Origin of the sequence: Bradyrhizobium diazoefficiens (assembly GCF_016616235.1) — a bacterium.
Lineage (GTDB): Bacteria > Pseudomonadota > Alphaproteobacteria > Rhizobiales > Xanthobacteraceae > Bradyrhizobium > Bradyrhizobium diazoefficiens_H.
The window spans coordinates 3379185-3434719 of the sequence record NZ_CP067100.1 but is presented as its reverse complement, the minus strand read 5'-3'; the positions used below and the strand labels follow the sequence as shown (position 1 = coordinate 3434719).

General features: G+C 63.5%; 58 protein-coding genes, 1 tRNA gene and 2 pseudogenes (2 of these 61 cut by a window edge). 11 read left to right on the top strand and 50 right to left on the bottom strand.

Going from position 1 to position 55535, the window contains the following annotated elements; all coding sequences use genetic code 11:
- The 23 genes from rpsE to rpsL form a co-directional block, all read right to left on the bottom strand.
- Nucleotides 1–223 carry the beginning of a 30S ribosomal protein S5 gene (gene rpsE / locus JJB99_RS16305; RefSeq protein WP_027549202.1) on the bottom strand. It extends 371 nt beyond the left edge of the window, so only the first 223 of its 594 coding nucleotides appear in the window; the start codon lies at nt 221–223; its stop codon lies off the left edge, out of view.
- Between the two features lie 44 nt (nt 224–267).
- A complete protein-coding gene (gene rplR / locus JJB99_RS16300; RefSeq protein WP_007603036.1) occupies nt 268–630 on the bottom strand; it encodes a 50S ribosomal protein L18 in 363 nt (120 codons plus the stop codon).
- An 11-nt stretch (nt 631–641) separates the two neighbouring features.
- A complete protein-coding gene (gene rplF / locus JJB99_RS16295) occupies nt 642–1175 on the bottom strand; it encodes a 50S ribosomal protein L6 (RefSeq protein ID WP_027564399.1) in 534 nt (177 codons plus the stop codon).
- Between the two features lie 16 nt (nt 1176–1191).
- A complete protein-coding gene (rpsH, locus tag JJB99_RS16290; protein WP_027520951.1) occupies nt 1192–1590 on the bottom strand; it encodes a 30S ribosomal protein S8 in 399 nt (132 codons plus the stop codon).
- 14 nt (nt 1591–1604) lie between these two features.
- On the bottom strand, nt 1605–1910 hold the full coding sequence (gene rpsN, locus JJB99_RS16285) for a 30S ribosomal protein S14 (RefSeq protein WP_018322268.1): 306 nt from the start codon (nt 1908–1910) through the stop codon (nt 1605–1607).
- Between the two features lie 46 nt (nt 1911–1956).
- Entirely contained in the window at nt 1957–2514 is a 558-nt protein-coding gene (gene rplE / locus JJB99_RS16280) for a 50S ribosomal protein L5 (RefSeq protein ID WP_011088141.1), read from the bottom strand.
- On the bottom strand, nt 2507–2821 hold the full coding sequence (gene rplX / locus JJB99_RS16275; RefSeq protein WP_011088142.1) for a 50S ribosomal protein L24: 315 nt from the start codon (nt 2819–2821) through the stop codon (nt 2507–2509). The genes rplE and rplX overlap by 8 nt, the downstream gene beginning before the upstream one ends.
- Nucleotides 2821–3189: a 50S ribosomal protein L14 gene (gene rplN, locus JJB99_RS16270; RefSeq protein ID WP_007603030.1), complete on the bottom strand. Its 369-nt coding sequence runs from the start codon at nt 3187–3189 to the stop codon at nt 2821–2823. Before rplN ends, rplX begins: the two co-directional genes overlap by 1 nt.
- 84 nt (nt 3190–3273) lie before the next feature.
- Complete coding sequence (gene rpsQ, locus JJB99_RS16265) at nt 3274–3522, bottom strand: 30S ribosomal protein S17 (protein WP_008136346.1); 249 nt, start codon at nt 3520–3522, stop codon at nt 3274–3276.
- Between the two features lie 13 nt (nt 3523–3535).
- On the bottom strand, nt 3536–3742 hold the full coding sequence (rpmC, locus tag JJB99_RS16260; RefSeq protein ID WP_008136348.1) for a 50S ribosomal protein L29: 207 nt from the start codon (nt 3740–3742) through the stop codon (nt 3536–3538).
- Nucleotides 3743–3747: 5 nt separating this feature from the next.
- Nucleotides 3748–4161, bottom strand: coding sequence for a 50S ribosomal protein L16 (gene rplP / locus JJB99_RS16255; protein ID WP_008136349.1), 414 nt, complete (start codon nt 4159–4161; stop codon nt 3748–3750).
- A 30-nt stretch (nt 4162–4191) separates the two neighbouring features.
- On the bottom strand, nt 4192–4911 hold the full coding sequence (gene rpsC, locus JJB99_RS16250) for a 30S ribosomal protein S3 (RefSeq protein ID WP_027535295.1): 720 nt from the start codon (nt 4909–4911) through the stop codon (nt 4192–4194).
- A 17-nt stretch (nt 4912–4928) separates the two neighbouring features.
- Complete coding sequence (gene rplV / locus JJB99_RS16245) at nt 4929–5315, bottom strand: 50S ribosomal protein L22 (RefSeq protein ID WP_008136353.1); 387 nt, start codon at nt 5313–5315, stop codon at nt 4929–4931.
- A 10-nt stretch (nt 5316–5325) separates the two neighbouring features.
- On the bottom strand, nt 5326–5604 hold the full coding sequence (rpsS, locus tag JJB99_RS16240) for a 30S ribosomal protein S19 (protein WP_008136357.1): 279 nt from the start codon (nt 5602–5604) through the stop codon (nt 5326–5328).
- A gap of 12 nt (nt 5605–5616) precedes the next feature.
- On the bottom strand, nt 5617–6450 hold the full coding sequence (gene rplB / locus JJB99_RS16235) for a 50S ribosomal protein L2 (protein WP_200499680.1): 834 nt from the start codon (nt 6448–6450) through the stop codon (nt 5617–5619).
- Nucleotides 6451–6462: 12 nt separating this feature from the next.
- Nucleotides 6463–6765: a 50S ribosomal protein L23 gene (locus JJB99_RS16230; RefSeq protein WP_008136362.1), complete on the bottom strand. Its 303-nt coding sequence runs from the start codon at nt 6763–6765 to the stop codon at nt 6463–6465.
- Entirely contained in the window at nt 6762–7382 is a 621-nt protein-coding gene (gene rplD, locus JJB99_RS16225; protein WP_018647243.1) for a 50S ribosomal protein L4, read from the bottom strand. Before rplD ends, JJB99_RS16230 begins: the two co-directional genes overlap by 4 nt.
- A gap of 1 nt (nt 7383) precedes the next feature.
- Nucleotides 7384–8097, bottom strand: a complete 714-nt coding sequence (gene rplC, locus JJB99_RS16220; RefSeq protein WP_200499679.1) for a 50S ribosomal protein L3 — start codon at nt 8095–8097, stop codon at nt 7384–7386.
- Nucleotides 8098–8195: 98 nt separating this feature from the next.
- Nucleotides 8196–8504 (bottom strand): 30S ribosomal protein S10, encoded by a 309-nt coding sequence (rpsJ, locus tag JJB99_RS16215; protein ID WP_002712302.1) that lies wholly within the window; start codon nt 8502–8504, stop codon nt 8196–8198.
- A gap of 85 nt (nt 8505–8589) precedes the next feature.
- Entirely contained in the window at nt 8590–9780 is a 1191-nt protein-coding gene (tuf, locus tag JJB99_RS16210; RefSeq protein ID WP_028177965.1) for an elongation factor Tu, read from the bottom strand.
- 40 nt (nt 9781–9820) lie between these two features.
- Complete coding sequence (gene fusA / locus JJB99_RS16205) at nt 9821–11893, bottom strand: elongation factor G (RefSeq protein WP_200499678.1); 2073 nt, start codon at nt 11891–11893, stop codon at nt 9821–9823.
- Between the two features lie 34 nt (nt 11894–11927).
- Nucleotides 11928–12398 (bottom strand): 30S ribosomal protein S7, encoded by a 471-nt coding sequence (rpsG, locus tag JJB99_RS16200; RefSeq protein ID WP_195803892.1) that lies wholly within the window; start codon nt 12396–12398, stop codon nt 11928–11930.
- A gap of 15 nt (nt 12399–12413) precedes the next feature.
- Nucleotides 12414–12785, bottom strand: a complete 372-nt coding sequence (gene rpsL / locus JJB99_RS16195; RefSeq protein ID WP_007603006.1) for a 30S ribosomal protein S12 — start codon at nt 12783–12785, stop codon at nt 12414–12416.
- 682 nt (nt 12786–13467) lie between these two features.
- Here rpsL and JJB99_RS16190 point away from each other — a divergent pair.
- Nucleotides 13468–14706: an FAD-dependent oxidoreductase gene (locus JJB99_RS16190; protein WP_200499677.1), complete on the top strand. Its 1239-nt coding sequence runs from the start codon at nt 13468–13470 to the stop codon at nt 14704–14706.
- Here the strand turns inward: JJB99_RS16190 and JJB99_RS16185 are convergent.
- The 12 genes and pseudogenes from JJB99_RS16185 to JJB99_RS16130 form a co-directional block, all read right to left on the bottom strand.
- Nucleotides 14634–16655: an ABC transporter ATP-binding protein gene (locus JJB99_RS16185; protein ID WP_200499676.1), complete on the bottom strand. Its 2022-nt coding sequence runs from the start codon at nt 16653–16655 to the stop codon at nt 14634–14636. The genes JJB99_RS16190 and JJB99_RS16185 overlap by 73 nt on opposite strands.
- Nucleotides 16656–16789: 134 nt before the next feature.
- Nucleotides 16790–18850 (bottom strand): FAD-dependent oxidoreductase, encoded by a 2061-nt coding sequence (locus JJB99_RS16180; RefSeq protein WP_200499675.1) that lies wholly within the window; start codon nt 18848–18850, stop codon nt 16790–16792.
- Nucleotides 18851–19043: 193 nt separating this feature from the next.
- A complete protein-coding gene (gene rpoC, locus JJB99_RS16175; protein ID WP_200499674.1) occupies nt 19044–23240 on the bottom strand; it encodes a DNA-directed RNA polymerase subunit beta' in 4197 nt (1398 codons plus the stop codon).
- A 130-nt stretch (nt 23241–23370) separates the two neighbouring features.
- Nucleotides 23371–27489: a DNA-directed RNA polymerase subunit beta gene (gene rpoB, locus JJB99_RS16170; RefSeq protein WP_200499673.1), complete on the bottom strand. Its 4119-nt coding sequence runs from the start codon at nt 27487–27489 to the stop codon at nt 23371–23373.
- A 484-nt stretch (nt 27490–27973) separates the two neighbouring features.
- Complete coding sequence (gene rplL, locus JJB99_RS16165; protein WP_200499672.1) at nt 27974–28351, bottom strand: 50S ribosomal protein L7/L12; 378 nt, start codon at nt 28349–28351, stop codon at nt 27974–27976.
- A gap of 54 nt (nt 28352–28405) precedes the next feature.
- Nucleotides 28406–28924, bottom strand: a complete 519-nt coding sequence (gene rplJ / locus JJB99_RS16160; protein ID WP_200499671.1) for a 50S ribosomal protein L10 — start codon at nt 28922–28924, stop codon at nt 28406–28408.
- Nucleotides 28925–29505: 581 nt separating this feature from the next.
- A pseudogene (locus JJB99_RS16155) lies at nt 29506–30458 on the bottom strand (2-hydroxyacid dehydrogenase).
- Between the two features lie 89 nt (nt 30459–30547).
- On the bottom strand, nt 30548–31240 hold the full coding sequence (rplA, locus tag JJB99_RS16150; RefSeq protein ID WP_200499670.1) for a 50S ribosomal protein L1: 693 nt from the start codon (nt 31238–31240) through the stop codon (nt 30548–30550).
- A gap of 6 nt (nt 31241–31246) precedes the next feature.
- A complete protein-coding gene (gene rplK / locus JJB99_RS16145) occupies nt 31247–31675 on the bottom strand; it encodes a 50S ribosomal protein L11 (protein ID WP_012045056.1) in 429 nt (142 codons plus the stop codon).
- A gap of 130 nt (nt 31676–31805) precedes the next feature.
- Nucleotides 31806–32366 (bottom strand): transcription termination/antitermination protein NusG, encoded by a 561-nt coding sequence (nusG, locus tag JJB99_RS16140; RefSeq protein ID WP_200499669.1) that lies wholly within the window; start codon nt 32364–32366, stop codon nt 31806–31808.
- Entirely contained in the window at nt 32366–32557 is a 192-nt protein-coding gene (gene secE, locus JJB99_RS16135) for a preprotein translocase subunit SecE (protein ID WP_027564420.1), read from the bottom strand. The genes nusG and secE overlap by 1 nt, the downstream gene beginning before the upstream one ends.
- Before the next feature lie 290 nt (nt 32558–32847).
- Nucleotides 32848–32923 (bottom strand) — tRNA-Trp (locus JJB99_RS16130).
- A 152-nt stretch (nt 32924–33075) separates the two neighbouring features.
- On the opposite strand from JJB99_RS16130, the gene JJB99_RS16125 reads away from it, so the two are divergent.
- Complete coding sequence (locus tag JJB99_RS16125; protein ID WP_200499668.1) at nt 33076–34299, top strand: serine hydrolase domain-containing protein; 1224 nt, start codon at nt 33076–33078, stop codon at nt 34297–34299.
- A gap of 181 nt (nt 34300–34480) precedes the next feature.
- Here the strand turns inward: JJB99_RS16125 and JJB99_RS16120 are convergent, their stop codons facing one another.
- Both JJB99_RS16120 and JJB99_RS16115 read right to left on the bottom strand, forming a co-directional pair.
- Nucleotides 34481–35248, bottom strand: coding sequence for an SDR family NAD(P)-dependent oxidoreductase (locus JJB99_RS16120; protein WP_200499667.1), 768 nt, complete (start codon nt 35246–35248; stop codon nt 34481–34483).
- Nucleotides 35249–35317: 69 nt separating this feature from the next.
- Nucleotides 35318–36016, bottom strand: a complete 699-nt coding sequence (locus JJB99_RS16115) for a histidine phosphatase family protein (protein WP_200499666.1) — start codon at nt 36014–36016, stop codon at nt 35318–35320.
- Between the two features lie 134 nt (nt 36017–36150).
- On the opposite strand from JJB99_RS16115, the gene JJB99_RS16110 reads away from it, so the two are divergent.
- The 3 genes from JJB99_RS16110 (at nt 36151) to JJB99_RS16100 (ending at nt 39815) form a co-directional block, all read left to right on the top strand.
- Entirely contained in the window at nt 36151–36936 is a 786-nt protein-coding gene (locus JJB99_RS16110; protein ID WP_200499665.1) for an SDR family NAD(P)-dependent oxidoreductase, read from the top strand.
- A gap of 1114 nt (nt 36937–38050) precedes the next feature.
- Nucleotides 38051–39238: an acetylornithine deacetylase gene (argE, locus tag JJB99_RS16105; protein ID WP_200499664.1), complete on the top strand. Its 1188-nt coding sequence runs from the start codon at nt 38051–38053 to the stop codon at nt 39236–39238.
- Between the two features lie 280 nt (nt 39239–39518).
- Nucleotides 39519–39815, top strand: a complete 297-nt coding sequence (locus JJB99_RS16100) for a GIY-YIG nuclease family protein (protein WP_200499663.1) — start codon at nt 39519–39521, stop codon at nt 39813–39815.
- 105 nt (nt 39816–39920) lie between these two features.
- Here the strand turns inward: JJB99_RS16100 and JJB99_RS16095 are convergent, their stop codons facing one another.
- Nucleotides 39921–40979 carry a phosphotransferase family protein gene (locus JJB99_RS16095; RefSeq protein WP_200499662.1) on the bottom strand — a complete coding sequence of 353 codons (1059 nt, stop codon included), beginning with the start codon at nt 40977–40979 and terminating at the stop codon, nt 39921–39923.
- A gap of 53 nt (nt 40980–41032) precedes the next feature.
- Nucleotides 41033–42268, bottom strand: coding sequence for an acyl-CoA dehydrogenase family protein (locus tag JJB99_RS16090; RefSeq protein ID WP_200499661.1), 1236 nt, complete (start codon nt 42266–42268; stop codon nt 41033–41035).
- Between the two features lie 216 nt (nt 42269–42484).
- On the opposite strand from JJB99_RS16090, the gene JJB99_RS16085 reads away from it, so the two are divergent.
- The gene (locus tag JJB99_RS16085; protein ID WP_200499660.1) at nt 42485–43156 is read left to right on the top strand and encodes a TetR/AcrR family transcriptional regulator; all 672 of its coding nucleotides are present in this window, start codon (nt 42485–42487) and stop codon (nt 43154–43156) included.
- A 4-nt stretch (nt 43157–43160) separates the two neighbouring features.
- Here the strand turns inward: JJB99_RS16085 and JJB99_RS16080 are convergent, their stop codons facing one another.
- The 9 genes from JJB99_RS16080 to JJB99_RS16040 form a co-directional block, all read right to left on the bottom strand.
- A complete protein-coding gene (locus tag JJB99_RS16080) occupies nt 43161–43553 on the bottom strand; it encodes a RidA family protein (RefSeq protein WP_200499659.1) in 393 nt (130 codons plus the stop codon).
- 93 nt (nt 43554–43646) lie between these two features.
- Nucleotides 43647–43862 carry a hypothetical protein gene (locus tag JJB99_RS16075; protein ID WP_200499658.1) on the bottom strand — a complete coding sequence of 72 codons (216 nt, stop codon included), beginning with the start codon at nt 43860–43862 and terminating at the stop codon, nt 43647–43649.
- 168 nt (nt 43863–44030) lie between these two features.
- Nucleotides 44031–44909, bottom strand: coding sequence for a 3-keto-5-aminohexanoate cleavage protein (locus JJB99_RS16070; RefSeq protein ID WP_200499657.1), 879 nt, complete (start codon nt 44907–44909; stop codon nt 44031–44033).
- Between the two features lie 99 nt (nt 44910–45008).
- Nucleotides 45009–46238, bottom strand: coding sequence for a CaiB/BaiF CoA transferase family protein (locus tag JJB99_RS16065; protein WP_200499656.1), 1230 nt, complete (start codon nt 46236–46238; stop codon nt 45009–45011).
- 164 nt (nt 46239–46402) lie between these two features.
- A complete protein-coding gene (locus JJB99_RS16060; protein ID WP_200499655.1) occupies nt 46403–47608 on the bottom strand; it encodes an MFS transporter in 1206 nt (401 codons plus the stop codon).
- A gap of 125 nt (nt 47609–47733) precedes the next feature.
- Entirely contained in the window at nt 47734–47904 is a 171-nt protein-coding gene (locus JJB99_RS16055) for a hypothetical protein (protein ID WP_200499654.1), read from the bottom strand.
- A gap of 125 nt (nt 47905–48029) precedes the next feature.
- Nucleotides 48030–48233 (bottom strand): hypothetical protein, encoded by a 204-nt coding sequence (locus tag JJB99_RS16050; RefSeq protein ID WP_092220800.1) that lies wholly within the window; start codon nt 48231–48233, stop codon nt 48030–48032.
- 32 nt (nt 48234–48265) lie between these two features.
- Nucleotides 48266–49600 carry a PQQ-dependent sugar dehydrogenase gene (locus tag JJB99_RS16045; RefSeq protein ID WP_200499653.1) on the bottom strand — a complete coding sequence of 445 codons (1335 nt, stop codon included), beginning with the start codon at nt 49598–49600 and terminating at the stop codon, nt 48266–48268.
- Entirely contained in the window at nt 49597–50049 is a 453-nt protein-coding gene (locus tag JJB99_RS16040) for a DUF2231 domain-containing protein (RefSeq protein WP_200499652.1), read from the bottom strand. The genes JJB99_RS16045 and JJB99_RS16040 overlap by 4 nt, the downstream gene beginning before the upstream one ends.
- A gap of 165 nt (nt 50050–50214) precedes the next feature.
- On the opposite strand from JJB99_RS16040, the pseudogene JJB99_RS16035 reads away from it, so the two are divergent.
- A pseudogene (locus JJB99_RS16035) lies at nt 50215–51079 on the top strand (formate/nitrite transporter family protein).
- Between the two features lie 88 nt (nt 51080–51167).
- Nucleotides 51168–51374 (top strand): hypothetical protein, encoded by a 207-nt coding sequence (locus tag JJB99_RS16030; RefSeq protein ID WP_200499651.1) that lies wholly within the window; start codon nt 51168–51170, stop codon nt 51372–51374.
- A gap of 41 nt (nt 51375–51415) precedes the next feature.
- On the opposite strand, the gene fcl is transcribed toward JJB99_RS16030, so the two are convergent.
- Nucleotides 51416–52372, bottom strand: a complete 957-nt coding sequence (gene fcl, locus JJB99_RS16025; protein ID WP_283816041.1) for a GDP-L-fucose synthase — start codon at nt 52370–52372, stop codon at nt 51416–51418.
- Nucleotides 52353–53423, bottom strand: coding sequence for a GDP-mannose 4,6-dehydratase (gmd, locus tag JJB99_RS16020; RefSeq protein ID WP_200499650.1), 1071 nt, complete (start codon nt 53421–53423; stop codon nt 52353–52355). The genes fcl and gmd overlap by 20 nt, the downstream gene beginning before the upstream one ends.
- A gap of 96 nt (nt 53424–53519) precedes the next feature.
- Here gmd and JJB99_RS16015 point away from each other — a divergent pair, with 96 nt between their 5' ends.
- The 3 genes from JJB99_RS16015 to JJB99_RS16005 all read left to right on the top strand — a co-directional run.
- Nucleotides 53520–53732 (top strand): hypothetical protein, encoded by a 213-nt coding sequence (locus tag JJB99_RS16015; RefSeq protein ID WP_210347644.1) that lies wholly within the window; start codon nt 53520–53522, stop codon nt 53730–53732.
- A gap of 108 nt (nt 53733–53840) precedes the next feature.
- On the top strand, nt 53841–54707 hold the full coding sequence (locus JJB99_RS16010) for a helix-turn-helix domain-containing protein (RefSeq protein ID WP_200499648.1): 867 nt from the start codon (nt 53841–53843) through the stop codon (nt 54705–54707).
- 209 nt (nt 54708–54916) lie between these two features.
- Nucleotides 54917–55535, top strand: the 5' portion of a protein-coding gene (locus JJB99_RS16005; protein ID WP_246775263.1) for an ABC transporter ATP-binding protein. It continues 74 nt past the right edge of the window; 619 of the gene's 693 nt are visible here — the first part of the coding sequence; the start codon lies at nt 54917–54919; its stop codon lies off the right edge, out of view.

Here is a 55535-nt window from a genome sequence, read left to right as displayed (position 1 = left end):
GCACTTCGCGGGCCTTGCCGTGACCGAAGCCGGCGCGACCCTTCTGATCGCCGATCACGACCAGCGCTGCGAAACCGAAGCGCTTGCCGCCCTTGACGACCTTGGCCACGCGGTTGATGTGGACCAGCTTGTCGACGAACTCGCTGTCGCGCTCCTCGCGCTCCTTGCGGTCGCGTCCGCCGCCGCGTTGATCGCGTCCACCACGTTGTTCGCGTTCTGCCATTTTTCCAATCCTTCAGAGGCTTGCGCCTCAATCCTCAAATTCCGTTAGAAGCTCAGCCCGCTCTCACGCGCAGCGTCGGCAAGAGCCTTGACGCGCCCGTGATAGAGGTAGCTGCCGCGATCGAACACGACTTCCTTGACACCCTTCTCGGCGGCGCGCTCGGCCAGCAGCTTGCCGACCGCCTTCGCCGCATCGATGTCGGCGCCGGTCTTGCCGCCGTCGCGCATCGACTTCTCGAGCGAGGAGGCAGAGGCCAGCGTCTCGCCCTTCAGGTCGTCGATGACCTGGGCGTAGATGTGCTTGGACGAGCGGAATACCGACAGACGCGGACGGCCGCCACCGGAGCGGCGCAGCTTCAGCCGCACACTCCGCTTGCGCCGGGCATTCGTAACCTTGGCTTTGGACATGACCGGCTCCGTTACTTCTTCTTGCCTTCCTTGCGGAAGATGAATTCGCCAACATACTTCACGCCCTTGCCCTTGTAGGGCTCCGGCGGCCGATAGGAGCGGATCTCGGCGGCGACCTGGCCGACGCGCTGCACGTCGCTGCCCGACACCGTGATCTCGGTCGGCTTCGGCACGGCGATCGTGATCCCCTCCGGGATCGGATAGATCACGTCGTGGCTGTAGCCGAGCGCGAGCTGCAGGTTCTTGCCCTGCATCGCGGCGCGGTAACCGACGCCGGTGATCTCGAGCTTCTTCTCGAAGCCCTTGGTGACGCCTTCGACCAGATTCGCGACCTGGGCGCGAGCGGTGCCGTACAGGGCGCGCGCGCGGTTGGTCTCGGCCCGCGGCTTGACCTTGATCTGGCCGCTCTCGAGCTTCACCTCGACGTCGTCGTGGACGACGAACTGAAGCTGGCCCTTCGGGCCCTTCATCTTGACGGTCTGCCCATCGACGGTCGCGGTCACACCCGACGGAACCGCCACAGGCCTTTTGCCAACACGTGACATGGATGAAAAATCCTTCTCAGAACACCGTGAAGAGGACTTCGCCGCCCACATTCGCGTCGCGCGCGCTGTGGTCGGCCATGATCCCCTTCGGCGTCGACAACACCGAAATGCCGAGCCCGTTGTTGACCCGCGGCAGAGCCTTCACCGAGGCGTAGACGCGGCGCCCCGGCTTGGAGACTCGTTCGATCTCGCGGATGACGGGCTCGCCGTCGAAATATTTCAGCTCGATCTCGATCTCGCTGCGGCCCGAGGAGTGCTCGACCGTGGCGTAGCCGCGGATGTAACCCTCGGACTTCAGCACCTCGAGCACGTTCTCGCGCATCTTCGAGCCAGGCGTCGAGACCTTGGTCTTGGAGCGCATCTGCGCGTTGCGGATGCGGGTGATCAGATCGCTGATTGGATCGTGCGTAGACATCTAAACGACCCTCCTTACCAGCTCGACTTCACGAGGCCCGGGACCATGCCCTTGGAGCCAAGTTCGCGCAGCGCGATACGGGACAGCTTGTTCTTGCGATAGTTCGAGCGCGGGCGGCCCGACAGCTCGCAGCGCAGGCGGATGCGGGTCGCCGACGAGTTGCGCGGCATTTCCGCCAGCTTCAACGTCGCGGCGAAACGCTCTTCCATCGGCAGCTTCTTGTCGGCGATGATCGCCTTCAACCGCTCGCGCTTGGCGGCGGCGTTCTTCACCATCCGCTTGCGCCGGTTGTTCTTCTCGACTGAACTCTTCTTTGCCATGCTTGGCTCCTGGGTATCCGCGTTTGAGAGGCTTTAGCTCAGCGTCTCACTGCCGGAACGGGAAATTGAAAGCGGTCAACAAGGCCCTCGCCTCTTCGTCGGTCTTGGCCGTGGTGCAGACGGTGATGTCCATACCGCGGGCTTCCGTGACCTTGTCGAAGTCGATCTCGGGGAAAATGATGTGCTCCTTGATGCCGAGCGAGTAGTTGCCGCGGCCATCAAAGCTCTTCGGGTTCAGGCCACGGAAGTCGCGGACGCGCGGCAGCGCGACCGTCACCAGGCGGTCGATGAACTCGTACATGCGGGCCTTGCGCAGCGTGACCTTGCAGCCGATCGGCTGGTTCTCACGCAGCTTGAAGGTCGCGATCGCGATGCGCGAATAGGTCACGATCGCCTTCTGGCCGGCGATCTGGGTCAGCTCGGCGGCGGCGGTCTCGGCCTTCTTGCGGTCGTTGACGGAATCGCCGACGCCCATGTTCAGCACGACCTTGTCCAGGCGCGGAACCTGCATCACGTTCTCATAACCGAACTTCTCGGTCATGGCCGTGCGGATCTTCGCGTCGTATTCCGCGCGCAGGCGCGGGGTGTAAGCGGCCTCAGCCATCGATCTCAGCTCCCGAGCTCTTGGCGATGCGGACCTTCTTGCCGTCCGCCAGAATCTTGAATCCGACGCGGGTCGGCTTTCCGTCCTTGCCGACATACGCGATGTTGGACAGTTGGATCGGCGCCTCTTTCGAGATGATGCCGCCCTCCTGGGCCTGCGTCTGCTTCTGGTGACGCTTGACCATGTTGATGCCGCGCACCAGCGCGGTGCCGGCGTCGGGACGAACCTCGAACACTTCGCCGGTCCGGCCCTTGTCGCGGCCGGTCAGCACGACGACCTTGTCGCCCTTGCGGATCTTCGCAGCCATCACAGCACCTCCGGCGCGAGCGAGATGATCTTCATGTGGTTCTTGGCGCGCAGTTCGCGCGGCACGGGCCCGAAGATACGGGTGCCGACCGGCTCGGACTGGTTGTTGATCAGCACGGCGGCGTTGCGGTCGAAACGGATGACCGAACCGTCGGCGCGGCGGATGTCCTTGCGGACGCGCACCACGACGGCCTTCATCACGTCGCCCTTCTTCACCTTGCCACGCGGAATCGCTTCCTTGATCGAGACGACGATGATGTCGCCGATCGTGGCGTAGCGGCGCTTGGAGCCTCCGAGCACCTTGATACACATGACACGGCGTGCGCCAGAATTATCGGCCACGTCGAGGTTGGTCTGCATCTGAATCATTGATGCACCTCGTCCTCTTTCCAATTGCGCCAGCCCAGCCGGCGCTCAACATTTCCCTGAAGTCAGTCGGCTAAAGCCAACAGATCAGGCGCTTTTCTTGTGCTCGCCCCGGATCACGACCCACCGCTTCAACTTCGAAATCGGCTTCGATTCCTCGATCCACACCATATCGCCCGGCTTGAACTGGTTGTCCTCGTCGTGCGCGTGGTAGTTCTTCGAACGGCGGATCGTCTTCTTGTAGATCGGATGCGTGAAGCGGCGATCGACGCGCACCACGACGGTCTTGGCAGTCTTGTCGCTGACGACCACGCCCTGCAGAGTACGTTTCGGCATATTCGTAAGCCCCTTACTTCTCTTTCGCGCGCTTCTGCGCGGCGACGGTCTTGATGCGGGCGATGTCGCGGCGAGCCTCGCGCAAGCGCGAGGTGTTCTCGAGCTGCCCGGTGGCGCGCTGGAAGCGCAGGTTGAAGCGCTCCTTCTTCAGGTTCAGGATGGCGTCATCCTGCTGGTCGGGGCTCATCGCGCGGATGTCTTCGATCTTCATCTGGGCCATGGCCATTACTCCGCAATGCGCTCGACGAAGCGCGTCTTGATCGGCAGCTTGGCGGCCGCCAGGGTCAGCGCCTCACGCGCCGTCTGGGTGTTGACGCCGTCGATCTCGAACAGCACCCGGCCCGGCTTGACGCGGGCCACCCACAATTCCGGCGAGCCCTTGCCGGAGCCCATGCGGACTTCGGCCGGCTTCTTCGACACCGGAACGTCGGGGAACACGCGGATCCAGACGCGGCCGGCACGCTTCATGTGGCGCGTCAGCGCGCGGCGCGCGGCTTCGATCTGGCGCGCCGTGACGCGCTCAGGCTCGGTCGCCTTCAGGCCGAACTGGCCGAACGCCAACGTTGCGCCCGAAGACGCGACGCCGTGGATACGGCCCTTATGCGCCTTCCGGAACTTCGTTTTCTTAGGTTGCATCATGGCTTTAAGCCCTCAATTCCCTGTACTGGCTCAGGCCGCATCGCGGCGCTGACGGCCACCACGATCGCCACCGCCGCCGGTCTCGCCTTCGGCCATTCTCTTGTCCTGGGCCATCGGATCGTGCTCGAGGATCTCGCCCTTGAAGATCCAGACCTTGACGCCGCAGGTGCCGAAGGTCGTGAACGCGGTCGCAACGCCGTAGTCGATATCTGCGCGCAGCGTGTGCAGCGGCACGCGACCTTCGCGGTACCACTCCATGCGCGCGATTTCCGCACCGCCCAGACGTCCCGAGCAGTTGATGCGGATGCCTTCCGCGCCGAGACGCATCGCCGACTGCACGGCGCGCTTCATGGCGCGGCGGAACGCGACGCGGCGCTCCAGCTGCTGCGCGATCGATTCCGCCACCAGCGTCGCATCGAGCTCCGGCTTGCGGATCTCGACGATGTTGATGACGACGTCGGACGAGGTGATGTCCGCGACCTTCTTGCGCAGCTTGTCGATGTCGGCGCCCTTCTTGCCGATCACCACGCCCGGACGTGCCGAGTGGATGGTGACGCGGCACTTCTTGTGCGGACGCTCGATCACGATGCGGGCGACGGCGGCCTGCTTGAGCTCCTTGTGCAGGATCTCGCGGATCTTGACGTCCTCGTGCAGCAGCTTGCCGTATTCCTGCTTGCCGGCGAACCAGCGGGAATCCCAGGTCCGGTTGATGCCGAGACGCAGACCGATCGGATTGATCTTTTGACCCATCGTGTGCTCCTGCGCCCTTAAGCCGCTGCTTCGGCTTCGACCTGACGAACGATGATCGTCAGCTGCGAAAATGGTTTGTAGACACGGCCCGAGCGGCCACGACCGCGGGCGGCAAAGCGCTTCATCACGAGGCCGTTGCCGACGAAGGCCTGCGCGACGACGAGATCGTCGACGTCGAGATCGTGGTTGTTCTCGGCATTGGCGATCGCAGATTCCAGGCACTTCTTCACATCGACCGCGATCCGCTTGCGCGAGAACTGCAGGTCGGCGAGCGCAGCAGCCGCCTTCCGGCCGCGAATGAGCTGGGCGACCAGGTTGAGCTTCTGCGGGCTCACCCGCAGCATCCGGGCGACCGCCTTGGCCTCGTTCTCGGCGAGGCTCCGTTCGCGCTTAGGTTTGCTCATCGTTTAATCCTCAAGCCTTCTTGGCTTTCTTGTCGCCGGAGTGGCCATGGAAGGTCCGGGTCGGCGAGAACTCGCCGAACTTGTGACCGACCATTTCCTCATTGACGGCCACCGGCACGTGCTTCTGACCGTTGTAGACACCGAAGGTCAGGCCGACGAACTGCGGCAGGATCGTCGAACGACGGCTCCAGATCTTGATGACGTCGTGACGGCCGGACGCGCGCGCGGCATCTGCCTTCTTGAGCAGAGAACCCTCGACGAACGGGCCTTTCCAGACTGAACGAACCATGTCCGGCGTTCCTTACTTCTTCCGCTTGTGGCGGCTTAGGAGAATGAATTTGTTGGTCGACTTGTTGGTGCGGGTCTTCTTGCCCTTGGTCGGCTTGCCCCACGGGGTGACCGGGTGGCGGCCGCCCGAGGTGCGACCTTCACCACCGCCGTGCGGATGGTCGATCGGGTTCATCGCGACACCGCGGTTGTGCGGGCGGCGGCCCATCCAACGCTTGCGACCGGCCTTGCCGATCGAGGTGTTCATGTGATCCGGGTTCGACACCGCGCCGATCGTGCCGCGGCAACGGCCGTGCACCAGGCGCTGCTCGCCCGAGTTCAGGCGGATGATCACGTAGTCCTGGTCGCGGCCGACGAGTTGGGCATAGGTGCCCGCGGAACGGGCGAGCTGGCCGCCCTTCCCGATCTTGACCTCGATGTTGTGGATGATCGTGCCGACCGGCATGTTGCCGAGCGGCATGACGTTGCCCGGCTTCACGTCGACATAGTTGCCGGCGACGATGGTGTCGCCCACGGCCAGGCGCTGCGGCGCCAGGATGTAGGCCTGCTCGCCGTCCTGATACTTGATCAGCGCGATGAAGCCGGTGCGGTTCGGATCGTATTCGAGCCGCTCGACGGTCGCGGGAACGTCGACCTTCTCACGCTTGAAGTCGACGGTACGCAGCGTCCGCTTGTGACCACCGCCACGGAAGCGCACGGTGATGCGGCCGGTGTTGTTGCGGCCGCCAGAGGAGTGCTTGCCCTCGGTGAGCGCCTTGACCGGCTTGCCCTTGTAAAGCGCCGAACGATCGACCATGACCAGCTGGCGCTGGCCCGGCGTCGTGGGATTGAATGTCTTCAGTGCCATCGTCGTACGACCTTACAGACCGGTGGTCACGTCGATCCGATGACCCTCTTCGAGGGTCACGATCGCGCGCTTGGAGTTCGACTGCGAGCCGAGATTGCCGCGGAAGACCTTGGTCTTGCCCTTGCGGACCAGCGTGTTGACGCTCTTGACCTTGACGTCGAACAGCTTCTCGATCGCTTCCTTGATCTGCGGCTTGGTCGCCTTCGCGGCCACCTTGAACAGCACCTTGTTGTGCTCCGAGGCGATCGTCGCCTTTTCGGTCACGACCGGCGACAGGATCACGTCGTAGTGGCGAGGCTCGATGTTCTTCGTCATTTGAAGCGCGCCTCCAGCGCATCGATGGCGGCCTTGGTCAGAACGAGCTTCTGACGGCGCAGGATGTCGTAGACGTTGATGCCCTGGATCGGCAGCACGTCCATGTTCGGGATGTTGCGGGCCGCGGCGGCAAAGCCGTTGTTGAGCTCGGCGCCGTCGATGATCAGCGCGTTGGTGAGCCCGAGGCCCGAGAAGTGACCGAGCAGCGCCTTGGTCTTGGCGGCTTCCAGCGCGGCCTTCTCGATCACGACGAGATCGCCGTCCTTGGCCTTGGCCGAGAGCGCATGCTTGAGCGCGAGCGCACGGACCTTCTTTGGCAGGTCGGTGGCGTGCGAGCGCACCACCGGGCCGAAGGCACGGCCGCCGCCACGGAACTGCGGCACGCGGGCCGAGCCGTGACGAGCACCGCCGGTGCCCTTCTGCTTGTACATCTTCTTGCCGGTGCGCCAGATCTCGGCGCGGCCCTTGGCCTTGTGGGTGCCGGCCTGGCGCTTGTTGAGCTGCCACTGCACGCAGCGCGCGATGATGTCCTCGCGCGGCTCGAGACCGAAAATGGCGTCGGAGAGCTGGACCGAGCCCGCTTCCTTACCTTCGAGGGTGGTGACCTTCAATTCCATCTCACGCCTCCTGCGCAGCCGGAGCGGCTTCCGCATCGCCCGCAACCTTGAACTTGCCGGGCTTCGGAGCTTCCTTCGGCAGCGGCTTCTTGACGGCGTCGCGCACGCGGATCCAGCCGCCCTTGGAGCCGGGAACGGCGCCTTCGACGAGGATCAGGCCGCGCTCGACATCGGTCTGGACGACGCGAAGGTTGAGCGTGGTGATGCGATCGACACCCATGTGGCCGGGCATCTTCTTGTTCTTCCAGGTCTTGCCGGGGTCCTGACGACCGCCGGTCGAACCGATCGAACGGTGCGAGATCGACACACCATGCGTGGCGCGCAGACCGCCGAAGTTCCAGCGCTTCATGCCGCCCGCAAAACCCTTACCGACCGAGGTGCCGGTGACGTCGACGAACTGGCCGACGACGAAGTGATCGGCCTGGATCTCGGCGCCGACCGGAATCATGGCATCCGCAGTGACGCGGAATTCCTCGACCCGGCGCTTCGGCTCGACCTTGGCGACCGCGAACTGGCCGCGCTCGGCCTTGGGCATGTAAACGGTCTTGCGGCTGCCCGAACCGAGCTGGAGCGCGACGTAACCGTTCTTCTCTTCGGTGCGGTGGCCTACGACCTGGCAATTGCCGAGCTTCAGCACGGTCACGGGGATATGTTCGCCGGTCTCCGTGAAGACCCGCGTCATCCCGACCTTTTGTGCGATCACTCCGGAGCGCATCGGCTTGCTTCCTGTTCTTTCTGTCCTTGCGGACTAGCTAATCTTCTGAGTGAGCATGACCCGGTCCGAAAACCGGTGCCCACTTGTCGGGGTCGTGCTCAGAGCTTGATCTCGACGTCGACGCCGGCGGCCAGATCGAGCTTCATCAAAGCATCGACGGTCTGCGGGGTCGGATCGACGATGTCGAGCAGGCGCTTGTGCGTGCGCATCTCGAACTGTTCGCGGCTCTTCTTGTCGACGTGGGGCGAACGGTTGACGGTGAACTTCTCGATGCGCGTGGGCAGCGGAATGGGTCCGCGGACCTGCGCACCGGTGCGCTTCGCCGTGTTCACGATCTCGCGGGTCGACGTATCGAGGATACGATGGTCGAACGCCTTGAGACGGATACGAATGTTTTGGCCGTTCATTGCCGTGCTTTCTTTGAGTAGAGTGGCGAGCAGCGAGTAGCGAACAGAATTCCCTATTCGCCACTCACCATTCCCTATTCGCTTGTTACTCGATAATCGAGGCGACGACGCCGGCGCCGACGGTGCGGCCGCCTTCGCGGATCGCGAAGCGCAGCTTCTCTTCCATCGCGATCGGCACGATCAGGTGCACTTCCATCGCGATGTTGTCGCCCGGCATCACCATCTCGGTGCCTTCCGGCAGGTGCACGACACCGGTCACGTCGGTGGTGCGGAAGTAGAACTGCGGACGGTAGTTGGTGAAGAACGGGGTGTGGCGACCGCCCTCTTCCTTGGTGAGGATGTAGGCCTCAGCCTTGAACTTGGTGTGCGGCTTGACCGAACCCGGCTTGGCCAGAACCTGGCCGCGCTCGACGTCCTCGCGCTTGGTGCCGCGCAGCAGCGCACCGATGTTGTCGCCGGCCTGGCCCTGATCGAGCAGCTTGCGGAACATTTCGACGCCGGTGACGGTGGTCTTCTGGGTGGCGCGCAGACCGACGATCTCGATTTCCTCGCCGACCTTGACGACGCCGCGCTCGACACGGCCGGTCACGACGGTGCCGCGGCCCGAGATCGAGAACACGTCTTCAACCGGCATCAGGAACGGCTGGTCGATCGGACGCTCCGGCTGCGGGATGTACTCGTCGACGTTGCGCATCAGCTCGAGGATGGCGTCGTGGCCGAGCTTCTTGTCGGAATCTTCGAGGGCGGCCAGCGCCGAACCCTTGATGATCGGGATCTTGTCGCCGGGGAATTCGTACTTCGAGAGCAGCTCGCGGACCTCGAGCTCGACGAGCTCGAGCAGCTCCGGATCGTCGACCATGTCGCACTTGTTGAGGAACACGACGAGCGCGGGCACGCCGACCTGGCGGGCGAGCAGGATGTGCTCGCGGGTCTGCGGCATCGGGCCGTCAGCGGCCGACACGACCAGGATCGCACCGTCCATCTGGGCGGCGCCGGTGATCATGTTCTTCACGTAGTCGGCGTGGCCGGGGCAGTCGACGTGGGCGTAGTGGCGGTTCTGCGTCTCGTACTCGACGTGAGCGGTCGAGATCGTGATGCCGCGAGCCTTCTCTTCCGGCGCCTTGTCGATCTGGTCGTACGCGGTGAACGTTGCACCGCCGGTCTCGGCGAGGATCTTGGTGATCGCCGCGGTCAGCGACGTCTTGCCATGGTCGACGTGACCGATGGTGCCGATGTTGCAGTGGGGCTTGTTACGTTCAAACTTTGCTTTGGCCATTTGACTCTCCGTTCAATCGTCAGTTCGAGACCGACGACAATCAGGCAAACTTCTTCTGGACTTCTGCCGACACGTTGGCCGGCGCTTCTGCGTAGTGATCGAACTGCATGGTAAAGGTCGCGCGACCCTGGCTCATCGAACGCAGGTTATTCACGTAACCAAACATGTTCATGAGCGGCACCATCGCGTTGATGACGTTGGCGTTGCCGCGCATGTCCTGACCCTGGATCTGACCGCGCCGGGAATTCAGGTCGCCGATGACCGAGCCGGTGTAGTCTTCCGGGGTCACCACTTCGACCTTCATGATCGGCTCGAGCAGGACGGACTTGCCCTTCTGCAGCGCTTCCCGGAAAGCCGCGCGCGCTGCGATTTCGAAGGCGAGCGCCGACGAGTCGACGTCGTGGTACTTGCCGTCGACCAGCTGAACCTTGACGTCGACCACGGGGAAGCCCGCGACCACGCCAGAGCTCATCACGCTGTTCAGGCCCTTTTCGACGCCGGGGATATATTCCTTCGGCACCGCGCCGCCGACGATCTTGGACTCGAACTCGTAGCCCTTGCCGGGCTCGTTCGGCTCGACCACGATCGACACTTCGGCGAACTGACCGGTACCGCCGGTCTGCTTCTTGTGGGTGTACTTGACCTCGGCCCGCTTGGTGACGCGCTCACGGAATGCCACCTGCGGCGCGCCGATGTTGGCATCGACCTTATAGGTCCGCTTCAGGATGTCGACCTTGATGTCGAGGTGGAGTTCGCCCATGCCCTTGAGGATGGTCTGGCCGGACTCCTGGTCGGTCGACACGCGGAAGGACGGATCCTCTGCAGCAAGCTTCGCCAGCGCGACGCCCAGCTTTTCCTGGTCGGCCTTGGACTTCGGCTCGATCGCGATCTCGATGACCGGCTCGGGGAATTCCATCTTTTCCAGGATCACCTGCTTGTCGGGATCGCACAGCGTGTCACCGGTGCGCGCTTCCTTCAGGCCGGCCAGTGCCACGATATCGCCGGCATAGGCTTCCTTGATGTCTTCGCGGTTGTTCGCATGCATCAACAGCATGCGCCCGATGCGCTCCTTCTTCTCGCGGGTCGAGTTCACGACGCCGGTGCCGCTCTGGAGAACGCCAGAATAGATGCGGCAGAAGGTGATGGTGCCGACGAACGGGTCGTCCATGATCTTGAACGCGAGCAGAGCCAGCGGCTCCTTGTCGTCGGCCTTGCGCACGACTTCATTGCCCTTGTCGTCAGTGCCCTTGATCGCGGGCACGTCGATCGGCGACGGCAGATAGTCGACCACGGCGTCGAGCAGCGGCTGCACGCCCTTGTTCTTGAAGGCCGAGCCGCACAGCACGGGATAGAACGCGCCGGTCAGCACCGCCTTGCGGAGCAGACGCTTCAGGGTCGCCTCATCAGGCTCTTTGCCGTCGAGATAGGCGGCCATAGCATCGTCGTCGAGCTCGACGGCGGCTTCCACCATCTTCTCGCGGTATTCCTTGGCCTGGTCGACCATGTCTTCCGGAATGTCGACATAGTCGAACTTCGCGCCGAGCGACTCGTCGTTCCAGACGATGCCCTTCATCTTCACGAGATCGACGAGACCCTTGAAGTTGTTCTCGGCACCGATCGGAAGCTGGATCGCGATCGGCTTGGCGCCGAGGCGGTCAACGATGTCGGCCAGACATTTGAAGAAGTCCGCGCCGGTCTTGTCCATCTTGTTGGCGAAGACGATCCGCGGAACCTTGTATTTGTCGCCCTGGCGCCAAACGGTCTCGGTCTGGGGCTCAACGCCCTGGTTCGAGTCGAGCACGCAGACGGCGCCGTCGAGCACGCGCAGCGAACGCTCGACTTCGATGGTGAAGTCGACGTGGCCGGGGGTGTCGATGATGTTCAGGCGCTTGCCGTTCCAGAACGCGGTGGTCGCAGCCGAGGTGATCGTGATGCCACGCTCCTGCTCCTGCTCCATCCAGTCCATCGTCGCGGCACCTTCGTGCACTTCGCCGATCTTGTGGCTCTTGCCGGTGTAATAGAGGATGCGCTCGGTCGTGGTCGTCTTGCCGGCGTCGATATGCGCCATGATACCGAAGTTGCGGTAGTCTTCGATGGCATGTTGGCGGGGCATGGGGGTGTTCCTTGCGAGTCCGTTTGTTTCGCCGTTACCAGCGATAGTGCGAGAAGGCGCGGTTGGCTTCCGCCATCCGGTGCACGTCTTCACGCTTCTTGACGGCGTTCCCACGGTTGTTCGATGCGTCCAGGAGCTCCGCCGAGAGACGCTCCGTCATCGTCTTCTCGTTGCGCTCGCGCGCGGCCGAGATCAGCCAGCGGATGCCCAGCGCCTGACGGCGCGTCGAACGAACTTCGACCGGAACCTGGTAGGTCGCGCCACCGACGCGGCGGGAGCGCACTTCGATCGTCGGCATGACGTTCTCGAGTGCCTGCTCGAACACGCCGAGCGGGCTCTGCTTGGTCTTGGATTCGATGAGACCGAATGCACCGTAGACGATGCCTTCGGCGACCGACTTCTTGCCGGCGTACATCACCGAGTTCATGAACTTCGTGACGATGATGTTCCCGAACTTCGGATCGGGAAGAACTTCGCGCTTTTCCGCTGAGTGGCGACGAGACATTGAGCTGGTTCCCGCTTATTTCGGACGCTTCGCGCCGTACTTCGAACGACGCTGCTTACGGTTCTTGACGCCCTGGGTATCCAGAACGCCGCGGAGGATGTGGTAGCGCACGCCGGGCAAGTCCTTGACGCGGCCGCCGCGGATCATGACCACCGAGTGCTCCTGGAGGTTATGGCCTTCACCGGGGATGTAGCCGATCACCTCGAAACCGTTGGTCAGACGCACCTTGGCAACCTTACGAAGCGCCGAGTTCGGCTTCTTCGGGGTCGTGGTGTAGACGCGCGTGCAAACGCCGCGCTTCTGCGGCGACTGCTGGAGCGCCGGCACCTTCTTGCGCGACTTCTGCACTTCACGCGGTTGAGCGATCAGCTGGTTGATCGTCGGCATCCTGGCCTTACCCTTTGTTATCGCGGCCCCTTACGGGTCCGCTGTCTTGCCGCGGCCCGTCACCGGGACCGCAAATTCTTGCCGCGCTACCCGCCCGACGGGGCCGCCTCGCACGGAACAATCCGCACAAAGCGAAATTGCGCCAACCGCTCCATCAACGAGCGGAAAGCGCTTCGACGCCACAGAGGACCGCAGTATTCGGGCCGGTCAGCGCAACGCTGCGGCCCGCACCGAGGTCATGCATCCGAGTTCGATCTCAAGAGAACGTGCTCAAGAGAACTAAAATCGCACTGGCATTGCCTAGCTATGATCGACAGCGTTTGAGCGGCATTCGTCGAGGTTGGTGCCCGTCTTAAGTGACCCCTTGCAGATCTAATCCTGGGGGATCAACGGGTGGCCCGTTCCGACGCTGGCGATGCTCACCGCCTGTCGTTAAGTGAGGCGCTTTCTATAAGTGAGAATCGATCAAGTCAAGCGAAACGACAGTCGGAAAACGCTTCTGGCACCTATCGAAATCGCCGTTTGCCGCACTCACTGCGCCATCCGCAGATGGGCAGGGGTCGCCTGTTCCGCCGCCCCTGCGATCCATTTATATCCGGGTGAAATATACTTTTATATCTCTTGCTAAGGCTTTTTTTCCTGTTGATGCGGCAATCTGCCGCCTTCGGCGGAGAGTTGCGCCATGCGGTACACCGACATTGCCATTGTCGGCGGGGGATTGTCCGGCTCGACCGCCGCCGCAATGCTCGGCCGCGCCGGCATTTCTGCAGTGCTGATCGATCCGCATGAGAGCTATCCGGCGGATTTTCGCGTCGAGAAACTCAGCGGTCACGTCCAGGTCGAGCGATTCCTGAAGACCGGAATCGGAGAATCGGTGCTGCGCCGCGCGACCTTTGCCGGCGAGAACTGGATCGCGCGCTTCGGCTATCTGCTCGACAAGGCGCCGAGCCGGCAGTTCAACATTCTCTACGATTCCCTGGTCAACGCGATCCGCGACGAGATCCCTGTTGACGTCGAGCGGATCTGCGCCAAGGCGATCGCGGTCGAGACCAGCCCCGAGCGGCAGCGGATCGCGCTTTCCAATGACGAGACCATCTCGGCCCGCCTGGTCGTGCTCGCCAACGGCCTCAATGTCGGCTTGCGCCACCAGCTCGGCATCGCGCGCAAAGTCATCAGCGCCTGCCACTCGATCTCGGTCGGGTTCGACGTGGTGCCGGCGGGGCGGGATTCGTTCGGCTTCCCGGCGCTGACCTATTTCTCGGAACGGCCGAGCGACCGCATTCCCTACATCACGCTGTTTCCGATCGGCACGCGGATGCGCGCCAATCTGTTCGTCTACCGGGCCTTTGACGACCCGTGGCTGAACCAGCTGCGCCGCAGCCCGGCCGAGACGCTGAATGCCGCCCTGCCCCGGCTGAGACGCATCACCGGCGCATTCGACATCCCCGGCGAGATCAAGATCCGCCCCACGGATCTCCACGTGAATGACGCAGGCGGCCTGCCGGGCTTGGTGCTGGTGGGCGATGCCTTCGCAACCTCCTGCCCCGCCGCCGGCACTGGCTGCGACAAGGTCTTCACCGACGTCGAGCGGCTCTGCAATGTCTACATCCCGCAGTGGCTGGCCTCCGACGGGATGGATGTGAACAAGATCGCCGGCTTCTACGCCGATCCGCTCAAGCGGGCCTGCGACGAATGGTCAGCGGCCAAGGCGTTCGACTTCCGCTCGGTCTCGACCGCAACGAGCCCTTACTGGACGGCGCAGCGCTGGGCGCGCTTCATGGCCTGGTCGGTTCAGGGGTTGGCGCGGCCGCTTGGCGGCGCCCTCGATCTGGAGCCGAACTTCCTCGGTCACGCCTCCTCGTCGTCGTCGTCCTCGTCATCATCGAGGTCGTCGTCTTCCTCGCTGTCGTCATCGGCCTGAGCAACTGCGCTGTGCGGCTGGTGCATCTGGTCGTTCCACAGCTTGCGATAGGTGCCGTTCTTCGCGAGCAGCTCGGCATGCGAGCCGCGCTCGATCGCCTTGCCCCCTGAGATCACGATGATCTCGTCCATCTCGACCACGGAGGTGAGACGGTGGGTCGACCAGATCATGGTACGGCCCTTGGCGACCTTGAGCAGCGTGCGGTTGATCGCGGCCTCCGTGGTCTGGTCCAGCGCCGAGGTGGCCTCGTCCAACAGCAGCACCGACGGATTGCGGATGATCGCGCGCGCGATCGCGATGCGCTGGCGCTGGCCGCCCGACAGCGTATCGCCGCGCTCGCCGACCGGCGTGTCGTAGCGCTGCGGCAGGCTCATGATGTAGCGGTGGATCTCGGCCTTCCTGGCGGCCTCCTCCACCTCCTCGTCGGTCGCGCCTTCCTTGCCGAGCCGGATGTTCTCGCGGATCGACATGTTGAACAGCATATTCTCCTGGAACACGACCGCCATGCTCCGGCGCAGCGAATCCAGCGTCACCTTGCGGACGTCGACACCGTCGATAGTGACACGGCCCTCGTCGGGCACGTAGAGCCGCAGGATCAAATTGAGCAGCGTGCTCTTGCCGGAGCCCGAGGGGCCGACGATGGCGATGCTCTTGCCGACGTTGAGCTTGAGGCTGAGATTGTCCAGCACCGGCGTCTGGCTGCCCTCGTACTGGAAGGTGACGTGGTCGAAGGTGATGTCGTTGGTGATGCGCGGCAGGTCGGGCGCACCGGGGCGATCGGCGCCGCGGGTCGGCTCGTCGAGCAGTTCCTGGATGTGGCGGATCGCGGCGGCGGAGGAGATCGACACCGGGATGAAATGCATCACATGGGCGATGTTGTAGGAGACCTCCCAGAACGCGCTCTCGAAGGTGACGAAGGTTCCGATGGTGATCTGGCCCTTGGTCGCCAGATACGCGCCGATCGCGAGCACGACGAGATGCAGCAACAGCACCGAGATGGTAACGGTCCGCTCCACCATGGTGGACAGAAACGCGGCTGAAGCGATCCTGTGACGCGTCTCGTCGTTGCGGAAGGTGAAGAAGCCGAACATCTTGCGTTGCAGGCTGAACGCCTTGATCACCGCCTGCGCGGCCACGTTCTCCTGCACCATGCCGAGCAGCGCGCTCTCGTTGAGCTTCTGCTCGTAATTGGCCTGCACCGCTTTCGGGGTGAGGATGCGCGGGCCGATCAGCGTGATCGGGAACACCAAGAGCGCGACCGCGGCGAGCTGCCAGTTCAGGAACACCATCAGGATGATGCCGGCGATCAGTTCCAGAAACGGCAGCGCGGCGCTGTTGGCGAAGGATTTCACCGAGCCTTCGAAGGCCGAGAGGTCGACGGAGAAGCGCGACAGAATCTCGCCGCGCTTGGTGCGGCCGAAATAGCCCGCCGGCAGATCCTGGACGTGCTCGAACAGCCGCTTGCGGACCTCGGAGATGATGCAGCCGGCCAGCCGCGCATCCCAGAGCTCGTACCAGATCGCGACGATCGAGGTGAAGATGCCGGCGGCGGCGAGGACGCCGAGAATCTTGTACAGCGCCTGGAAATCCTCCTCGCCGAGCGCGTCGTCGATCAGGAACTTGAGGCTGAGCGGCATGATGACGTTGAACAGCGTCTCGACGACGACGCCGAACGCCACGAATGACAGCATCCGCTTGTAGTTGGTCAGGAACGGCTTGACGAAGCCGAGGATGGTGGCAAGCGCGCCGGCGGCCTCGCGCGCGGTGAAGACGACGAGGTCCTCGTCCTCATCGTCGTCATCGAGCTCCAGCTCGTCATCCTCCTCGTCTTCGTCGTTCTCGTCGTCTTCGAGGTCCGGCTTGACGGCGGAGGCGAACTTGTCGTCGAGTTCGGCCGCCCCTCCGGCGGCGAGTTTCTGTTTGTCGGGCGAGAGAGGCTTGGACGCCATGAAACCAACCGATGCTGACGGCCGGCATGACCGCAGAGAAAGCAGGACGTAGCGGAGAGCCGCTATCGCACCGATTCTATGCGATCATGATGAATTCGGCAAAGCAATTGGCGAATTCACCCGATTCTTGAAAGCTAGTCGTCGTCCTCGTCAGCGACCTTGTCGAAGAAGGAATAGCGCAGACTGTCGGCGTCGGCGTACCACTGCCCCGGGCCCTTGCCCGCGGCGAGCGTCGCCTCCCAGAGCGCGTCGGTGCAGTCCTTGCGGTGCATCGACAGATCGAAGCCGTTGCCGAAGAACAGTTCGGACCATTCCCACCAGGTGCCGAGCTTCTTGACCCCGCGCAGAAGGTCGTAGCGGTCGATCAACCCTGATGCCATGTCCGAAGTGATCGAGCCGAACACGAGGCCGGTCTTGACCACGCGGTTGAGCTCGCGAATCGCGCGGACCACCTGCTTCGGAGAAACATGGCAGAGGCTGGTCTCGAACACGAAATCGAAGCTGCCGTCCTTGAACGGCATGTCGGTGATCGAGCCGAGCTTGTTGTACTTCTTCAGCGCCTTCGGCGTCCTGGCGTGGATGGCACGGTTGTTCTCGATGCCGAAGGCATCGAAGCCGCGCTCGCGCAGCGCCCCGACCAGCTCGCCGCTGGCCGAGCCCGCAACCAGCAACTTCGCGCCCCTGGTCTTGCCCCAGACGATCCCGATCAGTTTTGTCAGATAGTCGGGATCGGTGAAGTGCCGCCACGCTTCGCTATAGGGGCCGAGACCGCGATAGTTCTCGAAATAGGCGCGGTCGACCTTATCGGAGACCGGCTTGCCGTCCTGCGCGCGCGCACGGCGCAGGCGCATCATCTCGGTGAGGATGATGTCGGTCGCCGCATCCGAGGAATCGAGCAGGCCATTCAGCGTGGAGTCGAACAGATAGTCGCCGACCACGACAATGCCGGGATGCTCCTTGGGTTCGGGCCGATGATTGGTCATGACGTCGCGTACCGGCAGACCGCCTGGAATCGCGTTCACCGACGACAGCCAGCGGTGGATCTTGCCTTCCATGAAATGCGAACGGGCATCGCCGAGCGAGGCCGGCAGCGATTTCAGCGCGGCATCGATCAGCTCCTGGTCCGAGAGGTTGGCGAAGGCGAGCGCGTCGGAGCCGGGAATGAGCCAATTCAGCACGCCATGCTTGCCGACGTCGTGGCGGGCGCCCTCGTTGTAGACGCAGCAGCCGCCGAAGGCCTCCGACATGAACCAGGCGCCGGAAATCTTCTCGCCCCAGAACGGGGTGTCGAACAGGATCGAGACGCGCAGATAATGCGCCGGACGGTCGAAATACGAGACGTGCTTGACCATCGACTTGCGCAGCTGCTCGCCTTCCCACCCCATCGTGGCGAGCCAGGAATGCGGCAGGCACATCAGCACGAGATCGAAGTCGCGCGTCTCCGGCCCCTTGCCGTTCATCATCCTGAGCTGGTAGCGGCCGGTCGGCGCCTTGCCGACGGTGAGCACGCGATGATTGAGCTGGATGTCGGCATTGACCTCCGACTGGAGGCACTCGATCAGCTGCTCGTTGCCGTTCTGGATGGAATAGAGGCCGATATAGCCGTCGACGTCCATCAAATAGTTCTTGAGCGCGTTGAGGCCGTTGGTGTTGTGGCTCTCGGTCGCGATGTCCGAGCGCGCCATCACCTTGAAGAAGCGCTTTGCGGTCTCGTCCTCGACCTCCTCGTCGAGCACCTGCTCGGCGGTCTTGTAGGCCCACGGGTTCTCGTTGTCGTGCGCGCCGACGCCCTCGTAATATTCGATCGGCGACATCGTCTCGGCGCAGCGCTTGCGGAACGCCTCGATCGCGGCCGCAGTCTTGGCGCCGTATCTGCGGCGCATGCCGGCAACGTCGTTGAGCAGCTCGCCGCCGAACTGCACCTGCTCGGCGTCCATCGGAATGGTCTGAAGGCCGAAATGCTGGATCAGCTCGCGCAGCGGATCGGGACCGGTCATCGAGTAATCGTAGATCTCGGCAACGCCAGCCTCGTACATCGCGGGCGCGGAATCGAATTTGCGCGTGACAATCTTGCCGCCGAGCCGGTCGGACGCCTCGAAGATGGTGATGCGGCAGAGATCGCCGAGCTTACGCTTCAGATACCAGGCGCTCATCAGCCCGCCGGGGCCGCCGCCTACGATTGCGAGATCAAGCATGTCAGTTCCGTGGTCTCCGGCCTTGCCCCCGTCACGGGATCCACCGGTGTAAGTCGCCTTAGCAGAAGCGCTTTTTTGGCTGAAGGAAAGATGAACAAAGGTTGATCCCGCACCGCAACAGGGAAACAAAGCAGCAAAAAGGCCGGCTTGCGCCGGCCTTTTCATTGTCCTCGGTATTCCTACGGATGAACGATCATTCCGCGGGCGGCAACGCAGGAAGCTCCGCTTCCGGCGCGGGCGACACCACGGCTGCCTGCTTCTCGCGCTCGTCCAGGATCAGCTTGTCGCGCTTCATCGCGACTTCGCGGATCTTGGCCATGGAGGCGCCGGTGCCTGCCGGGATCAGCCGGCCGACGATGACGTTCTCCTTGAGGCCTTCGAGCGGATCGATCTTGCCGTTGACTGCCGCCTCGGTGAGGACGCGGGTGGTCTCCTGGAACGAGGCCGCCGAGAAGAAGGAGCGGGTCTGCAGGCTCGCCTTGGTGATGCCGAGCAGAACCGGCGTACCCGTGGCGGGCTTCTTGCCCTCTTCCTTGGCCTTCTCGTTCAGTGCGTCGAACTCGATCTTGTCGACCTGCTCGCCGGAGATCATGTCCGTGTCGCCCTGGTCGGTGACTTCCACCTTCTGGAGCATCTGACGGACAATCACCTCGATGTGCTTGTCGTTGATGAGCACGCCCTGGAGCCGGTAGACTTCCTGGATTTCGTTGACCAGGTAGGCCGCAAGCTCCTCGATGCCCTTGACCGCAAGGATGTCGTGCGGCGCCGGGTTGCCTTCCACGATGAAGTCGCCCTTTTCGACGACGTCGCCGTCCTGAAGGTGGATGTGCTTGCCCTTCGGGATCAGGTACTCGCGCGCCTCCTCGGTCTTGTCCATCGGCTCGATCGAGATGCGACGCTTGTTCTTGTAGTCGCGTCCGAACCGGATGGTGCCCGCGATTTCGGCGATGATCGCCGCATCCTTCGGACGCCGTGCCTCGAACAGTTCCGCCACCCGCGGCAGACCGCCGGTGATGTCACGCGTCTTGGCGCTTTCGGTCGAGACACGGGCGAGGATGTCACCCGGGTTGACCTTGGCTCCGACGTCGACCGAGAGAATGGCGTCGACCGACAGCATGTAGCGGGCATCGCCGCCACGGGGGAGCTTGAGCACCTTGCCGTCCTTGCCCTTGACCACGATGGCCGGACGCAAGTCCGAGCCGCCGCGGGTCGAGCGCCAGTCGATGACCACGCGCTTGGCGATACCGGTGGCCTCGTCGAGCGTTTCCGAGATCGACTGCCCCTCGACCAGGTCCTCGAAGCCGATCGTACCCTCGACTTCGGTGAGGAGCGGACGGGTGTAGGGATCCCACTCAACGATGCGCTGGCCGCGCTTGACGTTGTCGCCCTCGTCGACATGCAGGCGCGAGCCGTACTGGACGCGGTGCGTCGCACGCTCGGTGCCGTCGGCATCGACGATCGCCACCACCATGTTGCGCACCATCGCGATCAGGTGACCTTCGCTGTTGCGGGCGATGGCCTTGTTCCGGATCACGATCTTGCCGTCGAAATTGGCTTCGACGAAAGACTGCTCGTTGAGCTGCGCCGCACCGCCGATGTGGAAGGTGCGCATGGTGAGCTGGGTGCCCGGCTCGCCGATCGACTGCGCCGCGATGACGCCGACGGCTTCGCCGTGGTTGACCGGCGTGCCGCGGGCGAGGTCGCGGCCGTAGCACTTGCCGCAGATGCCGTTGACGAGTTCGCAGGTCAACGCCGAGCGGATCTTCACCTCCTGCACACCACCCTGCTGGATGGCGTCCAGATGGCTCTCCTCCATCAGCGTATCGCGCTTGATGATCACCTTGCCCGAACTGTCCCGGATGTCTTCGCAGGCCGTGCGGCCGAGGATGCGCGAGCCGAGCGAGGCGACCACGGTGCCGGCATCGACGATGGCGCGCATCTTGATGCCGAGCTTGGTGCCGCAGTCGGACTGCGTGATGATGCAGTCCTGCGCGACGTCGACGAGACGACGGGTCAGATAGCCTGAGTTCGCGGTCTTCAACGCGGTGTCCGCGAGGCCCTTGCGGGCGCCGTGGGTCGAGTTGAAGTACTCGAGCACCGAGAGGCCTTCCTTGAAGTTCGAGATGATCGGCGTCTCGATGATCTCACCCGAGGGCTTCGCCATCAGACCGCGCATGCCGGCGAGCTGGCGCATCTGGGCCGGCGAACCGCGGGCACCGGAGTGAGCCATCATGTAGATCGAGTTGATGTCGGCATCGGCCCCGCTCGCCGTCTTCTTGGTCGAGGAGATTTCCTTCATCATCGCCTTGGCGATTTCTTCCGTGGCCTTCGACCAGGCGTCGACGACCTTGTTGTACTTCTCGCCATGGGTGATCAGACCGTCGTTGTACTGCTGCTCGAAATCCTTCGCCAGCGTACGGGTGGTGTCGACGATCTTCCACTTGCCGTGCGGCACGACCATGTCGTCCTTGCCGAACGAGATGCCGGCCTTGAACGCATTATAGAAGCCGAGCGCCATGATGCGATCGCAGAAGATCACCGTCTCCTTCTGGCCGCAGTGACGGTAGACCTGGTCGATGACGCCCGAAATCTCGCGCTTGGTCATCAGCTTGTTGATGATCTCGTACGAAATCCGCGGGTTCTTCGGCAGCAGATTGCCGAGCATGACGCGGCCGGCGGTGGTCTCGATCCAGCGCGTCGAGACCTTGCCGGTCTCGTCCATGCCTTGCCACCGGTACTTGATCTTGGTGTGGAGGTGGATGACCTTCGCGTGCAGCGCGTGCTCGAGCTCGGCCATGTCGCCGAAGATCTTGCCCTCGCCGGGCAGGCCTTCACGCATGATCGAGACGTAATAGAGACCGAGCACGATGTCCTGCGACGGCACAATGATCGGCTGGCCGTTCGCCGGATGCAGGATGTTGTTGGTCGACATCATCAGGACGCGCGCTTCCAGCTGCGCTTCGAGCGACAGTGGGACGTGCACGGCCATCTGGTCGCCGTCGAAGTCGGCGTTGAACGCCGAGCAGACCAGCGGGTGAAGCTGGATCGCCTTGCCCTCGATCAGCACCGGCTCGAACGCCTGGATGCCGAGGCGATGCAGCGTCGGCGCGCGGTTGAGCAGCACCGGGTGCTCGCGGATCACCTCGTCCAGGATGTCCCAGACCTCGGGCCGCTCCTTCTCGACCAGCTTCTTGGCTTGCTTGACGGTGGTGGACAGGCCCTTGGCGTCAAGCCGCGAATAGATGAACGGCTTGAACAGCTCGAGCGCCATCTTCTTCGGCAGGCCGCACTGATGCAGGCGCAGCTCGGGACCGACCACGATCACCGAACGGCCCGAATAGTCGACGCGCTTGCCGAGCAGGTTCTGACGGAAGCGGCCCTGCTTGCCCTTGAGCATGTCGGCGAGCGACTTCAGCGGACGCTTGTTGGCACCCGTGATGACGCGGCCGCGGCGGCCGTTGTCGAACAGCGCATCGACCGCCTCCTGAAGCATGCGCTTCTCGTTGCGGATGATGATGTCGGGCGCGCGCAACTCCATCAGCCGCTTCAAGCGGTTGTTGCGGTTGATGACGCGGCGGTAGAGGTCGTTGAGGTCCGAGGTCGCGAAGCGGCCGCCGTCGAGTGGCACCAGCGGACGCAGGTCCGGCGGAATCACCGGGACCACGGTCATGATCATCCATTCCGGCTTGTTGCCGGAGTGGCGGAACGCTTCCACGATCTTCAGGCGCTTGGCGAGCTTCTTGTGCTTGATGTCGGAGTCGGTCTCCTGCATCTCCGCGCGCAAGGACAATTCGAGCTTCTCGAGGTCCATGCCCTTGAGCAGCTCGCGGATCGCTTCGGCGCCGATCATGGCGGTGAACGAGTCCTGGCCGTACTCGTCCTGGGCCTTCAGATACTCGTCTTCCGACAGCAACTGACGGTCCTTGAGCGCGGTGAGACCCGGCTCGAGCACGACGTAGTATTCGAAGTAGAGGATCCGCTCGAGATCCTTCAGCGTCATGTCCAGCAGAAGGCCGATGCGCGAGGGCAGCGACTTCAGGAACCAGATGTGGGCGACGGGGGCGGCGAGCTCGATATGGCCCATGCGCTCGCGCCGGACCCGCGACAGCGTGACCTCGACCGAGCACTTCTCGCAGATGATACCCTTGTACTTCATGCGCTTGTACTTGCCGCACAAGCATTCGTAGTCCTTGATCGGCCCGAAGATGCGGGCGCAGAACAGGCCGTCGCGCTCGGGCTTGAAAGTACGGTAGTTGATGGTCTCCGGCTTCTTGATCTCGCCGTAGGACCAGGACAGAATCTTCTCTGGAGACGCGATCGAGATCCGGATCTGGTCGAAGACCTGAGCCGGCGTCGTCGGGTTGAAGAGATTCATAATTTCTTGGTTCATCGTCTTCTCCTCGCGTGCCGGTCGCCTCCGGCCGCAAATTCGAAAATCACTCGAGCAGGGCGCCCTGCCCTCAAGGCCTCAGACGGGTCGCCGATGCCCGGCCGTCAAAGGCCGGGCATGAAAGGTCGAATTACTCGGCCGCTTCCGAGGTCGGCGCCGGTCCCATCTTGGAGTTGTGCAGGTCGACGTTGAGGCCGAGCGAGCGCATTTCCTTGACCAGCACGTTGAACGATTCCGGAATACCGGCCTCGAACGTGTCGTCGCCGCGCACGATCGCCTCGTACACCTTGGTGCGGCCGGCGACGTCGTCCGACTTCACCGTCAGCATCTCCTGGAGCGTGTACGCCGCGCCGTAAGCCTCGAGCGCCCACACCTCCATTTCGCCGAAGCGCTGGCCGCCGAACTGCGCCTTGCCGCCCAGCGGCTGCTGGGTGACGAGCGAGTACGGACCGATCGAACGCGCGTGGATCTTGTCGTCGACCAGATGGTGCAGCTTGAGCATGTAGATGTAGCCCACCGTCACCTTGCGATCGAAGGCATCGCCGGTGCGGCCGTCATAGACGGTCGACTGACCCGAAGCGTCGAGACCGGCAAGCTTCAGCATCTCCTCGATGTCGGCTTCCTTGGCGCCGTCGAACACCGGGGTTGCGATCGGAACGCCGCGGCTGAGGTTGTGGCCGAGCTCGAGCAGCTCGTTGTCGTTGAGCGACTTGATGGTCTCGTCCTCGCCGTAGACCTTCTTCAAGGTCTCCTTCAGCGGCTTGATGTCCTGCTTCGACAGGTAGGCATCGACCGTCTGGCCGATACGCTTGCCGAGGCCGGCGCAGGCCCAGCCGAGATGGGTCTCGAGGATCTGTCCGACGTTCATGCGCGAGGGCACGCCCAGCGGGTTGAGCACGATGTCGGCATGCGTGCCGTCTTCCAGGAACGGCATGTCCTCGATCGGCACGATCTTCGACACCACGCCCTTGTTGCCGTGGCGGCCGGCCATCTTGTCGCCGGGCTGGATCTTGCGCTTCACCGCGACGAAGACCTTGACCATCTTCATCACGCCGGGCGGCAATTCGTCACCGCGCTGAAGCTTCTCGACCTTGTCGAGGAAGCGCTGTTCCAGCCCCTTCTTCGACTCATCGTACTGCTTCCGCATGGCCTCGATCTCGGCCATCAGCTTGTCGTTCGGCGAGGCGAACAGCCACCACTGCGACTTCGGGTACTCCTCGAGCACCGCACGGGTGATCTTGGTGTCTTTCTTGAAGCCCTTGGGACCGGCAATGCCCTGCCGCCCCTCGAGCAGCTCGGCAAGACGGTTGTAGACGTTGCGGTCCAGGATCGCCTGCTCGTCGTCGCGGTCCTTGGCCAGACGCTCGATCTCTTCCCGCTCGATCGCCAGCGCACGCTCGTCCTTGTCGACGCCGTGACGGTTGAACACGCGCACTTCCACGATCGTGCCCTGCACGCCCGGAGGAACGCGCAGCGAGGTGTCGCGGACGTCGGAGGCCTTCTCGCCGAAGATGGCGCGCAGCAGCTTTTCTTCCGGCGTCATCGGGCTTTCGCCCTTCGGCGTGATCTTGCCGACCAGGATGTCGCCGGCGCGCACTTCCGCGCCGATGTAGACGATACCGGCTTCGTCGAGGTTCTTCAGCGCTTCTTCCGAAACGTTCGGAATGTCGCGGGTGATTTCCTCAGGCCCGAGCTTGGTGTCACGGGCCATCACCTCGAATTCTTCGATATGAATTGAGGTAAACACGTCTTCCTTCACGATCCGCTCGGAGAGCAGGATCGAGTCTTCGAAGTTGTAGCCGTTCCACGGCATGAACGCGACCAGCACGTTGCGCCCCAGAGCGAGTTCGCCGAGATCGGTCGACGGACCGTCGGCGATGATGTCGCCCTTCTTGACGATGTCGCCGACCTTCACCAGCGGACGCTGGTTGATGCAGGTCGACTGGTTGGAGCGCTGGTACTTCATCAGACGGTAGATATCGACGCCCGACTTGGTCGGATCGAGATCTTCGGTGGCGCGGATGACGACGCGGGTCGCGTCGATCTGGTCGATCACGCCCGAACGGCGCGCCGCGATCGCGGCACCCGAGTCACGGGCGACCACGCCTTCCATGCCGGTGCCGACGAACGGCGCCTCGGCACGAACCAGCGGCACCGCCTGGCGCTGCATGTTCGAGCCCATCAGCGCGCGGTTGGCGTCGTCGTTCTCGAGGAACGGGATCAGCGCCGCAGCGACCGAGACGAGCTGCTTCGGCGAGACGTCCATGTAGTCGACCTTGTCCGGCGTCACCGGCAAGACTTCGCCGGCGTGACGGCAGACCACGAGATCCTCGGTGAAGCGGCCCTTGGGGTCGAGCGGCACGTTGGCCTGCGCGACCGTGTAGCGGCCTTCCTCCATCGCCGAGAGGTACACGACCTCGTCGGTGACGCGGCCGTCCTTGACCTTGCGATAAGGCGTCTCGACGAAGCCGTACTTGTTCACGCGCGCGAAGGTCGCGAGCGAGTTGATCAGGCCGATGTTCGGACCTTCCGGCGTCTCGATCGGGCAGATACGGCCGTAATGGGTCGGATGCACGTCGCGGACTTCAAAGCCGGCACGCTCGCGGGTCAGACCGCCCGGTCCAAGCGCCGAGAGGCGGCGCTTGTGGGTGATCTCGCTGAGCGGGTTGGTCTGGTCCATGAACTGCGACAGCTGCGAGGAGCCGAAGAACTCGCGCACGGCGGCAGCCGCGGGCTTGGCGTTGATCAGGTCCTGCGGCATGACCGTGTCGATGTCGACCGAGGACATGCGCTCCTTGATCGCGCGCTCCATACGCAGGAGGCCGATGCGGTACTGGTTCTCCATGAGTTCGCCGACCGAGCGCACACGGCGGTTGCCGAGATGGTCGATGTCGTCGATCTCGCCCTTGCCGTCGCGCAGGTCCACCAGGGTCTTGATGACCGAGAGGATGTCTTCCTTGCGCAGCGTGCGCTGGGTGTCGGGCGCATCGAGGTCGAGGCGCATGTTCATCTTGACGCGGCCGACCGCGGAGAGGTCGTAGCGCTCGGCGTCGAAGAACAGCGACTGGAACATGGCCTGCGCCGATTCCAGCGTCGGCGGTTCGCCCGGACGCATCACGCGGTAGATATCGAACAGCGCGTCCTCACGCGTCATGTTCTTGTCGGCCGAGAGCGTGTTGCGGATGTAGGGGCCGACATTGACGTGGTCGATGTCGAGCAGCGGCAGCTCCTTGTAGCCCTGCTCGTTGAGCGCCTTCATCAGCTTGTCGGTGATTTCCTCGCCGGCTTCGGCGTGGATCTCACCGGTCTTCGGGTTGACGAGGTCCTCGGCGACGTAGTTGCCGACCAACTCCTCGTCGGCCATGCGCAGCGCCTTCAGCCCCTTCTCCTGGAGCTGGCGGGCGGCACGGACGGTGAGCTTCTTTCCGGCCTCGAGCACGACCTTGCCGGTATCGGCATCGATCAGGTCGTTGACGGTCGAGTAGCCGCGGAAACGGTTGGCGTCGAACGGAACGCGCCAGCCTTCCTTGGTGCGCTTGTAGAGGATCTTCTTGTAGAACGTGGACAGGATCGCCTCGCCGTCGAGGCCGAGCGCGAACATCAGCGACGTCACCGGAATCTTGCGGCGGCGGTCGATACGCGCATAGACGATATCCTTGGCGTCGAACTCGATGTCGAGCCAGGAGCCGCGATACGGGATCACGCGGGCGGCGAACAGCAGCTTGCCCGAGGAATGGGTCTTGCCCTTGTCGTGGTCGAAGAACACGCCGGGCGAACGGTGCATCTGCGAAACGATCACGCGCTCGGTGCCGTTGACGATGAAGGTGCCGTTCATCGTCATGAGCGGGATGTCGCCCATGTAGACGTCCTGCTCCTTGATGTCCTTCACCGACTTCGCGCCGGTTTCCTCGTCGATATCGAACACGATGAGGCGCAGCGTCACCTTCAGCGGCGCAGCGAAGGTCATGCCGCGCTGGCGGCACTCGTCGACGTCATATTTCGGCTGCTCGAACTCGTAACGGACGAATTCCAGCATCGAGGTGCCCGAGAAGTCGGAGATCGGGAACACCGAGCGGAACACCGCCTGCAAGCCTTCATCGGCCCGACCGCCCTGGGGTTCGTCGACCATCAGGAACTGGTCATAGGACGCCTTCTGAACCTCGATGAGGTTCGGCATCTCGGCGACTTCCTTGATGTGTCCGAAGAACTTGCGAACGCGTTTGCGACCGGTGAATGTCTGCTGCGCCATCGTGGCCTCTCATTTCGTCGCCCGCTCTGGGCGCGCCGTCCGGAACGCGGCTGCCGCCGCTCCCCGGGTTGAATTTTTCGAACCCGTCTTGGGGGCCGGAAACTCAGTTTCAGGCGGGAATGTCCTGAATCTGTTCTTCAGACCTTCAAAACGCAAAACGACGCGCGGGGCGCTGCTGCGCGCCCGCCCGTCACAACGATTGTCTTCACGGACTGCAAAAGCCCGAAATAGCCTGCTCTCCCAACGGCTTACAGGGAATCCGGCATCCCTGCCCACCGCGCTTTCGTGCTGCCGACCCGATATGGGGCGACAATAGTGCAGATTCGAGGGATAAACCCTCAAATCCCCACACTTTTTCGTGTTCGGCCTGCGTCGGGACGTTCCGTCGCACGCCTTTTGCATCCGGTCCGCCCCTCGGGAAGGGTGGACCAAGATCCCGGGCCCGCATGATGCGCGTCCGGGATCTCGTACCAGCAAGTGGTGCTTACTTGAGCTCGACCTTGGCGCCAGCCTTCTCGAGCTGGACCTTGATCTTGTCGGCTTCGTCCTTGTTCACGCCTTCCTTGACAGGCTTCGGCGCGCCCTCGACGAGGTCCTTTGCTTCCTTCAAGCCCAGGCCGGTGATGGCGCGGACTTCCTTGATGACCTCGATCTTCTTGTCGCCGGCGGCGGCCAGAACGACCGTGAACTCGGTCTTCTCTTCGGCCGGAGCGGCGGCAGCGCCACCAGCAGCCGGGCCGGCCACGGCGACAGCCGCGGCAGCCGAAACGCCCCACTTCTCTTCGAGGAGCTTCGCCAGTTCAGCAGCTTCGAGCACGGTGAGGCTCGAGAGGTCGTCAACGATCTTCTGCAAGTCAGCCATTGTTCAGTTTCCTTGAGTGTAAGTCTGGTTCGGGTTTGAGTTTTGCGAAGGGCGTCAGGCCGCTTCGCCCTTTGAGGCATGAGCCTGGATGACGCGCGCGAGCTTGCCCGCGGGCGCGTTGGCGAGCTGGGCCAGCTTGGTCGCCGGGGCCACGAGGAGGCCGACGATCTTGCCGCGCAGTTCGTCAAGCGACGGCAGCGAGGCAAGCGCCTTCACGCCGTCGACATTCAGGACGGTCTTCCCCATCGAGCCGCCGATGATGACGAACTTTTCGTTCGCCTTGGCGAATTCGATGGCGACCTTCGGCGCCGCTACCGGATCGTTCGAAGTGGCGATCACGGTCGGCCCCTTCAGCATGGGGCCGATGGCAACGACGTCAGTGCCTTCAAGAGCAATTTTGGCGAGACGGTTCTTCGAGACCTTCACCGAGGCACCCGCCTGCTTCATCTGCGTGCGCAGCTTCTGCATCTGGGCGACGGTGAGGCCGGAATATTGAGCAACGACCGCGACGCTCGTGGTCTTGAAGACCCCGTTGAGCTGTTCGACCGCTTCTTTCTTTGCCGCTCGTTCCACAGCAAGCTCTTTCCGGTTGGCGGTCATCGCGAAAGCGGGACCGCCGGGTTGCACCCATCGTCCCGCCCAAACCTGAACCTCGGGGCCAAAACCCTTCGGACACGCCGGGCAAGACGACAATTCAAAGCCTGCCCTCCGGGAACCCCTAAAGGCCCACGGCGTGTCGAGGTCCGAACCAGACCCGTTTCGCGAAGCCAGCCGTCAAAGCTGGGAGCGAAGTGAAATCCGGTCTTCACCCGTCTATGCAGGCCATGCGATTAAGCCGTTGAGAAATCGAAATTCCCGCGGGCGCCTGCAGTCTTGGACAGGACAAGGTCAGCCGGCGAACCGCCCGACCTCTGCCCGCACTCCACCAGCCGACGGACTTTCTTTCCTTTTCGGGCAAATCCTTGCGGACGTCCTGAAAAGGAATGATCTCCTGTCGTGTCAGGTTTTCGGAATGCGTGCACGAACGCGCCAGCCGAAGCCGGCACGTCCGGAAGCGGTTCTTTAACCCCTCTCTGCCTGCTTGCCAAGAGCAAAATTCACACCAGTTCCAATCCGTTGCCGGCGGGGGTTCAGGCGGGCCGATAAGGGCCGATTCAGGCCGATTTGACTTCATAAGGCAGTGGCCTGCCCGCGAAGAATGCGGTCAGGTTCGCCAGCACGCAGTTCTGCATGGCGACGTGCGAGTCCAGGGTGTGGCCGCCGATATGCGGGGCGAGCACGACGTTGGGGAGCGCGGTCAGCGCGTCGGGCGCGTGCGGTTCCTTCTCGAAGACGTCGAGGCCGGCGCCGGCGATGGCCTTGTCGGTGAGCGCCGCGACCAAGGCCTTCTCGTCGATCACCGAGCCGCGGGAGATGTTGACGACATAGCCGTCCGCGCCGAGGCGCCCCAGGATATCCGCATTGACGACGTGCTGCGTCTCCGCCCCTGCCCGGACCGCGATCATCAGCACGCTGCACCAGTCGGCGAGCGCCTCCAGCGACGGGAAATATTGATAGGGCAGATCGTATTGGCTGCGGCTGAAATAGCCGACCTCGCTCTCGAAGGCGGCGCAGCGCGCGGCGATCTTGCGACCGATCTCGCCCATGCCGAAGACGCCGATGCGGCGGCCAGGCATGCCGGCCTGCGGCCGCATCATCGGCGATCGCTTCGACGCGGCCCAGTCGCCGCTGCGGACATATTGGTCGGCAACCAAAATCCGCCGCGTCGTGGCCAGCATCAGCGACATCGCGAGGTCGGCCACCGAGGCGGCATTGGCGCCGGGGCTGTGCCCGACCGCGATGTTGCGCGCGGCGGCGGCTTTCAGGTCGACGCCGTCATAGCCGGTGCCGTAGCAGACGATCGCGCCGAGCTTTGGGAAGAAGTCCATCGCCTCAGCGCCGAGCGGCGTGCCGCCCGCCGTCAGCAGCGCACGGATGTCGCTCAGCTCCTCGGCCGCGAAAACCTCCCGCGCGGGCTTGCTACCGGTGTCGAGCAGGTCGAACCGCTCGGCAAAGCGCGCCGTCATCGACTTCGGGAGCGTGAATAGATCAGGACCTTGTCAGCCATTGTTGTTGTTTCCGGTCAACGCCGCCACAAACGACGAGGGGCGGAATCGGTTGCCCAATTCCGCCCCTCGCCTCATGCAATTTCCAGACTTAGCCGAGAATGGTGCCCGGCTCGACCTTCACGCCGGGGCCCATCGTCGAGGACACCGCAACGCGCTGGATGTAGGTGCCCTTCGAGCCGGCCGGCTTCGCCTTCGAGACAGCATCGGCCAGAGCCTTGATGTTCTCGACCAGCTTCTCCTCGGAGAACGAGGCCTTGCCGACGCCGGCCTGCAGGATGCCGGCCTTCTCGACACGGAACTCGACCGAGCCGCCCTTCGCACCCTTCACCGCACCGGTGACGTCCATGGTCACGGTGCCGATCTTCGGGTTCGGCATTAGGCCGCGCGGGCCCAGCACCTTACCGAGACGGCCGACCAGCGGCATCATGTCGGGGGTAGCGATGCAGCGGTCGAACTCGATCGTGCCGTTCTGCACCTTCTCGACCAGGTCCTCGGCACCGACGACGTCGGCACCGGCAGCCTTGGCCTCGTCCGCCTTGGCGCCGCGGGCGAACACGCCGACGCGGAGCGTGCGGCCGGTGCCGTTCGGCAGGGTCACGACGCCGCGGACCATCTGGTCGGCGTGGCGCGGATCGACGCCGAGATTGATCGCGACCTCGATGGTCTCGTCGAACTTCGCTTTCGCGCGTTCCTTGACCATCTTGATGGCGTCCGCGAGGGGGTAAAGCTTTTCACGGTCAATGCCTTCGCGGGCTTTGTTCAAACGCTTTCCGATTGCCATGACCGATTACCCCGCCACTTCCAAACCCATCGAACGGGCCGAGCCCTCGACCATCTTCATGGCCGATTCGATGCTGTCGCAATTCAAGTCCTTCATCTTCTTCTCGGCGATCTCGCGCACCTGCGCTTTGGTCACCTTGCCGGCCTTGTCACGGCCCGGCGCTTTCGAGCCGGACTGGATTTTTGCGGCCTGCTTGAGGAAGTAGGACATCGGAGGCGTCTTCATCTCGAACGTGAACGAACGATCGGCGTAGATCGTGATCACGACGGGAATCGGGGTGTTCTTCTCTTCCTTCTGGGTCTGGGCGTTGAACGCCTTGCAGAACTCCATGATGTTGAGACCACGCTGACCGAGCGCGGGACCGATCGGGGGCGAAGGATTCGCCGCACCGGCCGGGACCTGAAGCTTCAGGTATCCGGTCACTTTCTTTGCCATGTATCACTCCTGTTGTGCCGGCAAGGCCGGCGGTTTCAGGTTCGTGGTCTGGGTCGGATGCGGCTGGCGACCGCCCTCTCCCTCCCACGGCCTCTTGTTGCGCGAGACCAAAGCCTCGCGCCTCGTCCGGTCAGACCTTCTCGACCTGACCGAATTCCAGTTCCACCGGCGTCGCGCGGCCGAAGATCGACACCGCGACCTTCACGCGCGAGCGCGCCTCGTCGATTTCCTCCACCACACCCGAGAACGAGGCGAACGGGCCGTCAGCCACGCGCACGTTCTCGCCGATCTCGAACGACACCGACGCCTTCGGCCGTTCTACGCCCTCCTGCACCTGGTGCAGGATGCGCATGGCCTCGGCTTCCGAGATCGGCATCGGCTTGTTTTCCGCGCCGAGGAAGCCCGTGACCTTCGGCGTGTTCTTGATCAGATGAAACGCCTCGTCGGTCAGCTTCATCTTCACCAGCACGTAGCCGGGGAAGAACTTGCGCTCGGCATCGATCTTGCGGCCGCGGCGCACTTCCGTGACCTTCTCGGTCGGAACCAGCACCAGTTCGAACAGATCCTCGAGCCCGCGCTGCTTGGCCTGCTCGCGGATCGATTCGGCGACCTTCTTCTCGAAGTTCGAATAGGCGTGGACGATGTACCAGCGCTTGTCGGACGATTGGGTTGCGGCGGCTGCTGTTGCCATCAGTGAATGCCCAGAAGGAAGGTGATGAGGTAGCGGATGATCTGGTCGGCGGCGAAGAAGAAGACCGAGGCCACAGCGACCATGACGAACACCATGATGGTGGTGATCGTGGTCTCACGACGGGTCGGCCAGGTGACCTTGGCGGTCTCCGAGCGCACTTCCTGCAAGAACTTGAACGGGCTGACTGCCATCGCTTGATGTCCAACGTCCGTCGACAGACGCAACTGAATTTCAGGGATTCCGAACAGCCGCCGTTGGCCCAGCCCTCTGTCTCGAAGGATGAGCCGGAAATCGGGCTCGATTGTTCGGGGATTTCAAAGCCGCGCCGGATATCCGCATCTCAGCGGGCCGGCAGCGAGTGTCGGGTAGATACTGCGGATGGGGTCAAAGGTCAAGGATGGACGGGTGCGGCCAGTCGGCCTTGGCTTCTGGACGGGCACCGTCGAACAGTTTGGGATCAAGGGGTTAGCCGGCAGCTAACTGGCAGGAGTGGCAGGGCTCGAACCTGCGACCCCCGGTTTTGGAGACCGGTGCTCTACCAATTGAGCTACACTCCTGTGGACCCTCGCGTCGCCACGCGGATCAGGGGCGCTTTCAAGCACAGGGGACGGCCGGATTGCAAGGGTGAAGCGCGCTGGCTTCGCTTGTTTGTGCCGCGCGTTCTGGGTCACAGTTCGTTTCCGACAACAAAAAGCCACCGGGAGCGCCCATGACCGCGACAGCCGCCCTATCTTCCACAACCGCGCCGAAAACCCCGCCATTGCCCGAGGCGAAGACCGAAGCACTCGGCCTGTCGCGGCTCCGCCTCGAGGCGATGTCGGACGCGTTCAAACGCGAGATCGACAAGGGAACCGTGCCCGGCGTGACCGTGCTGGTGGCGAGGGGCGGCCAAGTCGGCTGGTTCGAGGCGCTCGGCAAGCAGAGCCCGGCGAGCTCGACGCCGATGGCGCTTGATTCGATCTTCCGGATCTTCTCGATGACCAAGCCCATCGTCTCGGTCGGCATCATGATGCTGGTCGAGGACGGCCATCTGCTACTCGGCGACCCCGTCGCCAAGTTCATCCCGGAATTCGCCGACCAGAAGGTGGGCGTGGTTAGCGGCGGCAAGCTGGAGCTGGTTCCGGCCAGGCGGCCGATGACGGTGCAGGACCTGCTCCGCCACACCTCGGGCCTCACCTATGAGCACCAAGGCGACGGCCCCGTGCACAAGCTCTACCAGGAGTCTCGCGTCCGCAGCCGCAAGATCAGCAATGCCGAGCATGCCGCGCTGGTGGCGAGCTTCCCCCTCGTCTGCCATCCCGGCGACGAGTTCAACTACAGCCGCTCCACCGACATCCTCGGCCGCATCATCGAAATCATCAGCGGCAAGTCGCTCGGCGCGTACCTCGCGGAGCGCATCCTCGCGCCGCTTCAGATGGCTGAGACCGGCTTCTCGACGAGCGAAGCCAACGCCGGCCGCCTCGCCGAGCCGTTCGCGGCCGATCCCTGGACCGGCGACAAGGTCGCGCTGTTCAACATGCTCGAGCAACCGGTGATGGAGTCCGGCGGCGGCGGGCTGGTCTCGACCACGATGGACTATGCCCGCTTCGTTCTGATGCTGCGCAACGGCGGCACGCTCGACGGCAACAGGATCATCGGCCGCAAGACGCTGGAACTGATGGCGTCCGATCATCTCGGGCCTGATGTCGTGACCAACGGCACGCTGCTGTCGCCCGGCCACGGTTTCGGTCTCGGCTTCGCCGTGCGCCGCGAGGCCGGTATCGCGCCGTTCCCCGGCAGCGTCGGCCAGTATTTCTGGAGCGGCATTGCCGGCACGTTCTTCTGGATCGATCCGAAGGAGGATCTGTTCGTGGTGTTCATGAGCCAGGGCCCGGGCCAGCGTGATTATACGCGGACGCTGGTAAGGGACCTGGTTTACGCGGCGGTGGAGTGACGCGGCGCCGTTTCTTCACTCTCGCCGTCATGCCCCGCGAAAGCGGGGCATCCCGTACGCCGCGGCAGATGTGGTGAGAGCGAGCTCTCCAATGTGGGCCGCAGAGTACTGGATCATCCGCCTTCGCGGACGATGACAGCTGTGTTTTGAGCGGCCGCGTGCCCCTTCTCGCGCAATTCCTTCAACTGATCGTCGCGCCGCCATCGATCACCATGGTCTGGCCGGTCATGAAGTCGCCGGCCTTGGAGCCCAGGAACACCGCCGCGCCCGCGATCTCGTCGGGGATGCCGATGCGGAGCAGCGGCGAGCGCGAGGTCGAGGCTTTCAAATTCTCCGGATTGTCCCATAGCGCTTTCGCGAAATCGGTCTTGATCAGGCCGGGCGCGATGCAGTTCACGCGGATGTTGTGCTTGCCGTATTCGCAGGCGAGGTTGCGCGCGAGCTGCATGTCGGCGGCCTTGGAGATCGCGTAGGCGCCGAGGATGGTCGAGCCCTTGAGGCCGCCGATCGAGGAGACGATGATGACCGAGCCGTCCTTGCGCTCGATCATCTGCGGCACCACCATCGAGATCAGCCAGTTGTTGGCGACGATGTTGTTGTCGAGAATTTTTCTGAACTGATCGTCGGAGATGCCGGCGAGCGGGCCGTAATACGGGTTCGACGCCGCGTTACAGACCAGCACGTCGATCTTGCCGAACGCGCGGTTGCTCTCGTCCACGAGGTTTTGCAGATTTTCCTTTGACGAGATGTTGGCGGCGATCGCGACTGCGGTGCCCTTGCCGTATCTGTCGTTGATGCCCTTCGCCACCTCGTCGCAGACATCGGCCTTGCGCGAGGAGATCACGACCTTGGCGCCGTGCTCGGCCATGCGCTCGGCGATCGCAAGCCCGATGCCGCGCGTCGAGCCGGTGATGACGGCGACTTTCCCCTTCATGTCGAACAAGGTCATGCTTTCCTCCCAGAGTACGATTTGATTTGGCGCGGAGCTTACGCCGCGTCCGCGCGAACGCGCAATTGCTCAGGCGAGCTTCTTGACTTCCGGCCCCGCCGGCTGATGCATCGCCGCATGCGCATCGTCGGCGATCCAGGGCTGCTGGTTCACCATCGGCAGCCGCCAGACGCTGCGCTCGGGACTCGCAAAATAATCGAGCCGTGTGACCGAGACATTGTCGATATCGAACGCGAGCCCCTGCTCCGGCAGATCGCCGAGCGCGAGTCCGACCGCTGCCTTGATGGTGCCGCCATGGGCGACCGCGATCACGTCCTGGCCGGCCGCCTCGATATTGATCCGCTCGATGGTGCGGCGCGTGCGGTTGTAGAGATCCATGAAGCTTTCGCCGCCGGGCGCGGGCTCGTTGATGTCGGCGAACCAGCTCGTGCCGACAGGGCGGCTGGCGACGAACTCGGCGCGATTCATGCCCTGCCAGCGCCCGAGATTCTGCTCGGCGAGATCGGCCTCCCGCTTCATCGAGGCCGGCCGCGGGTAGCCCGCCGCCCAGATCGCCTCTGCGGTCTGGTGGGTGCGCATCAGATTGCTCGAATACCAGATCGCCTTGCGTGGCAGCACCTTGGCAACAGCATTGAACACGTAGGTGTCGCTGGTGTCGCAGGCGATATCGCTCTGCCCGTAGATGTTGCCGCCGTCATTGCGCACCGGCGCGTGACGGACCCACCACCACCGCGTCGTGACGACCTTCTTGCCGGAGTCGGACATCATCGAAACCCTTCCATCCCGTGTGATGTCGCTGTACGTGAGGAGCGAACGTGTCTCAAGACACTTTGCCGTTTGAAATTCTGTTTGAAATTCCGTCGCGCGGCAAGCGTCGCGGAGCAAACCAAGGGGAGAAACGCATGGGCCGCCTGCAAGGCAAATCCGTCATCATCACCGGCGCGGGCAGCGGCATCGGCCGCGCGGCTGCGCTGCTGTTCACCAAAGAAGGCGCAAACCTGATCGCGGTCGATCGTACCGAGGCGGTGAAGGAGACGGTTGACGAGATCAAGAAGGCCGGCGGCGTCGCCGAAGCAATGGTGGCGGATGCCGGCTCGGAGACGGACGTCATCGCCATGATCGACAAGGCGGTGAAGACGCATGGAAGGCTCGACGTGATCTGGGCCAATGCCGGCATCAGCGGCGGACTGGTCCCGCTCGGCGAGCAGACCGTCGAGCACTGGCAGGAGGTCTTGCGCGTCAATCTGATCGGGCCATTCCTCGCGGTGAAGCATGCGATGCCGCACATGGTGAAGCAGCAATCCGGCGCGATCGTGCTGACGGCATCCGTCGCGGGCCTCAAGGCCGGCGCCAGCGGGCATCCTTATGCCGCCAGCAAGGCCGGCGTGATCTCGCTGGTGCAGACCACGGCGTCTTCGCTCACCGGCACCGGCGTGCGCATCAACGCAGTCTGCCCCGGCTTGATCGAAACCGGCATGACGAAACCGATCTTCGACCGTGCGAAAGAGCGCGGCACCCAGGACAAGATCGGCCAGCTCAATCCGCTCAAGCGCCCCGGCCAGCCGCACGAGCTCGCGGCGATGGGATTGTTCCTGGCCAGCGACGAGGCCTCGTATGTCAACGGCCAGGCGTTCCCGGTGGACGGCGGCCTGACCGCATCGATGCCGTATACGGGCAAACCGGTTTAGCCACTGCACTCTCGCGTCCCGGACTCGACGCAGCGCGTAGCGGTGCGGCGCAGAGCCGGGACCCAGCAGCCACACGGATAGCTGCGACATGGGCCCCGGCCCTGCCGCGCACCGTCGAAGAGACGCTGCGCTGCGTCCGGGGCACGAGAGCGCGGTTTCGGGCGAAGCTGTTTCAACATCGTCATTGCGAGCGCAGCGAAGCAATCCAGAATCCCTCCGCGGAAAGACTCTGGATTGCTTCGCTGCGCTCGCAATGACGGAGTGTGAGTGACACGGTCGCTTCATTATTCGCATGTCAATCGCAGACACAGCTTCGCATCCTCGCGGCGCATTTCGCCCGAGCTTTGCCTTATTACCTCACCCTCAATTGAAAGAGGGCGCAGGGAAGGCCGGGAGCCCGCTGGCACCCGCGGTCCACTGTGCGAAGTTGCGTTAAGAAGTTTGCACAGCGGCATACAGGTGTAGCCAGGACATCCCGGCCTTCCCTGCGCAGTGGTTGGAACGGCTTATGTCGTGCTCTCCCCGGGGAGCGATGCACTATTGCCCCCGTCGCCTTGCCGATAACTGACGCGCGTGCCCGGTTGGGCACTTTGCATCACCACAAGACTTGGCGCACAGACCCCGGGCGCCAGGACGACACGATTTGGCCGTACGCGGATCATACCGGTCGTGCGTGCGACGTGCCTCGCTCACGGTTTCCCGCCCTGCAAAGCCCTTCGCACCAGTGTGGCCCACGTCCACCGCCGCCCGGCCCGCGTTCGTGACGATCGCGATACGCCCCTCTTCCTTGGGCCGGGTTGCGGCAACACATACGTGATTTCCGAATTTCGGTAAAGTGGAATATTTTTGACTGCGCGGGTTGACCAGCTTTTTGGGTGTTTTGCCCGTCGGGCAACGCAAGATCATGTAGATGCGTGGGACGGGTTAGCGTAGCGTAACTAACTCTTTATTTTCCGCGGTAACAGAAGCGGTGGATTACGCCCAGAGGGCTGCGCTTCGCGCGGCCTCAGGGCTAACCCACCCTATGAAACGATCTCGATTTGCGTCACCAGCTCCAACGTTGGTATGTTCGTGCAAGCAGCCTCTGCCCCCGCAATTCCCAACAGAAATGACAATGCCCAACCCGATCTTCCCGAGCGCACGACCCGATCGCATCCGCGAACTGCTTGCTGACCTCGTCGGCTTCGACACCATCAGTGATCGCTCCAACCTGCCTCTCATCGCCCACATCGAGAGTTATCTCGCGTTCCTCGGCGTCAGGAGCGAGCGCATCACCGACGAGACCGGACAGAAAGCCTCGCTGTGGGTCACGATCGGGCCCGAGGATCGCCCGGGCTTTGTGCTGTCGGGCCATACCGACGTCGTGCCCGTCGTCGGCCAGGACTGGAGCCACGATCCGTTCAAGCTGGTCGAGCGCGACGGCAAGCTCTACGGCCGCGGCACCACCGACATGAAGGGGTTTGTCGCGGTGTGCCTGGCCATGGTGCCGGAAATGCTGGAAGCGAAGCTGACTAGGCCGATTCATCTCGCGATCTCCTATGACGAGGAGATCGGCTGCGTCGGCGTGCGGCCAATGCTGCGCGAGGTCGCGAAGAAGAACGTCAAGCCGCTCGGCTGCTTCGTCGGCGAGCCGACCCAGATGCAGGTCATCATCGGCCACAAGGGCAAGCACGGCGTCCGCGCGACGTTCAGGGGGCTCGCTCGCCATTCCTCGATCGCGCCTGATGGCGTCAACGCGATCGAATACGCCGCCGAGCTGATCACCGAGATCCGTCGCCGCGCGGCGAAGCTTGCAAGCGATGGTGCGCGCGACAATCTCTACGACGTGCCCCACACCACCCTGCTCACCAGCATCGTTCATGGCGGCGCGGCGCTCAACATCGTGCCTGATACCTGCACGGTGGAGTTCGAATGCCGCGGCATCGGCATCACGGAATCGCGGCAGGTGACGGACGCGATCGTGGCCTGGGCCAAGGCCGAGCTCGAGCCGGCGATGAAGGCACAGAACGCCGAGTGCGGCATCGCATTCGAGGAGATCCTCGACTATCCCGCGCTCGACACCAAGGCTGATGCCGCCATCGTCACGCTGGCCAAGAGCCTTGCGGGGCGCAACGACCACGCCAAGGTCGCCTTCGGAACCGAAGCCGGCCTGTTCGTCAGCATGGCCGACGTGCCGTCGGTGGTGATCGGACCTGGCTCGATCGCGCAGGCGCATACGCCTGATGAGTTCGTGGAGATGGCGGAGCTGGAGAAATGCGCGGCGTTTGTGGAGCGGCTGATCGCGCATTGCGCAAAGGGGTAATCGGAGTTCCTAGTTGACTGGGTCCCGGCTCTGCGCAGCAACGCGACGCGTTGCAGCGCGTCCGGGACACGAGAGCGCGGCCGGTACTCCGGCCCGAGAGACATTATAGATGTCAGCAAAATAGACGTCAGTAAAATAGACGTCAGTAAAATAGGTCGTGTCCCGGACGCGGTGCGGCACGAAGTGACGCTCCGCAGAGCCGGGACCCAGAGATGCTTGGCGATACCCTTCAGTTATGCAATCTTAAGTCGATAACGTCCGAAGCCCCGGTTGCACGGCCATGCCCTTCTTCGTTTACATCCTGGCGAGCAAGCGAAACGGCACGCTCTACATCGGTGTGACGAACGACCTCGTCCGGCGCATAAGCGAGCACAAAGCCAAGCTCATTCCCGGGTTCACGCGGCAATACGACGTCACCCTCCTGGTCTATTTTGAAACCTTCGAGTCGGTGATCGAGGCTCGTGCGCGCGAACATTCGTTGAAGCGCTGGCGACGTGCGTGGAAGCTCAAACTCATTGAAGAGCTCAATCCGGATTGGCGCGATCTCACGGATGAGCTGAATACGTTGGCGACATGACTGGGTCCCGGCTCTGCGGAGCAGCACGGCGCGCTGCACCGCGTCCGGGACACGAGAGAGATGTCAAAGCGAAAAGGCGCGGCAACGGCCGCGCCTTCGTCGTACCTAAACCGCGCCGGCCTTTTGTGCGTATTCCCACGACGCCTTCGACAGCGGCACGGTGCGCTTGGCTGATTCCAGCGCCTTGGCGTTGGCGGCGGTGCCGTCGCGGACGCGGCCGGCGATGCCTTGGGTGATGCCGGCGAGGCGGAACAGGTTGTAGGCGAAATACCAGTTGAGATCGGGCACCGTCATCTTGGTGACGTTGCAATAGATCTGCGCGGCCTCTTCCACGCTTGGGATGTTGAGCGCCTTGAGGTCGGCGCCGTGCAGGCCCGGCATGATCCACTGCATCAAGAGATAGGTGAAATCGGCCATGGGATCGCCGAGCGTCGACAGCTCCCAATCCAGCACGGCCTGCACGCGCGGTTCCGTTGCATGGAAAATCATGTTGTCGAGGCGATAATCGCCGTGGACGATCGAGACGCGGGCCTGCTCCGGCACGGTCTTGGGCAGCCATTCGGCGACCTTCTCGAACTCCGGGATGTGCTGCGTCTCGGACGCCCGGTACTGCTTGGTCCAGCGATCGATCTGCCGGGCGAAATAATTGCCGGGCTTGCCGAAGTCGCCGAGCCCGATCGCGACGGGGTCGAACATGTGCAGCTTGGCCAGCGTCTCGATCTTGCTGGTGAAGATCTTGCGTCGTGCATCGTTATCCTGGCTCGGCAGCGTCGGATCCCAGAACACCCGGCCTTCCTCCATCGACATGATGTAGAAGGCGGCGCCGATGACGCTGTCGTCCTGGCACAGCGCATAGGCGTGCGCGACCGGAAAGCCCTGCTTTCCAAGGGCTGCAATGACGCGATACTCGCGATCGACCGCATGTGCCGACGGCAGCAATTTGCCGAACGGTTTTCGGCGCATCACGTAGGAGCGGTTCGGCGTGTTCAGGCGATAGGTCGGATTGGACTGGCCGCCCTTGAACTGGAGCACGACCAGCGGGCCTTCAAAACCCTCGACGTGCTCGCGCATCCACGCCTCGAGGCGCAGCTCGTCGAAACGATGCCGCTCCTCGACCGGCTTGGTGCCCGAGAACTCTTCGTCTTTCCTGACGCCGTCGGCCACGGTGACGCTCCCTTGAGTTTCTTGAAGGGAGCGCCACGAAGCCCTCCCCGTCGTTAATGCGTGGGAGAGTTTGCATACTTCCGAAGTTCAAGTCTGGCAATGGCGCGATTGTGCACCTCGTCCGGACCGTCCGCGAGGCGGAGCGTGCGGATGTGGGCGTAGTCCTTGGCAAGGCCCGCCTCGTCGGAGACGCCGGCGCCGCCAAAGGCCTGGATCGCCTGATCGATGATCTTCAAGGCCATGTTGGGACCTGCGACCTTGATCATGGCGATCTCGAGCTGCGCGGCCTTGTTGCCGACCTTGTCCATCATGTCCGCGGCCTTGAGGCACAACAGGCGGTTCATCTCGATGTCGGTGCGCGCCTCGCCGATGCGCTGCTCCCACACACTGTGCTCGATGATCTTCTTGCCGAACGCGGTGCGCGAGGCGAGCCGCTTCACCATCTTCTCCAGCGCCTCCTCGGCCTTGCCGATGGTGCGCATGCAGTGATGGATGCGGCCTGGGCCGAGACGGCCCTGCGCGATCTCGAAGCCGCGGCCTTCGCCGAGCAGGATGTTCTCCTTCGGCACCCGCACGTTCTCGAGCAGCACCTGGGCATGGCCGTGCGGCGCGTCATCGAACCCGAATACGGGAAGCATCTTCTCGACCTTGATGCCGGGCGTGTCCAGCGGAACCAGGATCTGCGACTGCTGCTGGTGCTTGGCGGCCGACGGATCGGTCTTGCCCATCAGGATCGCGATCTTGCAGCGGGGATCGCCGACGCCCGATGACCACCATTTGCGGCCGTTGATGACGTAGTGATCGCCGTCCTTCTCGATCCGGGTCTCGATGTTGGTCGCATCGGACGAGGCGACGGCCGGTTCCGTCATCAGGAAGGCCGAGCGGATCTCGCCGTCCATCAGCGGGCGCAGCCATTTGCGCTTCTGCTCCTTCGAGCCGTAGCGGATGAACACTTCCATGTTGCCGGTGTCGGGCGCCGAACAATTGAAAACTTCCGAGGCCCAGGTGATGCGGCCCATCTCCTCCGACAGCAGCGCGTATTCGAGATTGGTCAATCCCGCACCGTGGAATTCATCGTCCTCATGCTCGGACGGCGGCATGAACATGTTCCAGAGGCCTTCGGCCTTCGCCTTCTTCTTGAGGTCCTCGAGCACCGGGATGACCTTCCAGCGCTCGCCGCTGCGATCCTGCTCGTCATAGACAGGCACCGCCGGACGCACGTGCTTGGCCATAAAGGACCGCACGCGGTCGAGCCATTCCTTCTGCTTCGGCGACAGATCGAAATCCATGGGACGCTCCTCGTTGCTCTCTCACAATCGTTTTGCGCCGGACTGCCCTCCCGCCACGCACCGCCCGCAAGCGCGCCTTGAAAGCGGACTTGCGAGCGTTTTGCGGAACCAGATCGCGCGTTGCGAACCAGCCGCGATTGCGGATTGACTTTTGCCGGCCTTCAAACGATAGTTTCATACAACTGTTTGAATTGCAACTCCCTCCCTGAGGGGCCCATGGCCAGCGATCACACAAGGTCCGCCATCCTCGCCGCCGCCGAACGGCTCTATGCCGACCGCGGCTTCGGCGACGTCACGCTGCGCGACATCGTCGCGGAGGCAGGCGTCAACCTCGCCGCCGTGAACTATCATTTCGGCTCGAAGGACGAATTGATCGCGGAGCTGTTCGTGACGCGCAGCCTCGCGCTCAACCGCGAGCGCCTGCAGGAATTGCGGGCGGCGGAAGAGCAAGGCGGCGGACGTGCCGACATCGCCGACATCCTGCGGGCGCTGGTCGGGCCGACCCTGCGCGGCTGCCTCGGCCCGGACAATGCGCGCTCGACCGCGGCGCGTTTCATGATCCGCGTCAGCATCGAGTCGGTGCCGGCGATCCGCCGCATCCGCAATCGCGAGATCGACCATTTGCGCAAGTTCATCGCCGCAATGCGGCGGTCGCTGCCGGGCTTGCCCGATGTCGAACTGTTCTGGGGCTTGCATTTCGCGCTCGCCATGGCGCAGCAGACAGTGCGCGACAGCGAGCGGCTGACGAAACTGTCGGAAGGCCAATGCGACGTCGATGACGTCGAAGGCATCGTCGCGCGCGTCGTCGGCGTCGCCACGATGGCGCTGGCGACAAGGAAGATCGAAACCAGGACGCCGGCACGTGCGCTGGCGCGCGACGCGCGCTAGCCGCTCACATCATCGCGATGCAGTCGATCTCGACGTCGAAGGGGCCGAACCATTCCGGCGTGCAGACGAAGATGCGCGCGGGCGGATCGATCGGGAAATAGCGCGCATAGACCGCGTTGAAGGCGGCGAAGTATTTGGTCGAGGTGCAGTAGACGTTGCACTTCATGACATTGTCGAGCGATGCGCCGGCCGTTTCAAGGCAGAGCTTCATCTGCTCCATGATGATCTCGCTCTGCCGCTCGATCGGCATCCCCCCGATCTCGCCCGTGTCCGGGTCGAACGGCGGCAGGCCGGCGACGAAGATCATATTGCCGGCGCGCGTCACCGGAGAGACCGGCGCCTTGACGCGGTCGAGAAAGGCCGAAATCGGTTCGACGCGGAGCGCTTCGCGTTTCATGGCGGCCACCTTCGGTTCAAGCGAGACTGCTGCCTGACTACACTATTGTGCAGCCGGCATGTTTCGCTTTTGGCCGAAGTGTGATCGCGGGAGCTAAACCCGCCGCGGCATCTCCTCGGCCTCTTCCTTGGCGAGCAGCAGGAGCATTTCGATGCCCATCTCGCCTTCCTGCGGCGAGCGGATGAACTTTATTTCGTCCGCACTCTGCCGCAGCGCGGCGATGATGGCGACGGCCTGATTGGCGGTGGCCGCCTCGGTCGCCAGAATTGCCTTCTGGTTCTTGGCCTGGAACCCGATCGTGTAGGACATTTCACTTCCCTCCCGAACTCGCGTGGAGAGATCGAATCTGAGTCGGGCGCGAAGCGGAAGCCTGTGCGAGTACGGACCGGGTTTATCTGGGGATTGCGCGCAAGCCTCACATAAGGCCACGCCAGCGTCATGCTTCCGTCACCGGACTGTGCGCAGCGATCGCGTGGCCTACGCCAAGCCCAGCATCGCGCGCGCATCCTCCGCGGTCGCAAGGCTTGCGCCGAGGCTTTTGAGGATGCCGGCGGCATGCGCGACCAGCTCGGCATTGGTCTTCGCCAGGACGCCCCTGGACATATAGAGATTGTCCTCCATGCCGACGCGGACATGGCCGCCGAGCAGATAGGCCTGCGCGACCATCGGGAACTCGGCGCGGCCGATGCCAAAGCCGGACCAGATTGCGCCTGATGGCAGCAGGCCGCGGGCATAGAACATGGTCTCGGGCGTGGCGGAGAAGCCGTACTTCACCCCCAACACGAGCGAGAACAGGCCCGGTCCCTGCAGGGTGCCGTCGGCGAACAGGTCGCGTGCCAGATGACAGTCGCCGGAATCGAACAGCTCGATCTCGGGCAGCACGCCGGCCGCCTTCATCCGCTCGGCCATGATGCGGACGTTGCGCGGCGTGTTGATCACGACCTCGCCGCCGGAATTCATGGTGTTGAGGTCGAGCGTGCAGATATCGGGCTTCAAGAGCTCGATGTGTTCGACGCGTTTTTCGGGCTGGAGGAGCGTGGTGCCGGGACCGGCGATGCGGGGATCCTCGATGGAAGGAACGAAACGCCCGCCGGGGCCGGTGGTGAGATTGATGACGAGGCTCTTGTTGCGGGCGCGGATGCGATCCACGACATCGCGGTAGAGATCGACCTCCATCGAGGGCCGCCCTGTGGCGGGATCGCGCACATGGATGTGGGCAATGGCGGCGCCCGCTTCTGCCGCTTCCAGCGCGGATGTCGCGATCTGCTCGGGCGTGATGGGCAGATACGGCGACTGCTCGGGTTTTGTGAGATTGCCCGTGATGGCGCAGGTGATGATGGTTTTGCCGGAGGTCATGGCGTGCTGTCCCGATGTCGTCGTAGCTGAAAGGCGCGGAGGCCGCGATGCTATCTTACCCTCCCCTGGAGGGGCCTGGAGGGGGAGGGTAAGAGCACGCTAGACAATGCCCTGCTGCTTCAGCGCTTCGATCTTGCCCGCATCATAGCCGAGCTTGCCGCCGAGCACCTCCTCTGTGTGCTCGCCGAGCAGCGGCGGGGCGCGGTAAGTCTTGATCGGGGTCTCCGAGAGGGTCAGCGCGTTGCGGATCAGCGACAGGTCGGGTTCGAAGGGATGGTTGACCTTCACGCGCATGCCGCGCGACTGCACGTGCGGATCGGAGAACACCTGCTCGAAATTGTTGATCGGGCCCGACGGCACGCCGGCCTCCTCGAGCTTCTCCAGCCAGTAGGCGACCGGCTGCTTCAGGAACAGGCCGGCGAAGATCGCCATGATCTCCTTGCCGTGCACGACGCGGTCGTTGTTCTTGATGAAGCGCGGATCGCTGGCGAGGTGGGGCTCGCCGAGCACGGCGCAGGTGCGCTGGAACTGGCCATCATTGCCGACCACCAGCATCAGCTCGCCGTCGGTGCAGCGGAACACGCCGGCCGGCATGCCGCCATTGCCCCAGGTGCCGCGGCGCGGCGGCATCTTGCCGTTGACGAGGTAGATCTGGAGCCAGTGCGACAGCGAGGCGATGACGGTGTCGAACAGGCAGACATCGATGTGCTGGCCCTGCCCGCCATTGACGTCGCGATGGTAGAGCGCCGAGAGAATGCCGATCGAGGTGTTCATGCCAGTCATGTAGTCGACGATCGACGGGCCGACCTTCATCGGGCCCTCGCCCGGCTCGCCGTCGATATGGCCGGTGACGCTCATCAGGCCGCCCATCGCCTGGAGGATGGCGTCATAGCCGGCGCGCGGTGCGTAGGGACCGGTCTGGCCGAAGCCGGTCACCGAGCAATAGATAATCTTGGGATTGATCGCCTTGATCGTCTCGTAGTCGAGGCCGTAGCGCTTGAGATCGCCGACCTTGTAGTTCTCCATGAAGACGTCGGCATCCCTGGCGAGTTCGCGGATGATCGCCTGCCCCTCGGGCTTGGCGATGTTGACGGTCACCGACTTCTTGTTGCGGTTGGCGCAGAGATAGAATGAATTGTTGTTGTTGGCCTTGCCCTCGGGGTCGGTCAGGTAAGGCGGGCCGAAGGCGCGCGCGTCATCGCCGGTGCCCGGCCGCTCGATCTTGATCACCTCCGCGCCGAGATCGCCGAGCATCTGGGCCGACAGGGGCCCGGCAAGCACGCGAGTGAGGTCAAGGATCTTGATGCCTGAGAGCGGCAGGGCCGACATGTAAGCTTCCTCCGGGGAACTGGATCTTTGGCGCGGCGGCGAGATCGCGGGCCGCGCACCTTGCGGATACACCATTTTCGCATCCTGAGCACTGCGCCCCGGGCATACGGCCATCCCCGCCCCGCCAATCGGAAGCGGCGACTTTCCGTGCCGCGAAGAAAGCGTCAGGTCGCGGTCGCCGCGGCGATGTGCGGCCGCCGCCGGCCGAGCAGGACCAGGATCAGCACCGTGGCGCAGGAGAACACGAAAGTGAGACCGAGCACGCCGCGGCTGCCGAACTGGGTGAGCAGGCCGGCCAGCAGCGGCGGCGAGATCGCAGAGGCCAGGTTGAGCGGCAGCGCGATCATCGACATCGCCTTGGTGAATTCGGCCTGATCGTAGAACACCAGCGGGATCGTCGCCCGCGCCACGGCCATCGCGCCGCTGCCAGCGCCATAGAGCAGGATGAAAACGGCGACCGCCCAGGTCGCGCCCTCGCTCAGCATCAGCAGCAGCATCGCGACGGGCAGCGCCGTGCCGGCGACGAGCCCGGTGGTGATCCCGTCCCAGCGGCCGCCGCCGAGGAAATCGAGCCCGCGGGCGCTGACCTGGATCACGCCGAGCATGGAGCCGAACGCGATCGCCTGCGCCGGCGCGAGTCCCTCCGCCCGCAGCAATTCGATGAACACGGCGTTGAGGCCGAAATTGACGAAGGCGTTGAGGGTAACCGCGGAGACGACAAGGCCGAACGTGCTCCGGGCAATCCGGGCGACCTCCGCACGCTTCGCCGGCGCGGCGCCCTCATCCTTCGCGACAATCCGGCGCGGCGCGGCAAACGCATAGAGCGGAAGCGACACCAGGATCAGCATGGCGGCATAGACGACGCAGGTGCCGCGCCAGCCGAGATGACCGCTCAGAAACGACGTGGTCGGCCAGAAGATGCTGCTGGAGAGGCCCGTCACCAGCATGAGCGCGCCGATCGCGCTCTTGGCCTGCCGCCCGGCAATCTCGTTCAACATGATATAAGCGCCGGTCGAGAGCGTGGCGCTGCCAGCCACGCCGAAGATGGTCCAGGCGGCGAAATAGAGCACCGGCTCGCGCGCGACGGACAGCAGCACGAAGCCGGGCACGGTGAGGACGGTCCCGACCATCATGACCTTGCGCGCGCCATGCCGCGCGAACGCCCTGGCGAGCCAGGGCGCGCACAGGCCCATGGTGACGTAGAGAACGGAGGTCCCGCCGAACACTGCCGGCAGGCTCATGCCGAGATCGGCGGCAAGATCGCGCCCGACGATGGCGGGCAGCCCGATCGTGCCCCATGCGATGAGCTGGGTGATCGCGAGCACCAGCAGGATGCCAATAAGCCTGCCGTCAGATTTCAAGAACCGCATTCCAAAGGTCGCCTGCCCGGCGGGCGAAGACCGTGCCCGTGACGTCAGTCTTACCCCTGGGTGCGGCGGCCGGGAAGTTCGGTTCCGAATGGCACGGCGGCGTCAGCCGCAGAGCAGCGCGGTCATCAGGACGTGTGACCCGGATCGATGTGCTTCGGCGTCTTCTTCTCGCGCTGGGGCGTCATTCTGGCCGGGTCCGGCGCATCAGGCACACCGCGGGGCCCGAGTTGCTCGCGCTGGATGTCGTCTTCGGACCGGGGCGGCTCGACGCCGTTTTGCTCACGTGGCCTGGTCATCGCGGCCTCCTCTCGAATGCTGTCCCTAAGGCGCGATGAGTCCTTGATGAATCGTCATCGCGCTTCAGGTCGTTGTTTGAGCATGATCTTTCGGAAAACCGCTGCGCACTTTTCCGGATCATGCTTTAGATCCCGAGCGCGTTCTCGCCGGCGTCGCGGCCGGGCACGCTGACATGAACTTCGTGGCCCTCACGCAGCGCCAGGGACGCTGCCGCGACGGCGGACTCGAACGCCGCTTCCTTGGTGGCATATCTGCTCTTGACGTCGCCATCGTGCAGCACGCCCCATTCGTCCTGCACTGGCACGATCGCGTATTGAGCAAGGCCCATGGTCTCCTCCTCCAGCTGTTTCAAATCCGTGTCTAACGCTGCGTCAGCTGCGGATGCGCGGCGGTCACCCGCCACACCGTGTTGCCGCTGTCGTCGGCGACCAGCAGCGCGCCGGTCTTGTCGATGGCAACGCCGACGGGACGGCCGCGCGCGTGGTTGTCGCTGTCGAGGAAGCCGGTGACGACGTCCTGCGCCGGACCGCTCGGCTTACCGTCCGCGAACGGCACGAACACGACCTTGTAGCCGTTCAGCACCTGCCGGTTCCAGCTGCCGTGCTCGCCGACGAAGGCGCCGCCGCGATAGGCGCTCGGCAGGCTGGTTCCGGTGTAGAAGGCCATTCCGAGCGGCGCGACATGCGAGCTCAGCGCGTAGTCGGGCACAATCGCCTTGGCGACGAGATCCGGTCGCTCCGGCTTGACGCGGGGATCGACGTGCTGGCCGTAGTAGCTGTAGGGCCAGCCATAGAAGCCGCCGTCCTTCACCGAGGTCATATAGTCCGGCACGAGATCGGGACCGATCTCGTCGCGCTCATTCACGACCGTCCACAGCGCGCCGGTCTGCGGCTCGAAGCTGAGCCCGTTGGGATTGCGCAGGCCGCTCGCAAAAATGCGCCAGCGGCCGCTGGCGCGGTCAACCTCGAGGATCGCGGCGCGGTTGTGCTCGGCCTCCATGCCATTCTCGGTGATGTTGCTGTTGGAGCCGACACCCGCATAAAGCTTCGCGCCGTCGAGGCTCGCGACCAGGCTCTTGGTCCAGTGATGGTCGATCGGTCCGCCCGGCAGCTCTGTCAGCACCGTGCCCGGCGCGGTGATCTTGGTATCGCCTTCGGTGTAGGGATATTTCACGATCGCATCGGTGTTGGCGACATAGAGGTCGTTACCGACCAGCGCAACGCCGAACGGCGAGTTGAGATGGTCGAGGAAGACACTCTGCGTATCCGGCACGCCGTCGCCGTTGCTGTCGCGGAGCAGCGTGATGCGGTTGCTCGGTCCGGTGTCGCCGCCTGATGTCGCCCAGGACTCGATATAGCCCATCACGATCTCCTTGGGCCGCTTGATCGGGGCGGATTTCGGCGCCTTGGATTCCACCACCAGCACGTCGCCGTTGGGGAGCACGTAGAGGAAGCGCGGATGCTGGAGGCCCGTGGCGAAGGCCTTGGCCTGCAGCCCCTGCGCGACGGTCGGCGTCTCTCCCTTCTTCCAGCCGACGATGCGCGCGATGTGCATCGGCGGCAGCAAATATTGCTGGATATCGGGCAGCTTCGGATTGGCGCCGATTTGCGCCGTGGGATCGCCGCTGCCGTCGTCGCAGCCGGCAAGACACAGCAGTGACGAGCACACCAGCGCGCGGGCAATCGACGATTTCATCGCGCAACTCCTACGCCGTGGCGATACACCATGGACCAGCCGAGCCAGCCGGTGACGGGCAGGATCAGCACGGTGATCACCGAAAGAATGAGTCCGGTCGGCCACACCGAGGTCCAGGCGTCGCGCGTGTGGATCAGCGCATTGATGATGGCGAGGATCAGCACGATCGCGTTGCCGATCAGATGCGGCCAGGCCGGCGTCTGCGCACGCACCAGGCGGTTACAGAGGAAGTCCGTCAGGCCCGCGATCGCCGCTAGCACGCCGAAGACGACGCCGACCAACAAGAGCCAGGCGGAAAAGTCCGCCCACATGATCTCGGCACTGACGACATAGGCGATGTCGGTCAAGAGCGCGCCGATGAAGCACGCTATCGGGATCGGCACCAGCATCGGATGAATAGGATGGCCCGCGATTTGCGCGGTGGAACGCACGCGCACAGCTTCTTGCACGGTTGGCCTCGTGTGGCTTTCACCCCCCCGACCGGCCAACTCGTGCTTGCGCTGAAGGTTCCAAGCGTCGGTGCGCGGCAAACTGCACTCAGCACCCCAACACTGACGAGGAACTGATCGAGAATCGCTGCCTTGAACTCGACCCACCATACTCGGAGACAGACCGTGGATCAGCCCGGCGACGGCGCTTCTTTCAATCCAGCCTCCAAGCTCGACGGTGTATCGCGCCGCCAGACCGAGCAGATCGACTCCCAGAGCCGGCCGAACGCCGCACTGATCCACGAGACCATCCGCGCCGAAGGTGAGCAGGAGCTGGAGCGGCGATGGTGGGCCATCGTGCTCTCGGGTCTTGCCGCCGGCCTATCGATGGGATTGTCCCTGATCGTCCAGGGCGAGTTTCACGCGCTGATCTTGGATGAAAGCACCCGGCGCCTGGTCGCTCCGCTCGGCTACACGGTGGGCTTCCTGGTCGTGGTGCTGGGGCGGCAGCAGCTCTTCACCGAGAACACGCTGACGCCGATCCTGCCGCTGTTGCCACAACAGGGATCTCGAGACCTTGGGAAGCGTGCTCAAGCTGTGGGGCCTGGTCCTCGCCTCGAACATTGCAGGAACCTGGGCCGTTGGTTCCGTGCTTGCCCGAGTCAGCATCTTCGAGCCGCGTGTCGTGGACGCCTTCGTCGATCTCAGCCGCCACACCATCGAGGGGACGTTCGCGACGACGGTCGTCCGGGCGATCTTTGCCGGTTGGGTGATCGCCCTGATGGCATGGCTTCTTCCAGCTACCAAAGGATCGCGCGCGCACATCATCGTCGTGATGACCTATGTGGTCGCGCTCGGCGAGTTTGCGCACATCGTTGCGGGCTCGGTCGAGTGCGCTTTTCTGGTGCAGAGCGGCCAGGCGTCGCTGGCCCAATATACCGCCGAGTTCTTCGTGCCGACGTTGCTCGGTAATATACTGGGTGGAACGACCCTGGTTGCTCTGCTGAACTATGGACAAGTTGCCGCGGAAATTGACGACCACAGGGAATAGGGCTGCACCCGCGCCAACCCGACAGGAACGATGCGCCACGTCCCGAGCTTGCCTCATCAGATCAAGTGCCGCGATAAGTAGGATCTCCATGAGCACTGAAACCCAGAGTCCATTCGACAAGGAACCGGCCGAAGGATCACGCGATATCATCGAGCGCGAGCTAAAGCGCACCGACGAGGCAGCTAAGAACAAGGTGGATCATCTGCCCGGCGTCAAGGTGAGCGGTCAGCCTCAGGGCGGCGCCGTGGACCGCGCGAAAGAGGCGCGCCAGGTGAAAGACACCGAGCGGGAATAGTCGGCTCGGCGCATCGTCTGCGCCTCAGGCTGCGTGCGAGGTTATCGTGCGGACCGCACCGTCTGGGTTAGATAGGCATCATAGGCGCGCTTCAAACCATCGTGAAGTGAGGTCTTGGCGCGCCAGCCGAGCTTGTCGAGGCGGCTGACGTCGAGCAGCTTGCGCGGCGTGCCGTCGGGACGCGAGGTATCGAAACTGATCTCGCCGCTGTAGCCGACGATCTCGGCGACGACCCTCGCGAATTCGGCGATGGCGATGTCCTTCCCGGTGCCGATGTTGATCAGCTCGGGGCCGGAATAGGTCTTCATCAGGTGCACGCAGGCGTCCGCCATGTCGTCGACATAGAGGAACTCGCGCCGGGGCGTGCCGGTGCCCCAGACCACGACGCTTTTCGCGCCGGAGACCTTGGCCTCGTGAAAGCGGCGGATCAGGGCGGCGACGACGTGGCTGAGCTCGGGATGATAATTGTCGCCGGGGCCGTACAGATTGGTCGGCATCACGCTGATAAAGTCAGAGCCATACTGGCTGCGATAGGCCTCCACCATCTTGATGCCGGCGATCTTGGCAATGGCATAGGGCTCGTTGGTCGGCTCCAGCGGACCTGATAGCACCGAATCCTCGCGCAGCGGCTGCGCCGCCAACTTGGGATAGATGCAGGAGGACCCCAGGAACATCAGCTTCTCGGCGCCGTTCTGGTGCGCGGCGTGGATCACGTTGGCCGCGATCGCGATGTTGTCGTAGATGAACTCGGCCCGCAGCGTGTTATTGGCGACGATGCCGCCGACTTTTGCGGCGGCGAGGAAGATCACCTGCGGCCGCACGCGCGCGAACCAGTCGAACACCGCGGCCTGGTTGCACAGGTCGACGTCGCGGCGGTCCACCGTGACGAGCTCGACCTCCTCGCGCGCGAGCCGGCGCAGCAGGGCGCTGCCGACCATGCCGCGATGGCCGGCGACGTAAACACTTTTGCCCTTCAGCTCAAACGGGATGCTTGCCACGGCCGGCGTCCCGTTTTGCTTCGGCGAGATCACTCGCCACCATCTCCGCGACGAGCTCCGCAAACGTGCGCTTCGGCTTCCAGCCGAGCACCTGCCGCGCCTTGCTGGAATCACCGACGAGGAGATCGACCTCGGTCGGGCGGAAATAGGTCGGATCGATCCGCACCACGGTCTTGCCGCTCTTCTCGTCGACGCCGGTCTCGTCGACGCCCTGTCCGCGCCATGCGATGCGTCGGCCGACCTGCGCAAAAGCCAGCTCTATCATCTCGCGCACCGAGCGCGTCTCGCCGGTGGCGAGCACGAAATCGTCCGCCTTGTCGGCTTGCAGGATCATGTGCATGCCCTCGACGTAGTCCCTGGCATGGCCCCAGTCGCGCTTGGCCGAAAGATTGCCGAGATAGAGCGTGTCCTCGAGCCCGACCTCGATGCGGGCGACGCCGCGGGTGATCTTGCGGGTGACGAAGGTTTCGCCGCGGATCGGGCTCTCGTGGTTGAACAGGATGCCGTTGGAGGCGAACATGCCATAGGCTTCGCGATAGTTCACCGTGATCCAGTAGCCGTAAAGCTTGGCGACGCCATAAGGCGAGCGCGGGTAGAACGGCGTCGTCTCCTTCTGCGGGATCTCCTGCACGAGGCCGTAGAGCTCGGAGGTCGAGGCCTGGTAGAACCGCGTCTCCTTCTCCATGCCGAGGATGCGGATCGCCTCCAGGAGGCGCAGCACGCCGATCGCATCGGCATTGGCCGTGTATTCCGGGCTCTCGAAGCTGACGGCAACGTGGCTCTGCGCGGCAAGATTGTAGATCTCGGTCGGCCTGATCTGCTGCATCAGGCGGATCAGATTGGTCGAATCCGTCATGTCGCCGTAATGCATCAGGAACGGCACGTTGCCGACATGTGGGTCTTGATAGAGATGATCGACGCGCGCGGTATTGAACGAGGACGAGCGGCGCTTGATGCCGTGCACGACATAGCCGAGCGACAGCAGATATTCGGCCAAATAGGCGCCGTCCTGGCCGGTCACGCCGGTGATGAGAGCAATCCGCTCAGCCATATGAAATCTCAACTCCCAACGCGACGTGATTGACCGAGGCCGACTTGTTCGTGCCAGCAAACAACGCGACATTCTTTCTTTGACAGAATGGCAGCCATGGTCAACTCGGGGAATGCCAAGAAATTTCCAGGAGATCAGGAAACCGGAGGTATGGCCGGCGCAATCCGCGGGCGCCATCCGCCGCAAACTGCACAACCGGGATTGGAGCGGGTGGAGGGGATCGAAACCTCGTATTCCACCTGGAAGTTGCGTGATTTTCGCAAGTTTTCAAGAACTGTTCTAGCAATTCGCAGCTTTCCGGGCAATTGAACTACTGGATTTCTCTTGGTCGGAATGACGATTTGCAAGACCCGCCTCCCCGATTCGTCGCGAGCACTCGATGGCTTGCCAATGAGCCCCTAGATGCTACTTTAGAAGATGCTCAGATCCATTCAGACACTTCGCAACACATCGTCCGATGCCCAGATACTGGCGGCCGATGACGACCAGCTTGCGTTGATCGGGGGTGGCGACAATTATTACATGCCATGGCATTGGCATGATTGCCTGATGATCCTCCTGCCGCGCGTGGGCGTCGTTGATTTCCGGGACGAGACGAGAAAAACCCCGGCCTGGCTGAGCGAAGACCGGTTCGTTGTCGTGCCCAAGAACCTCTCTCATCAGACCACTGCGCCCCGCAGGGGGCACGAGCACCTGGCTATCTATGCGACGGACGATCAATTGGCCGGAATGGCAACCCGACTCGGATCTCTGAACCGCGTCCGGACCAAGCTCAAGGCTCCTACGTTCTTTGCGGTCTCGCGCGAGATGCGGTCTCTGCTCGGTCTTTGCCAAGCCGGCGCTCCCGACAACTTGGCCGCGCAATCGGCTCGTAGCCATCTCGTCGCCGCACTGCTCATCAATTGCCTGAGCCAGATCGAACGCAATGATCCGCTTCCGGCGTCGACTTCCGGAAGCCATGGTGATGCGCTTGTCTCCGAGATGAAATGCTTTATCAGGAACAACGCAGCCAGCGACCTCTCTCTGGACCTGATCGGCGCCACTTTCGGCCTGTCGAGACGCCATCTCACTCGATTGTTCCGCGAAAAGACCGGCGTGACGATTGGCGAATTCCACGAACAGGAGCGGATCGCGCGAGCACGCCTGCTGCTGACCACGACGGATTTGCCCGTCGGAGAGATCGCCTGGAGAGTGGGACTGGAATCCGGCTCGGCCCTCGCGAGGATGATGCGGCGGGTAGCCGGCATCTCGCCGACCGCCGCGCGCCGGCATGGCCCGATTTGACAAGCTGTAAGTCCCTCCCGGTCGCGCACTAGACCGGTCTCGCCCCCTACTCTCCTGGATTGCCTAGGGAGGGTGACGGCGGCATGAAAGTTCTTCAGCCAGACGGATTCATTGTCTTCTCCAATGTCACGAAGACATTCCGATCGGGATCTCAGAGCTACACCGCGATCCGCGACGTCACACTTTCGCTGAGACGCGGCGAGGTCACCATGCTGCTCGGCCCGTCCGGATGCGGCAAGTCCACGCTTCTCAATTTGGCGGCGGGACTCGTCAGCCCAAGTCAAGGCGGAGTGACCTACGACGGAGCAACGATCGGCGGGTTGAACAATCGAGTCGCTTACATGACGCAGCAGGATCACTTGCTGCCATGGAGGACCGTCGCAGGCAACGTTTCGATCCCGCTGGAGGTCGCGGGACTTGCGAAGCGCGATCGAGAAGCCCGCATAGAGCAACTTCTCTCCCTTGTCGGGCTCGGAGACTTCGCCAAATCCTATCCCAACCAGATTTCGGGCGGAATGCGCAAGCGTTGCGCACTTGCGCGGCTGCTCGCAGCCGACCGGGAGACGCTTCTTCTCGATGAACCATTCGGCGCGCTCGATGCGCAGCTCAGGTTGACGCTTCAGGCCGAGTTGCTCAGGATCTGCCGCAAGCTCGATCTGACCGTGATGTTCGTGACGCACGATATCGAGGAGGCGGCGGCACTGGGTGACAAGTGCGCCGTGTTTCATGGCCGCCCGGGCACGATCGCGAAAGTCTTCGACAATCCTCTGCCCAAAGACCGCGACCTCGCAAGGTTGAGGTTCGACTCCCGTCATCACGATTTCACCA

Coding starts and splice junctions, on each gene's coding strand:
- argE (WP_200499664.1), top strand. CDS start 38,051: ATGCCCAACCCGATCTTCCCGAGCGCACGACCCGATCGCATCCGCGAA.
- rpsN (WP_018322268.1), bottom strand. CDS start 1,910: ATGGCAAAGAAGAGTTCAGTCGAGAAGAACAACCGGCGCAAGCGGATG.
- JJB99_RS16015 (WP_210347644.1), top strand. CDS start 53,520: ATGGTCAACTCGGGGAATGCCAAGAAATTTCCAGGAGATCAGGAAACC.
- rpsH (WP_027520951.1), bottom strand. CDS start 1,590: ATGTCTACGCACGATCCAATCAGCGATCTGATCACCCGCATCCGCAAC.
- rpsC (WP_027535295.1), bottom strand. CDS start 4,911: ATGGGTCAAAAGATCAATCCGATCGGTCTGCGTCTCGGCATCAACCGG.
- rplB (WP_200499680.1), bottom strand. CDS start 6,450: ATGGCACTGAAGACATTCAATCCCACGACGCCGGGCCAGCGCCAGCTG.
- rplE (WP_011088141.1), bottom strand. CDS start 2,514: ATGGCTGAGGCCGCTTACACCCCGCGCCTGCGCGCGGAATACGACGCG.
- rplL (WP_200499672.1), bottom strand. CDS start 28,351: ATGGCTGACTTGCAGAAGATCGTTGACGACCTCTCGAGCCTCACCGTG.
- rplV (WP_008136353.1), bottom strand. CDS start 5,315: ATGAGCAAACCTAAGCGCGAACGGAGCCTCGCCGAGAACGAGGCCAAG.
- JJB99_RS16045 (WP_200499653.1), bottom strand. CDS start 49,600: ATGAAATCGTCGATTGCCCGCGCGCTGGTGTGCTCGTCACTGCTGTGT.
- JJB99_RS16180 (WP_200499675.1), bottom strand. CDS start 18,850: ATGCTTGATCTCGCAATCGTAGGCGGCGGCCCCGGCGGGCTGATGAGC.
- JJB99_RS16010 (WP_200499648.1), top strand. CDS start 53,841: ATGCTCAGATCCATTCAGACACTTCGCAACACATCGTCCGATGCCCAG.
- rpsG (WP_195803892.1), bottom strand. CDS start 12,398: ATGTCTCGTCGCCACTCAGCGGAAAAGCGCGAAGTTCTTCCCGATCCG.
- JJB99_RS16230 (WP_008136362.1), bottom strand. CDS start 6,765: ATGACGAAGAACATCGAGCCTCGCCACTACGACGTGATCCTGTCGCCG.
- nusG (WP_200499669.1), bottom strand. CDS start 32,366: ATGGCAACAGCAGCCGCCGCAACCCAATCGTCCGACAAGCGCTGGTAC.
- rplC (WP_200499679.1), bottom strand. CDS start 8,097: ATGCGCTCCGGAGTGATCGCACAAAAGGTCGGGATGACGCGGGTCTTC.
- rplX (WP_011088142.1), bottom strand. CDS start 2,821: ATGGCTGCGAAGATCCGCAAGGGCGACAAGGTCGTCGTGCTGACCGGC.
- JJB99_RS16185 (WP_200499676.1), bottom strand. CDS start 16,655: ATGGCGTCCAAGCCTCTCTCGCCCGACAAACAGAAACTCGCCGCCGGA.
- rplP (WP_008136349.1), bottom strand. CDS start 4,161: ATGATGCAACCTAAGAAAACGAAGTTCCGGAAGGCGCATAAGGGCCGT.
- rpsS (WP_008136357.1), bottom strand. CDS start 5,604: ATGGTTCGTTCAGTCTGGAAAGGCCCGTTCGTCGAGGGTTCTCTGCTC.
- rplA (WP_200499670.1), bottom strand. CDS start 31,240: ATGGCAATCGGAAAGCGTTTGAACAAAGCCCGCGAAGGCATTGACCGT.
- JJB99_RS16075 (WP_200499658.1), bottom strand. CDS start 43,862: ATGTCCTACACGATCGGGTTCCAGGCCAAGAACCAGAAGGCAATTCTG.
- JJB99_RS16080 (WP_200499659.1), bottom strand. CDS start 43,553: ATGAAACGCGAAGCGCTCCGCGTCGAACCGATTTCGGCCTTTCTCGAC.
- rplN (WP_007603030.1), bottom strand. CDS start 3,189: ATGATTCAGATGCAGACCAACCTCGACGTGGCCGATAATTCTGGCGCA.
- JJB99_RS16110 (WP_200499665.1), top strand. CDS start 36,151: ATGGGCCGCCTGCAAGGCAAATCCGTCATCATCACCGGCGCGGGCAGC.
- JJB99_RS16090 (WP_200499661.1), bottom strand. CDS start 42,268: ATGGATTTCGATCTGTCGCCGAAGCAGAAGGAATGGCTCGACCGCGTG.
- JJB99_RS16100 (WP_200499663.1), top strand. CDS start 39,519: ATGCCCTTCTTCGTTTACATCCTGGCGAGCAAGCGAAACGGCACGCTC.
- rplD (WP_018647243.1), bottom strand. CDS start 7,382: ATGGAATTGAAGGTCACCACCCTCGAAGGTAAGGAAGCGGGCTCGGTC.
- JJB99_RS16120 (WP_200499667.1), bottom strand. CDS start 35,248: ATGACCTTGTTCGACATGAAGGGGAAAGTCGCCGTCATCACCGGCTCG.
- JJB99_RS16055 (WP_200499654.1), bottom strand. CDS start 47,904: ATGACCAGGCCACGTGAGCAAAACGGCGTCGAGCCGCCCCGGTCCGAA.
- rpsJ (WP_002712302.1), bottom strand. CDS start 8,504: ATGAACGGCCAAAACATTCGTATCCGTCTCAAGGCGTTCGACCATCGT.
- JJB99_RS16115 (WP_200499666.1), bottom strand. CDS start 36,016: ATGATGTCCGACTCCGGCAAGAAGGTCGTCACGACGCGGTGGTGGTGG.
- secE (WP_027564420.1), bottom strand. CDS start 32,557: ATGGCAGTCAGCCCGTTCAAGTTCTTGCAGGAAGTGCGCTCGGAGACC.
- rpoC (WP_200499674.1), bottom strand. CDS start 23,240: ATGAACCAAGAAATTATGAATCTCTTCAACCCGACGACGCCGGCTCAG.
- gmd (WP_200499650.1), bottom strand. CDS start 53,423: ATGGCTGAGCGGATTGCTCTCATCACCGGCGTGACCGGCCAGGACGGC.
- rpoB (WP_200499673.1), bottom strand. CDS start 27,489: ATGGCGCAGCAGACATTCACCGGTCGCAAACGCGTTCGCAAGTTCTTC.
- rplF (WP_027564399.1), bottom strand. CDS start 1,175: ATGTCACGTGTTGGCAAAAGGCCTGTGGCGGTTCCGTCGGGTGTGACC.
- JJB99_RS16065 (WP_200499656.1), bottom strand. CDS start 46,238: ATGTCGGCCCTGCCGCTCTCAGGCATCAAGATCCTTGACCTCACTCGC.
- JJB99_RS16190 (WP_200499677.1), top strand. CDS start 13,468: ATGCGGTACACCGACATTGCCATTGTCGGCGGGGGATTGTCCGGCTCG.
- fusA (WP_200499678.1), bottom strand. CDS start 11,893: ATGCCCCGCCAACATGCCATCGAAGACTACCGCAACTTCGGTATCATG.
- tuf (WP_028177965.1), bottom strand. CDS start 9,780: ATGGCCAAAGCAAAGTTTGAACGTAACAAGCCCCACTGCAACATCGGC.
- JJB99_RS16125 (WP_200499668.1), top strand. CDS start 33,076: ATGACCGCGACAGCCGCCCTATCTTCCACAACCGCGCCGAAAACCCCG.
- rpsL (WP_007603006.1), bottom strand. CDS start 12,785: ATGCCGACGATCAACCAGCTGATCGCTCAACCGCGTGAAGTGCAGAAG.
- rpmC (WP_008136348.1), bottom strand. CDS start 3,742: ATGGCCCAGATGAAGATCGAAGACATCCGCGCGATGAGCCCCGACCAG.
- JJB99_RS16085 (WP_200499660.1), top strand. CDS start 42,485: ATGGCCAGCGATCACACAAGGTCCGCCATCCTCGCCGCCGCCGAACGG.
- JJB99_RS16050 (WP_092220800.1), bottom strand. CDS start 48,233: ATGGGCCTTGCTCAATACGCGATCGTGCCAGTGCAGGACGAATGGGGC.
- rpsQ (WP_008136346.1), bottom strand. CDS start 3,522: ATGCCGAAACGTACTCTGCAGGGCGTGGTCGTCAGCGACAAGACTGCC.
- JJB99_RS16030 (WP_200499651.1), top strand. CDS start 51,168: ATGAGCACTGAAACCCAGAGTCCATTCGACAAGGAACCGGCCGAAGGA.
- rplK (WP_012045056.1), bottom strand. CDS start 31,675: ATGGCAAAGAAAGTGACCGGATACCTGAAGCTTCAGGTCCCGGCCGGT.
- rplR (WP_007603036.1), bottom strand. CDS start 630: ATGTCCAAAGCCAAGGTTACGAATGCCCGGCGCAAGCGGAGTGTGCGG.
- JJB99_RS16070 (WP_200499657.1), bottom strand. CDS start 44,909: ATGACCTCCGGCAAAACCATCATCACCTGCGCCATCACGGGCAATCTC.
- JJB99_RS16060 (WP_200499655.1), bottom strand. CDS start 47,608: ATGCGGTTCTTGAAATCTGACGGCAGGCTTATTGGCATCCTGCTGGTG.